Source organism: Gluconacetobacter azotocaptans (assembly GCF_014174355.1).
GTDB classification, from domain to species: Bacteria; Pseudomonadota; Alphaproteobacteria; order Acetobacterales; family Acetobacteraceae; genus Gluconacetobacter; species Gluconacetobacter azotocaptans.
Window position 1 is genome coordinate 226,515 of the sequence record NZ_JABEQF010000006.1, and the last position, 56,538, is coordinate 283,052.

The following is a 56,538-nucleotide window of genomic DNA, read 5'->3' on the forward strand; positions in this document are numbered from 1 at the left end:
CTGCTGGAGCGTCATGCCCCCGGCGCCGGGGGGCCGGACGCCGGCAATCTTGAAACAGGACCGTCAGGCTGCCATGTCCTGACGAAGTCGTCGGAACCCGAGGAGTGATGTGATGAGTGAAAATACCGTGGCCGTCAGCGACGCCACCTTCAAGGACCAGGTGCTGGAGGCCGACGGGCCGGTGCTGGTGGATTTCTGGGCCGAATGGTGCGGGCCGTGCAAGATGATCGCCCCGGCGCTGGACGAGATCGGCGCCGAATTCAAGGGCAAGCTGACTGTCGCGAAGGTGAATATCGACGACAACCCGACAACGCCGAACAAATATGCCGTGCGCGGCATTCCGACGCTGATCCTGTTCAAGAACGGCCAGCCAGCGGCGACCAAGGTCGGCGCGATGCCCAAGAGCCAGCTCAAGGACTGGGTCAAGAGCAGCCTGTAATCCGGTCCCGGCATGGTGTGTCAGACACCATGCCGGCCGTCCTGGACAGGGTCGTGAACCGGCCGTCTATTTCTGCGGATAGGCGAACGTGAATTTCTCGGTGATCGTGTCCCAGAAGCCCGGCGTGCCGGTTTCCGTGTCCACATGGTGCAGGAAGCCGTTTTTCTCCGGCGAGTTGTAACGCAGTTCGACCGTGTAATTCCCCGGCCCATCCATTTTGACGTTGTTGGCGTAATGCGGGCCGTCCTTGGCGGTCATCGCCCGCATCGTGCCCGAGACCTTCCAGTCGGTGCCCACCTTGGACAGCGTGTACTCGATCGTCAGATAGGGAATCCAGGCGCCGTCGGGGTAGCCCCAGACGTTGTCGGCCGTGGCATGGACATCGGTTTCCAGGTGAATGACGTCAGGGCCCATGGGCATATCCGCCGGCATGGGTGCAAGATCGATCCCGACCAGGTAGCTGGCCGCGATTTCCATGTCGTGGGCCTGGACCGGGCCGCCGATCGGATACTCACGGGCCAGCGCATCCGGCGCAACGGCAAGCAGACCCGCGCCGGCAAGAAGGGCGGAAGCGATATGCCTGTTCTTCATCGTTGGACTTCCATGTGGGGGTAGAGGAAAAGCGGCCGGCCGGTGGGTCAGGACGCCCGCGTCGTCCCGGGTGGGGTCCGATGGCGAACCAGATGGCCGCTGACGATCAGGATCAGACATGTGCAGACCCATGCGAGGAGCTGAATGCCTGTCGGACGATCCGAATAGCCCACCAGCGCCTTCGCCGCCCGGCCGATCATGCTGCCGTCCGACAGCAGCCACGAGGAATCCCAGATGTCGTACCCCAGGGCGGGCAGCAGGTCGTCATTGGCCAGCAGTGCCGCGGCCTGACTGGCCATGCCGGCCGCCATGAACGTCACCAGCAGGCCGGTTACCGCGAACAGGTGATTCAACGGAATGATCACCAACCCGCGATACAGGGCCCATGACAGGCCCGCCCCGGCCAGAACCCCCAGAATGCCGCCCGTCAGCATCGGCGCCGGACCCGTGTCCGTGGAAATGGCGATGCCGTACAGGAACAGCACGACCTCCATCCCTTCACGCAGCACGGCCACGGCGACGACAACCGCCATGGCGAACAGCGACCGGTTGCCGCTGGCGACCGCGGCCCCGACGGCTTTCATGTCTTGGGCCATTTCGCGGCCGTGCCGCGCCATCCAGACGATGTGCCAGCTCAGCATCACTACCGCCAGGCAGAGGATGGTCGCGGAAAAGACATCCTGACCATTGCCCGACAAAGCCTGGGACAGCGCCCCGGCGAACAGGGCGACGATACCCGCCCCCACCACGCCGGCGCCGATCCCGCCTGCCACCCAGCGCCCGCGAGAGGGAATGCCCTGGGTCGCGGCCATGACGATTCCCACGATCAGTCCGGCTTCCATGACTTCGCGGAAGACGATGAGAAGGCTGCCCAACATGTCAGGGGGCCTCCGTCACGGTGACGGTGCCGGTGGCACTGTCGGGGTGGTAATCGTCGAAGAACTTGTACGTGCCGGGGTGCAACGGGCCGGCATGAACCGAGATCGTACCGCCGGGCACGACGATTTTTTCGAATTTCAGGTCGTAGCTCTCGAATTCGTCCACCGTGTCGTCATGATTCGTCAGTTCGATCACGAACCGTTGACCGGCGGGCACGGTAAAATGGTCGGGGATGAAGTGATGGCTTTTCACTTCCAGTCGAATCGGGTCCTGCGCGTGGGCGATGCCGGTGTTGGCCATCGTGGAAGACATCAGGATTGTAAGGGGGAGTGCAATTCGCATGGGTCATCCATCGGATAATCTCGTTTTCATTAGTGCGAATAATTTGCATTGTCAAATCGAGAGGCGCAGGCCTGTCACTGATTCACAGTCTCAGTTATGTCTGGCAAGAGTACCGAACCGGAGTACGAAAAAATTATGATTTCTCATCCTCTGGCGTTCATGCGCCTGCCATATGACGTGCTGGTGGCCATGGACAGCAGGATGTATCACTACTGGATGCAGCCCGTGCATTATCTGGTGCGGACGCTTCATATCCTCAGTATGGCCGGTTTTTTCGGAATGGATCTGCTGTTCGGCATAACCCTGTGCCAGAACAGAGAAAAGAATATATTGGCAGCCGTATCACGACTGCTTGTACGGTGGGTTCACAGCCTGTTCGCCGTGGCCATGATCACCGGCGTGGCGCTGTTTTTCTATGATCCGGTCCATATCGGCAGCCGTGCGTACCTGACGCCGAAGCTGCTCTTTATTGTCCTGGCCATGGGATTGGCCGCAATCGGCCATCGGCGGGTGTATCTGCCCGCACTTGCGGGGCGCGGCGGGGCCAGCACCCCGGCCCGCGTGGTGGCCGTCGCTTCGGTCGTGCTGTGGTCGGCGGTCATCGTCGCCTCCTGCCTGAACAGTGAAGGCGTGCCGAAAGTATTCCTTCGTTAACATTATAGCCGCGGCAATCATTTGCGCGGCACATGGCGCGCGATGCAGCCGGTTGCGGGCGCAGCAAAGGATATTGCCCCGGATCGGCCGACGGGGGTATGGCAACGTCAGCCGTTGGGTTCGGGACCGAAGGAGGCCATAACGAGACCCGATTTCGGCATGTCCGGCACTGCCATGTCCTGCCCGTCATATCTGCCTCCGCCCCCTGACGGCTGTCCGGTCCGTTGTCATAAAAACGAAACACAGACGGCAAAAAAACGTCATCTGCTGGTCCATCCAGGAAATTCGCCGCCTCGCCATGAGACTTGCCCGAAAATCGCAACTGCCGGACTGGTCCAAAAGGCGCCGGTATGGGAGGAATGCGCCCGAAGGAAAGACCTGCGGCTTGTCAGGAACGAGAGCGTGCCCGGTAACGGAAAATTTCCGTCAATGAGACAAGGTCTCAATCGCAGCGGTGTGGGATGATTGCCTCCTTCCTTTCGCGTGGGTTCCGTTCCGTATTATTTCAGATACGGAACGAATGTTCCCGTCCTTCCGCATCGCTGCAATCAGCCGTTCTTCACGGATCGTATATCCTGTGCCTGGGAATTGCGTTGCCGGCTGCCGGCTTTGCCCAGCCCCAGACCCAGATTGCGCAAGATCGTGCGCGCCTGGGCAATTCCACACCGCTGCTGAACCAGACCGATCCCGCCACGGTGCGTGATTCCGAACAGGCGCCGCAAAAGGCCCCGGGCGACGGCGACAAGCCGGATACCAGCGGCAACCTGCTGGGCAATATGTGGGGTGGGCGATCCTGGCTGTATAAATATGGCATTACGCTGGACATTCAGGAATTCGACGAACTGTGGGGCAATGCCACCGGCGGCACGCCGTCGAGGATGGATGGCAACGGCGGTACCGGGGCGGGCACCGGTCCGGCCTATGACGGCGTGACCATGCCGACGCTGACGGTCGATCTGGACAAATTGTTCGGCCTGAAAGGCGGCATCTTCAACATCAGCGCCCTGCAGACGCGCGGGCGTTCGATAACGCAGGATCACCTGGGCACTTTCAACCCGATCAGCGGGTTGGAGGCCGATCGCTCCACCCGCCTGTTCGAGCTGTGGTACCAGCAATCGTTCCTGAGCGACACGCTGGATGTGAAGATCGGTCAGCAGGATCTGGATACCGAGTTCCTGATCAGCGGTTACGGCGCGATGTACCTCAATGCCAATTTTGGCTGGCCCATGGGGCCGTCGGTGAACCTGTATGCGGGTGGCCCGTCCTGGCCGCTGTCGTCGCCGGCCGTGCGCCTGCGCTACCGGCCCAGCCACCAGTTCACCTTCATGTTCGCGGCCGCCGACGACAACCCGCCGGGTAACCGGTACAATACCTTCTGCATCCAGGATGGCGGTAACTGCGCGGATCCGACAAACCAGACCACGAATGACGGCAGCGGCACGCGGTTTAACATGGGAACCGGCGCGCTGCTGATGACCGAACTGCAATATGCGATCAATCCGCAGCCGGCGGACCTGTCGAAGGCGACGAAGGATCCCGGCCTGCCGGGTGTCTACAAGCTGGGCGGCTTCTACGACACCGCCCTGTTCCCCGATTACGGTCGGGGGGGGGCGCCGGGCGGCCCGAACGACACCACCATGCCGCGTTGGGACCGGGGCAACTGGATGGTCTATGGCGTCGTCGACCAGATGGTGTGGCGACCGTCCCTTAACGCGGCGCGTTCGCTGGGCCTGTTCGTGCGCGCTACCGGCAATGGCGGCGATCGCAACCTGATCAGTTTTGCCATTGATGCCGGCCTGAACCTGAACGCGCCGTTCAAGGGCCGCGGTAACGACACGATCGGGTTGGGTTGGGGCATTGGCCGCGCCAGTTCTGGCCTGCGTCAATATGACCGCAACACCGGATCGCTTGTGCAGGGGAACGAGAGCCATCTGGAAGTGACCTACCAGGCGCAGGTGATGCCGTGGCTGGTGTTGCAGCCGGACTTTCAGTACGTCTGGCATCCGGCTGGCGGCATCGGCGACTGGAGCGGCGTTCGCCGGATCGGGGACGAGGCCGTGTTCGGATTGCGGAGCAACATCGTGTTCTGATCATGACGGCGCGCGTTTCGTGCGCCGTCGGCCGGTGGCGATGGCATGGCACCGGTGAAATCATGATGACACGGCCTTGAGGTGGCGGCGCCGGACGGAGCTTGGGATATTGAGCGAATCCCGATATTTCGCGACGGTACGGCGCGCGATGTCCACGCCATCCCGGCGCAGGCGGGCGACGATCGCGTCGTCGGACAGAATGGCGTCAGGCGGTTCCGCATTCACCAGTTGACGAATGGTATGTCGGATGGACTCCGAACTATGGGTCTCGCCGTCATGTCCGTTCAGTGCCGTCGTGAAGAAGAATTTCAGGGCAAATGTGCCGCGCGGGGTCGCGATGTATTTGTTCGATGTAACGCGGCTGACCGTACTTTCATGCAGTTGCACGGCATCGGCGACGTTCCGCAGGGTCAGGGGGCGCAGGCAGCCGACACCGTGGGTGAGGAACGCTTCCTGCCGCCGCATGATCTCGCCGGAAACTTTCAGAATGGTCATGCTGCGCTGTTGCAGCGCGCGGATCAGCCAGTTGGCGTTGGACAATTGTTCGGTCAACCCCGTCTGGTCGTCCCTGCGTTGGGCATGCAGGGCGATGCGCGTCTGCAGCGCGCTGTTGAGCACAAGGCGCGGTGTCGTGTCCGGGTTGAGTTCCAGCATCCATTCGCCGGACGCGGCGCGATAGGTCAGGATGTCGGGGACGACCGACGCCACGGTTTCGGATGCGGCTTCGACGCCGGGCTTGGGGTTCAGGGCCCGCAATTCGGCAATCATGTCGGCCAGGTCTTCGGCGCTGACGCCGCAGGCGGCCTGCAGCCGCTTCAGGTCCTGCCGCGCCAGCATATCCAGATTGTCCAGCAGAGCCGCCATCGCGGGGTCGTAGCGGTTCTTTTCCATCAACTGGGCCGCCAGACACTCCTGCAGGGATAGGGCGAACAGACCGGGGGGGTCGAAGCGCATCATGCGCTGGCGGACCGCCTCGACCCGGGCGGGCGATATATTCAGCACGCGGGCGATCTCGGCCGGGTCGGTGCCCAGGCGGCCGGCGGGGTCCAGCGCCTCGATCAGATGCGCGCCGATCAACCGGTCCTGGGGACCGGCGGGGGAGAGGCAGAGCTGCTGGTAGATCTGGTCGCGCAAGGGGCGTTCGGCCAGCGGGATGTTGCCGGTGCCGCCCTCTTCGCGGGTAGGGGCGGCGCCTGATGCGCCCGAGGACCGCGGCGCGCTGTCCCCGTAGACGCTCCGCCCTTCGTCCATGCCGGCCTCGCCGGACCCGGTCTGGACGGCGGGAGAGAGGGTGTTGGGATCGTCTGCCGGCCGGTCGGTGGGCGGCTGCGTGTCGGGCTGGGCGCGTTCGAGCAGCGGATTGAGATCAAGCTGTTCATCGACATAGGATTGCAGGTCGAAATTCGAAAATTGCAGAAGCCGCAGCGACTGACGCATCTGCGCCGTCATGACCAGTCCCTGCGTCTGGTGGAGTTCCTGTCTGACGTCAGCCATGGCGTCTCTCCCCCCAATGGCCGGACCTGTCCTCCGGCTGCTGACAGATGCGGGTGGCATCCGGCCCGGACCGGCCGGCGCGTATAACGAAACCATCGACGAATCTTATGATTTCGCTGGAAATTTCCAAAATCTCGTCACTGTCGTGACTGACGTACAAAATCGGTATCGGCAGGCGCTTCAGAAACGAAACGACGGTGTTCTTGCGGTCGCGATCCAGCGCCGAGACCGGTTCGTCCAGCAGCAGGAACGCAGGCGCCGCCAGCAGGGCGCGCCCGATGGCGACGCGCTGCTGCTCGCCCCCGGACAGACCGGTCGGCCTGCGGTGCAGCAGGCCGGCAAGGCCCAGCACGGACGTGATTTCCTCCAGGGTCGGCATGCCTGCCCGGGCGCGCGCGCCATACAGTAGGTTCTGCCGGACCGAGAGATGGGGCAGCAGGCTCGGTTCCTGAAAGACGTAGCCGACCGAACGCCGATGCGGCGGCACGAACACGCCGGGCTTCTGCCAGACCTCGTCGCCCAGAGCGCAAAACCCGTTGTCGAAACGGTGCAGGCCCGCGATGGCCCGCAGGATCGTGGTCTTGCCGCAGCCGGACGGACCCGTCAGGGCGGTCACGCCATGGCCGGGAACCGTAAAGGCAAGGTCGCACCGGAACGCCTGCAGCCTGCCCTGAAACATGACCGTCAGATCCCGGGGCGTACGCGTCATCGATACCTCCCGATCCGTCGGCGCAGCAGGGACATCAGGAAGATGATCGCAAAGGAGAAGATCACCATGCCCTCGGCGATGATATTAGCCTCGCGCCACTGGCTGTTTTCCACATAATCATAGAGCGCGACGGACAGAACCCGCGTCCGGCCCGGAATGTCGCCGCCGATCATCAGGACGATCCCGAATTCGCCGACGGTGTGGGCAAATCCCAGGATCGCGCCGCTCAGGATACCGGGCCAGGCCAGAGGCACGGCGACGGTCCAGAACGCGCGCCACGGGGATGCGCGCAGCATTGCGGCAACTTCCAGCGGGCGGGGGCCGATGGCCTCGAACGCATTGTGGATCGGCTGCACCGCGAACGGAAGGGAATAGAGGACGGACCCCAGGACCAGGCCCCAGAACGTAAAGGCCAGTGTCTGCCCGGCCCCCGAAACGCGGGCCAGCCATCCCCCCGGACCCGATGGCCCGAGCAGCAGCAGCAGGTAATAGCCCAGGACGCTGGGGGGCAGCACGATGGGCAGCGAGACCGCGGTAAAGATGGCGTCCTTCCACAACGAGGCGCCCCGTGCCAGCCAGTGCGCCAGCGGCAGGCTGATCGCCAGCAGGAAGAGCGTGGCCGTGGCGGCCAGCCGCACCGTCAGCCACGCCGCCTGCCAGATGTCGGGGGGAAGCGACTGCATCGCGTCTAGTCTCCACCGGGAAGGCGATAGCCCCGGCTTTTGATCAGGGACCGGATGGCGGGCGATTTCATGAATGCCGCGAAGGCCAGCGCGACGGGGTTGTCTGCCGCCGTCTTCAGCAGCACGGCATCCTGAAGGATGGGTGTGTAAAGGGTCGCGGGAACGATCCAGCGGGACCCGCCTTCGTCGTGCCGTATCTGGGACAGGGCGACGAAGCCGCTGCCAGCGTTTCCGGATTTGACGAACTGATAGGCCTGGGCCACCGACTGGCCTTCGACGATTTGCGGGCGGAGCGCGTCCAGCACGCTCAGTGCGCGCATCGTTTCGATGGCGGCCTGCCCGTAGGGCGCGGTGCGCGGGTTGCAGATGGCGATAAGGCCCGGGTGGCCGGACTTCAGCACCGCGCCGTCCGCCACCACGCCGGGGCGATTGCTCCACAGCACGAGTTGTCCGATGGCGTATGTGAAGAGGGACGCCGGCACGCCCAGCCCCTGCCGGACCAGCATTTCGGGGCGTGTGTGATCGGCGCTGAGGAAAACGTCGTAGGGCGCCCCCTGGACGATCTGGTTATAGATCTGCCCGCTGGCCCCGGAACTCAGGACCGCGGTGTTTCCGGTCGCGGTATGGAATGCGTCGGCGATGTCCTTTGCGACGTCTGCGAAATTGGCGGCGACCGCCACGCGCACGTCCGCGGCGACGCAGCCTGTGGCCTTCAGGGTCATGAATACCGCGGCTATGACGGCCAGGCGGAAGATCCGGATCGGCGCCATGAGGTGACAACTCCCTGCTGTCCGGACGGGCCGGGGCGTGCGGGTTGGTCCGCATCGGGGCTTCACGCAAGAAGCGTGCCATGTCTGCGGGCAGGGTGTCTCGGGATCGTGAACGGCGTGATCCTCGGCGCTCCTTTCGGAGCGGACCGCATTTGAATTGGGCCTCGAATGCGCAGAAATATAATACAAAACAAAGGATTGTCTCTGGGCTCTTGCGGGCATCCATTCCTCTCGGCGGCGGCATCGGTCGCCGCCGCGTGGCCTTCTCTCGCCCGAGGGCAGGCTGTCACGGCATGCTTCTTGCGGGATGCCGGGATGGTCCCGTCACGCCTGGCGTCGCCGCGATCGCTTCGGCTTTGCGTTCGGCATCGTGGCGAAGGGCCGTCGTCCGGGCATGGGCCATCAAGGGAGGCATCCATGACAGTCACCGCTATGCGTCAACCCGCTCTGCCGATTGCAACGCTGCTTCAGGATGACCGGGCCGATCTGCCGGCCGTCCTGACGGACGCCGTCGCCGCCCTGAAGGCACGGGGCCAGTGTGTCGGCGGGGTGGTGCAATATTGGGGGCGGCCGCTGCCCAACGGGCGTCATGAAATGTTCGTGACGGACGTGGTATCGAACGAGCGGATGCGCCTGGACACGCCAGGCGGCGCCGACGCGACCGCGTGCTCGCTGGATATCACGGCGTTCGGCCGGGTTTCGGCGGTTCTGCGGGACCATATCGCCCAGGCCCCCGACATCCTGATGATCAACCGGTTTGGCCTGCGCGAGGCCGAAGGCCACGGGCTGCGCGCTGAAATTGCCGAGGCGATCATGGAAGGCATTCCGGTCGTGATCGTTGTTCCGGCACGTTTTTTTGCAGCGTGGGAAGTCTTCCTGGGCGGGGCGGCGCATGTCGTGGCGCCCAGTGCCCAGGCCATTCTGCGCTGGAGCGATATGGTGCGGGGGCCGTCTCGGGCAATAACGATGCCGGTTGGTCCACGTCATGGGCATGGGACATCTATATATACGTAAATATAGACATAGAGCGACTAGGACCTCGGCATCGTGACGTGTCGGATATATTTCCGCATCGTAAATGAATGTTGAAGTTTTCGGTGTGGAGTGTCACATTTCCTTCATGGTGGGTGGTCATTTGTCGGAACGGCCGGATAGAGGCAGGGTTTGAGATCATGCCTACGGAAAATTTTGCGAACAAATCGGGTCTTTCGGAGCATGGTTCAAGCTGGGCCCATACCGCCCTGTTCGGACTGCATGAAATCTCCAAGATCCTGTGCGCCCCGATCGAGACGACAGACGCCATCAGGCGCGTGCTGACGGTCCTGGAAAGCTTCGTCGACATGAACAACGGCGTCGTCGTCCTGTTCGACGACGCGCAGCGGGTGGATGCGACCATCGGGGCGCCGGCCAACCAGATGGAGGCGTCGCCCTATTTTTCGTCCATGCCGGAACAGGCGATCGGCCATATCGTCACCAGCCGCATGCCGCTGGTGGTGCCGGATGTCGCGCTGGACCGCGCGTTCGGGTTTTCCGTCACCCCGGCCTGGGGCGTGGCCGCGGGGAAGATCGGACTGATCGGCGTGCCGGTCATCGATCGGGGGCGGGTGACGGGAATATTGATCATCGACCGGCCGGCCATGCAGCCGGATTCCCAGATCACCGATCTGGACGTCAGGCTTCTGTCGATGGTGGCGGGACTGATCGGCCATACCGTGCGCCTGCATCGCATGGTGCGGCAGGACCGCGAATACCTTCTGAAGGCCGCGTTGACCAAGGAGCGCAAGTCCGAGGCCGTGTCGAACGCGGGGACCGGCATCATCGGCGAAAGCGCCGAAATCCAGTCCGTCATGGACAAGATCCAGCGTGTGGCGAAGCGAAACGTCACCGTCTTGCTGCGCGGAGAATCCGGAACGGGGAAGGAGCTGTTTTCCCGCGCGATCCATGCGTTTTCTCCACGCAACACCGCGCCTTTCGTCACCCTGAACTGCGCGGCGCTGCCGGAAAGCGTGCTGGAATCCGAATTGTTCGGCCATGAAAAAGGGGCGTTCACCGGCGCGTTGAGCATGCGCAAGGGCCGGTTCGAGATGGCGGATGGCGGCACCCTGTTCCTGGACGAGATCGGCGAGATTTCAGCCAGTTTCCAGGCAAAGCTGCTGCGCGTCCTGCAGGAGGGCGAATTCGAGCGGGTCGGCGGCACCCGGACGCTGAAGGTGGATGTGCGGATCGTCGCGGCGACAAACCGCAATCTGGAAGATGCGGTCAGCAAGGGGCTGTTTCGCGCCGATCTGTACTACCGCCTGAGCGTCATACCCATCTTCCTGCCCCCGCTGCGTGACCGGCCTTCGGACATTCCGTTGCTGGCTGAGGAATTCCTGCGTCATTTCAACGAGGAAAATCATACGGGACTGTCGATTTCGTCCGACGGGCTCGATGTGTTGTCGAAATGTTATTTTCCGGGAAACGTCAGGGAACTGGAAAACTGCATCCGGCGCACCGCGACGCTGGCGAATGGTCCTTCGATCACGGCGCAGGATTTTTCCTGCAGAAGCGACGGGTGCCTGTCTTCGATCTTCAGCGGTGCGCGGCATGACGACCCCGCGCCGATTCCGAGCCGGGCGCCGGTTGCCGCGCCCGAGGAGGAGTTGCCGCTGCGTCCGGTCGCCAGTCCTGCCGAGTGTCCCTCGTCCGCCACCTGTGCGCTGGGCGGCGGGGAGCGTCCGTCGCAGAAGCAGGAACTGATCGACGCCATGGAAACCGCCGGCTGGGTGCAGGCCAAGGCCGCGCGGATCCTGGGCATGACGCCGCGCCAGGTCGGTTACGCCCTTCGCAAGAACGGAATTTCCATCCGCAAATTCTGATGCCGGCGGGTACCGGCAGCGGCGTTATGTCGGACATCGGACATTCCTTGTCCGTATCGGACATGTCCGAGGCGCCTTCCTGCGGAAAATCCCCGTGGCACATGTCTTGCTTCTGTCTGGAGGAAGACAGCTATTCCGGGGGAAATGGTCATGGCGCAGCTTGTTGGTCTCGAAACCCTTATGCCGGCCGGGGCGCAGGATATGCGCGCCGCCCTGGACGGGCAGGGATGTTCGTCTTCCAGTTGTGGCAGTTCGTCCGGCCCGTCCGACATGCCGGCCGAGATCTGGGAAAAGGTCAAGGACCATCCCTGTTACTCGGAGGAGGCGCATCATTATTTCGCCCGCATGCATGTTGCCGTGGCGCCAGCATGCAACATCCAGTGCAATTACTGTAACCGCAAATACGACTGCGCCAACGAAAGCCGGCCCGGCGTCGTGTCGGAAAAGCTGACGCCCGTGCAGGCGCGGCGCAAGGTCATTTCGGTGGCCAACGAGGTGCCCCAGCTTTCGGTCCTGGGCATCGCGGGGCCGGGCGATGCCTGTTACGACTGGCGCAAGACGCGCGAGACGTTCGAACTGATTTCCGCTGATATTCCCGACATCAAGCTCTGCCTGTCGACCAACGGCCTGATGCTGCCCGATCGCGTCGACGAGATCGAGCGCATGAACATCGATCACGTCACGATCACCATCAACATGGTCGATCCGGAAATCGGCACGAAGATCTATCCGTGGATCTTCTATCAGAACCGCCGCTGGACAGGCCTCGATGCCTCGAAAATCCTGCACGAGCGGCAGATGCTGGGGCTGGAGATGCTGACCGCGCGCGGCATCCTGACCAAGATCAATTCGGTCATGATCCCGGGCGTCAATGACCAGCATCTGATGGAGGTGAATCGGGTCGTCAAGGGCAAGGGGGCGTTCCTGCATAATATCATGCCCCTGATTTCGGACCCCGCCCACGGCACCCATTACGGCCTGACCGGACAGCGCGGCCCGCGCGCGATGGAACTGAAGGCGCTGCAGGACAAGCTGTCGGATGGGACCAAGCTGATGCGCCATTGCCGGCAGTGCCGCGCCGATGCCGTCGGTCTGCTGGGGGAAGATCGCGGCCAGGAATTCACGATGGATCTGGTGGCCGACGAGGTCGAGTACGATCCGACAAAGCGTGAGACCTACCGCGAGGTCGTGGCCGAGGAGCGCGGGCAGCATGTCGCGGCGCGGCAGAAGGTCGATGTGGCGCTGGCCTCGGTCGATGCCGACGAAGCCATGCTGGTGGCCGTGGCGACCAAGGGCGGTGGCCGGATCAACCAGCATTTCGGACATGCGAAGGAATTCCAGATCTACGAAGTATCCCCCGCCGGCGTGACCTTCGTGGGCCACCGGAAAGCCGAACAATATTGCGAAGGCGGGTGGGGCGAGGACGCGACGCTGGATGGTGTGATCGCGGCCCTGGAGGGTGTGCGCGTCATCCTGTGCGCCAAGATCGGCGACTGCCCGCGCGAAAGCCTGTCTGCGGCCGGGATCGAAGCGACCGATGCCTTCGCGCACGATTGGATCGAGGCCGGGATTTCCGGTTGGTACGCCCGCGAGCATGCCAGCTACGCCCGCCAGATCGCCTGATCGATATTACTTTTCCAACGAGGAGAACCGTCATGGCCTACAAGATCATCACCTCGCAGTGCACCGTGTGCGGCGCGTGCGAATTCGAATGCCCGAATGCGGCGATTACGCTCAAGAACGACCTGTACGTGATCAACCCCAAGAAATGCACCGAATGCGCGGGGCATTTCGACATGGCGCAATGCGCCGCCGTCTGTCCGGTGCCCAATACCTGCGTGCCTGCCTGATCGCTGGAGCCGCCGTCATGGGCGAGCATTCCGCGGATGGGCAGGACATGCGCGGCGATGGCATGACCGAGTCCGTGGACTGGCTCGGTCGTCCCGTGCTGTGTCACGAGTGCCGGCACGAGCCGATGCATCGTGAAGGACTGTGCCGCCGTGGCCTGATTTGCGTACGCGACCGTCGTGCAAGGCGCGTCGATCGCTTCTTTCGTGAAAACGGCGGCATGGCGGATGCGTATCTCGACCATCCGTATTTCGAGGTGCGCGCGATTGCCGCGCGGTTCTGCTCGCTGTTCCGGCTTCCGCCCCTGCTGCGGGACCCGGAGCCGGAGGTTCGGGCGGCCGCCGCGTCACGCCTGCCCGTCGTCCGCCTCGAAGCGCTGGTCCAGGATCCGGATCCGCGTGTCCGGGTGGTGATCGCAAGCAAAATGACCGGCCGGTCCCTGTTGCGGTTTCTCGACGATCCGGACTGGTTCGTCCGCCTGGTCATGGTGCGGCGCCTGCCGGCCGACCTGCTGCCCGCCGTCGTCCACGATGTCGAACCCGATATCCGCCGTTGGGTCGCGCGGCGGTTGCCGCCGGCGCAGCTGTGGCGGATCGAGGCCGATCCGGAACCGACCGTGCGGCGCTGTGCCGCCGAACGGGCGACCGCCGGCCGCCTGGAAGCGCTGGCGCGTGATCCCGACATCCGTGTCCGATATGCTGCAATCGAACGCCTGCCCCGTCGGGCTCTCGACGCATTCATCGACGACGATGAAACGATCATTCGTGAACTGGTACTGCGGAGGCTGTCCGACGCATCCGAAAGGGAGGACGATCATGGGACTGGGACGTGAGGAAGAGATCGAGACCCGCGGCAAGCCGATCTTCATGCCGGGCACCAAGGTCCGTGCGAACCGGTACGTCAAGAATGATGGAACCTTCGCGGGCCGCGAGATCGGCGAGATGCTCGTGCACAAGGGGGACGTCGGCTATGTGCGCGATGTCGGCGTCTTTCTGCAACGATACTACATATATGCCGTGGAATTCATCGACCGGGGCACGGTCGTTGGCATGCGCGGCCGGGAACTGAACCAGGAGCCGGAGCAGGCACGATGAAGATCATGATTCGCCGTGAGACGCGGGGGCTGTCCGTTTACGTCCCCAAGAAGGACCTGGAGGAGTTCGTGGTCGAACAGGAACACGACGAACTGTGGGGTGGATGGGTCCGGTTGAAGAATGGCTGGGTGCTGGAGCTTCCGCCGATGGCGGCCGATACGCGCCTGCCGGTCACCGTCAACGCGCGTAAACGCGGTGAGGAGATCGACGCATGAGCATGGCCGAAGATCTGATGGAGGGGATGCGCGCGGGGCGCCTCGTCCCCTATCTGGGCCCGGGCGCCACGGCGCTGGCGGCGGGCGAGGGTGTGCCGGTCACCCCCGAGGGGCTGGCGACATTCATGGGGCAGCATGTCGCCCTGCCGCGGCGCGCGCGGGGCAATCCGTGGGCCGCCGGCCAGTACATCGAAAGCAGCCGCCACCGCGCGACGCTGATCGCACTGATGGACAAGGCCTATGAAAACCCGGTCCCGCCGGGGTCGCTGCATCTGACGCTGGCCGGGCTGCGCCCCACGATGATCGTGGATACGTGGTACGACGGCGCGATGCGCGCCGCCCTGCAGGCGACGCCCGGGGAAAGCTGGGGCGAGATCCAGGGCATCACCCGCGCCGGCATCGGCGAGGCCCGGTGGTTCCGCGCCTATCGTCCCGACGGGACCGAGGCCGATATGGCCGAGGCCGAAGGATGGCACACGATCCTGTACAAGCCCCATGGCGGGGTTACGCCGGACCATAATTATCTGGTCGCGGATTCCGATTATGTCGAGGTTCTGACGGAAATCGACATCCAGACGCCCATTCCCGACATTGTCCGCCGTCGCCGGACGGACTGCGGGTTCGTGTTCCTGGGCTGCCGGTTCAACGACCAGATGCTGCGGATCTACGCGCGCCAGATCCTCAAGCGCTCGGCCGGCCCGCACTATGCGATCGTCGATCCCGGCGAACTGACGCGCAACGAGCTGCGTCTGTTCGACGACCTGGGCGTGACGCTGGTGCCCATGCCCCTGCCGCAGGTGCAGGCACTGCTTGCCGCCGGCTGATCCGCCTGCCGCCTTATTGTTTCCGGCTGAACCCGCATCGAAAGATGCGGGTTTTTTTTCCCTTACATATCCTGTCGTCTTTGTCGCGCTTCCAACAAAATCTTCCCGATCGCGACCCGCCACCGGCCGCATTCGCGAAATGTGCGGGCCCCTGCGTCTGGCACGGCCCTTGCGACAAGGGGAACGCAGGACCGTCGGTCTGCATCATGCGTTTCACTGGGACAGGGACGTTACCATGAGCAAGCTTCGCCAAATCGCTTTCTACGGCAAGGGGGGGATCGGAAAGTCCACGACCTCCCAGAACACACTCGCAGCCCTGGTCGAGATGGATCAGAAGATCCTGATCGTCGGATGCGACCCGAAGGCCGACTCCACGCGCCTGATCCTGAACTCCAAGGCGCAGGACACGGTGCTCAGCCTGGCCGCCGAGGCGGGCTCGGTCGAGGATCTGGAACTCGATGACGTGCTGAAGCTCGGCTACAAGGGCATCAAGTGCGTCGAGTCCGGCGGGCCGGAACCCGGCGTGGGGTGTGCCGGACGCGGCGTCATCACCTCGATCAACTTCCTCGAGGAAAACGGCGCCTACGACGATGTCGACTACGTGTCGTACGACGTGCTGGGCGACGTCGTCTGCGGCGGCTTCGCGATGCCGATCCGCGAGAACAAGGCGCAGGAAATCTACATCGTCATGTCCGGCGAGATGATGGCGCTGTATGCGGCCAACAACATCGCGAAGGGCATTCTGAAGTACGCGCATTCCGGCGGCGTGCGCCTGGGCGGGCTGATCTGCAACGAGCGTCAGACCGACCGTGAGTACGACCTGGCCGATGCCCTGGCCAAGCGCCTGAATTCCAAGCTGATCCACTTCGTGCCGCGCGACAACATCGTGCAGCACGCCGAACTGCGCAAGCAGACGGTGCTGGAATACGCGCCGGACTCGCAGCAGGCGCAGGAATACCGCACGCTGGCGCGGAAGATCCATGAAAATTCGGGCAAGGGCACGATCCCGACGCCGATCACCATGGAAGAACTCGAAGAAATGCTGCTGGAATTCGGCATCATGAAGACCGAAGAGCAGCAGCTTGCAGAACTGGCCGCGAAAGAAGCGGCGAAGCAGGCGGCAGCCGTCGCCTGAACGGCGTAACGCCCGCAGGACGATCCTGCGGGCACCACCCACGCTTCCGATGATGAGGACAAGGAAGATGAGCCTGGACGAAGAAGACAACAACGATCGCGAGCTTCATGCACGCCTCATCGCGGAAGTGCTGGAGGCCTATCCCGACAAGGCGAAGAAGCGTCGGCAGAAGCACCTGACCGTCGCCAAGGCCCCGGATGCCGAGGAAAAGGCCGAGGGCGGGCTGAGCGAGTGCGACGTCAAGTCGAACGTGAAGTCGGTCCCCGGCGTGATGACGATCCGCGGCTGCGCCTATGCGGGGTCGAAGGGCGTTGTCTGGGGGCCGGTCAAGGACATGGTCCATATCAGCCATGGTCCGGTCGGGTGCGGCCAGTATTCGTGGTCGCAGCGTCGCAATTACTATATCGGCAACACGGGCGTCGATAGTTTCGTCACGATGCAGTTCACCTCCGATTTCCAGGAGCGTGACATCGTGTTCGGCGGCGACAAGAAGCTCGAGAAGATCGTCGACGAGATCAACGAGCTGTTTCCGCTGGCCAAGGGGATTTCGATCCAGTCGGAATGCCCGATCGGCCTGATCGGCGACGATATCGAAGCGGTCGCGAAGAAGAAGAAGCAGGAAAGCGGCAAGACCATCGTGCCCGTGCGCTGCGAAGGCTTCCGCGGCGTGTCGCAGTCGCTGGGCCACCATATCGCCAACGACGCCATTCGCGACTGGGTGTTCGACAAGAACGACAACCACGCCGATTTCGAGACGTCGCCCTATGACGTGAATGTCATCGGCGACTACAATATCGGTGGCGACGCCTGGTCCTCGCGCATTCTGCTGGAGGAAATGGGGCTGCGGGTGGTCGGCAACTGGTCGGGTGATGCGACCCTGGCCGAGATCGAGCGCGCGCCGAAGGCGAAGCTGAACCTGATCCATTGCTACCGGTCGATGAACTATATCTGCCGGCATATGGAAGAAAAGTACAACGTCCCCTGGATCGAGTACAATTTCTTCGGTCCGTCGCAGATCGCGGCATCGCTGCGGGCGATCGCGGAACGGTTCGACGACCGGATCAAGGAAGGCGCGGAACGGGTCATCGCGAAATACCAGCCTCTGGTCGATGCCGTGATCGAGAAGTTCCGCCCCCGGCTGGAGGGCAAGAAGGTCATGCTGTACGTCGGCGGCCTGCGTCCCCGCCACGTCGTGAACGCCTATCACGACCTGGGCATGGAAATTACCGGCACCGGCTACGAATTCGGCCACAACGACGATTATCAGCGTACCGGACATTACGTGAAGGAAGGCACGCTGATCTATGACGACGTGACGGGATACGAACTGGAACGCTTCATCGAAGGGATGCGTCCGGATCTGGTCGGTTCGGGGATCAAGGAAAAATATCCGGTCCAGAAGATGGGCATTCCCTTCCGCCAGATGCATTCGTGGGACTATTCCGGCCCGTATCATGGCTACGATGGCTTTGCCATCTTCGCGCGGGACATGGACCTCGCGATCAATAACCCGGTCTGGGGCATGTTCAAGGCCCCGTGGAAAAGCGCGGCCTAGCGCCGCATGGACGTGCATGCCGTATGGCGCATGCACGTCCGCCCAGGAAAGGGGGACCAGACAATGCCACAGAATGTGGACAAGATTCTCGATCACGCACCGCTGTTCCGCGAGCCGGAATACAAGCAGATGCTGGCCGAGAAAGCCAAGCTCGAGAACATGCCGTCGGCCGAGACGGTGACGCAGATCGCCGACTGGACCAAGAGCTGGGAGTATCGCGAAAAGAATTTCGCCCGCGAATCCCTGTCGGTCAATCCGGCCAAGGCATGCCAGCCGCTGGGCGCGGTGTTCGTATCGTCCGGCTTCGAGCGGACCATGAGCTTCGTTCATGGCTCGCAGGGCTGCGTCGCCTACTATCGTTCGCACCTGTCGCGTCATTTCAAGGAACCGTCCTCGGCGGTGTCCTCGTCCATGACCGAAGACGCGGCGGTGTTCGGCGGCCTGAACAACATGGTCGACGGGCTGGCGAACACGTACAAGCTGTACGATCCCAAAATGATCGCGGTTTCGACCACCTGCATGGCCGAAGTCATCGGTGACGATCTGCATTCGTTCATCAATACGGCGAAACTCAAGGGGTCGGTGCCCGAATCCTTCGACGTGCCGTTCGCCCATACGCCGGCCTTCGTCGGAAGCCACGTGACCGGCTACGACAATATGCTCAAGGGGATCCTGGAGCATTTCTGGAAGGGGCAGACCTGCACCCCGAACATTTCGATCAACATCATTCCCGGCTTTGACGGCTTTGCGGTGGGCAACAACCGCGAACTGAAGCGCGTGCTGGGCCTGATGGGCGTGAAATACACGATCCTGTCCGATGTGTCCGACCAGTTCGACACGCCGTCGGATGGCGAGTTCCGCATGTTCGACGGCGGCACGTCGCTGGAAGCCGCCCGTGAGGCAGTCAATGCCCGGGCCACGCTGTCGCTGCAGGAATACTGCACGCCCAAGACATTGGAATATGCCCAGTCCTTCGGTCAGGACACGGCGTCGTTCCATTATCCGCTGGGGGTGCAGGCGACGGATGAGCTGCTGCAGAAGATCTCCGAGCTGACCGGCAGGCCGGTTCCCCAAGAACTGGAACTGGAACGCGGCCGCCTGATCGATGCGATGGCGGACAGCCAGTCCTGGCTGCATGGCAAGACCTACGCAATCTATGGCGACCCCGATTTCGTCTATGGCATGGCCCGTTTCATTCTGGAAACCGGCGGCGAGCCGAAGCACTGCCTGGCGACCAACGGCAGCAAGGCGTGGGAAGCGCAGATGCAGGAGCTGTTCGCCTCCTCGCCCTTCGGCGCGGGCTGCAAGGCGTGGGGCGGCCGGGATCTGTGGCATATGCGTTCGCTGCTGGCGACCGAGGCGGTCGATCTTCTGATCGGCAATTCCTATGGAAAATATCTGGAACGTGACACGGATACGCCGCTGATTCGTCTGATGTTCCCGATCTTCGACCGCCATCATCATCATCGCTTCCCGGTCTGGGGCTACCAGGGCGGACTGCGTGTGCTGGTGACGCTGCTCGACAAGATCTTCGACAAGCTCGATGCCGATACGATCGAACCGGGCGTGACCGATTATTCCTTTGATCTGACACGATAGCAACGGAACCTCCGGGCGGGTCGCTCCCGCCCGGAGGCATCGCACTGGCGTCTGTCCGGGGGCAGCATGAGCGAATCTCTGAAGGCAAAGGTCACCGAGCTGTTCAACGAACCCGGATGCGGCAAGAACGTCGCCAAGGGGGAGAAGGACCGCAAGAAGGGATGTTCCAAGCCGCTGACGCCAGGGGCGGCGGCGGGGGGGTGCGCGTTCGACGGGGCCAAGATCGCGCTGCAGCCCATCGTCGATGTCGTGCATCTGGTGCATGGCCCGCTGGCCTGCGAGGGCAATGGCTGGGACAATCGCCATGCCGCCAGTTCGGGCCCCACGCTGTATCGCCTGGGGGTCACCACCGACATCACGGAAATGGACATCGTGATGGGCAGTGGGGAGAAGCGCCTCTACAAGGCCATTCGCGAGGTGGTCGCGCGCTATGCGCCGCCGGCGGTGTTCGTCTATTCCACCTGTGTGCCCGCGCTGATCGGCGATGATGTCGCGGCCGTCTGCCGCCATGCGACGGACAAGCTGGGGACGCCCTGCATTCCGGTGAATGCCCCGGGGTTCGTCGGATCCAAGAATCTGGGCAACAAGCTGGCCGGCGAGGCGCTGCTCGATCACGTGATCGGCACGATGGAGCCCGAGGTCAGTACGCCGACCGACATCAATATTCTGGGCGAATACAACCTGTCGGGGGAGTTGTGGCAGATCCGCCCGTTGCTGGACCGGCTGGGCATTCGCCTGCACGCCTGCATCACCGGCGATGCCCGTTATCGCGAGGTGGCGTCGGCGCATCGGGCACGCGTGAACATGATGGTCTGTTCCACGGCGCTGATCAACGTGGCGCGCAAGATGGAAGAACGCTGGGGGATCCCGTACTTCGAAGGGTCTTTCTATGGCATTGACGATACGTCGACGGCGTTGCGCGCCATTGCGCAGTTGCTGGTGAAGCGGGGCGCGCCGGCGGACCTGCCGGACCGCACCGAGGACCTGATCGCGTCGGAGGAAGCCCGCGCATGGCAGCGGCTTGCGCCGTATCGCGACCGCCTGGCGGGCAAGCGGGTGCTGCTGTACACGGGCGGCGTCAAATCATGGTCCATCGTATCGGCCCTTCAGGAGATGGGCATGGTCGTTGTCGGCACGTCGGTCCGGAAATCGACCGACAACGACAAGAAGAAAATCTCGGATCTGATGGGGGGCGACGCGCATATGGTCGACAATATCCCCCCGCGCGAGATGTATGCCCAGTTGCGGCGCGGCGATGCGGATATCCTGCTGTCGGGCGGCCGGTCGCAGTTCGTCGCACTGAAGGCCCGGGTGCCGTGGCTGGATATCAACCAGGAACGTCACCATGCCTTCGCCGGATACGACGGGATGGTGACCCTAGTGCGGGAACTGGACAAGTCGCTGTCCAACCCGATGTGGCAGCAGGTGCGTAATCCCGCCCCGTGGGAGGTCGGCGATATCGACGCCTTCCTTGACGACGCGCCGTTTCTCGTCCCGATTTCCTGAGAGGACGTCATGGCCAAGATCATCCAGCGCCGCCGTGCGGTGTCGATCAATCCCCTGAAATCCTCGGCGCCGCTGGGGGCGGCCCTTGCGTACCTGGGCATCGACGGGTCGATCCCGCTGCTGCACGGGTCACAGGGGTGCACGTCTTTCGCGCTGGTGCTGCTGGTGCGGCATTTCAAGGAAACCATTCCGTTGCAGACGACCGCCATGGAGGAGGTCGCGACGATCCTGGGCGGATCGGGCAATATGGAGGAGGCGCTGCTGAACCTGACGCGCCGGGTCAAGCCGCGCTTCATCGGAATCGCCTCGACCGCCCTGGTCGAGACGCGGGGCGAGGATTATGCGGGCGACCTGAAGCTGATCATGGATCGCCAGCCCGAGCTTGCGCATACGCGGGTCGTGTTCGCCTCGACGCCCGATTATGCGGGCGCGCTGGAGGATGGGTGGGCCAGGGCGGTCAGCGCCGTCATCTCGTCCGTCGTTCTGCCGTGGTCGCCCGCCGTCACGTCGTTCCGCCAGGTTAATATCCTGCCTGGCGTGCATCAGACGCCCGCCGATATCGAGGCGCTGAAGGACATGGTCGAGAGTTTCGGCCTGTACCCCGTCGTCCTGCCCGACGTGTCCGGATCGCTGGACGGCCATGTCGCCGATGCCTGGATTCCCACGACGATGGGCGGGGCGCGGCTGGAAGAAATCGAACAGATGGCGCGGGCCACGCATACCATCGCCATCGGCGAACATATGCGTGCGCCGGCCGAACTGCTGGGCAGCCTGACCGGCGTGCCGCTGACCGTGTTTCCGACGTTGACCGGTCTTGCCCCGTGCGACCGGCTGGTCGCGTTGCTGTCGCGCCTGTCGGGCAACGCGGTCCCCGGCCGGTATCGTCGGGAACGCAGCCAGCTTGTCGATGCGATGCTGGACGGACATTTTCATTTCGGCGGCCGCAGGATTGCCATCGGCGCCGACCCCGACCTGCTGTTCGCGCTGTCGCATTTCTTTGCCGGAATGGGGGCGGAGATCGTGGCGGCGGTCGCTTCGACGGGCAATTCGCCCAGTCTGGACGCCATTCCGGCCGAGACGGTCATGATCGGCGACCTGACGGACCTGGAAGACGCGGCGCGCGCGCAGGGTGCGGACGTGCTGGTGACGCACAGCCATGGGCGGCAGGCGGCGCATCGGCTGGACATCCCGCTGATACGCGTGGGGTTTCCAATTTTCGACCGGCTGGGCACCGCCCATACGCTGTCGGTCGGCTATCGCGGCACGCGGGATCTGATTTTCCGTGTGGCCAATCTGTTCATGGGGCAGATGCACGATCATGTACCGGCGGATTTCGCCGACGTGCTGCCCGCCCCGATTGTGGAAGAGAGCAGCCATGTCAGTCCGCCTGCAACTCATTGAACCCGAAACCGGAGGGGACAAGGCGGATGCGCCGAAGGTGAAGCTGCGCATCGCCGTGGCCACGCAGGACATGAAGTCGATGAACGCGCATTTCGGCTCGGCCCTGCGGTTTGCGGTCTGGGATGTCACCCCGACCGATGCCCAGTTCGTCGAAGCGGTGGGCTTCGACGACGTATCGGATGAATCGGGCGCGCATCAGACGGATGTCGACGACAGGATCGGCCCGAAGGTGGATGCCCTGGCCGGGTGCAATCTGCTGTTCGTTCTTGCGATCGGCGGCCCCGCGGCGGCCAAGGTCGTGCGCGCGCAGATCCATCCGGTCAAGCTGTCCGCGCCCGAGACCATCGCCTCGGTCGTGGCGCGGGTGCAGGCGATGATGGTCGGCAATCCGCCGCCGTGGCTGCGCAAGGTCATGGGGGTGCGCACCCGTTCGATGGATTTTCTGGATGAGGAGGACTGAGAATGTTTGATACCCTGGCAACTGCCGAAACCGACCCGATGGACTCGCCCTTCGTCCGGGCGCTGATCAGCCGGATCCGGGCCGACGACATGTACGGCGCGTGGGAAAACAAGAAGGACAGCGCCCTTCTGCGGGACTATATCGTCACGAAGGAGGAACGCCGGGCCATTCCCATGATCGGCGATCCCGACCCCGATACGCTGTCGCGTGTCGAGCATTTCTATCAGGCGGTCGGCCTGGCGGTGGAACAGGTCACGGGCCTGATGGCGTCGCCGATGATGAAGATGAGTCATGAGGGGTTCGGCCGCGTGATGCTGACCAGCGGAAAGCTGGTCGTCTATTCCAGGACACTGCGCGACATGCACCGCTTCGGCTTCGAGGACCATGCGGCGCTGGCGCGCGAGGGCATGAAGGCGGTACAGGCCGCCGTCGCGGCTATCGAGGAATTTCCGGAAGTGGCGCGGGCATAGGGGGCATATTCCATGGGCGATATCGAAACGCTCAAGGCCGAGTTGAAGAAACTGTCGGCACGGGCGACCAAGGCGAAGATGGACCTGCACGACCTGTCCGAAGACCTGCCGGTGAACTGGCAGTCGATCACGGAGGTCGCGGCGCGCGCGCAGGCGGCCTACGCCGAACTGACGGAAAAGCGCGAGGCCCTCAAGGTGCTCGAAGAACGGGTGGAGCATTAGGACATGACGGCGGTAACGCGCGACGGACGAAACTGGACCCCCGATTACCTGCTGGCCATCGACGCCACGGTCTGCATCGGGTGCGGCCGGTGTTACAAGGTGTGCGGGCGGGGCGTCATGACGCTGCGTGGTGTGGACGAGGACGGCAACCTGGTCGATGCCGACGACGATGACGATGGTGATATCGATCGGCAGGTCATGGCGATGGCCGACGCGGGCGCGTGCGTCGGATGCGGCGCCTGCGCGCGGGTCTGCCCCACCAACTGCCAGACGCACGGCGCCGCCTGAACACGGGCGACAGACAGACGGGGGGAAGGGATCATGGAAGCGGCGGACGTACATGCCTGGCTGATGGCCGGGGGAAACGGCGGGATCTGCGACAGGTTCGATGCGCATGTCTTCGCCTCGATCCTGTCGATCGGCCTGTGCGAATCCAGTCGGCGCGCCTGCCCGGTTCCCGATACGGTGGGGCTGGACGGCGACACGCTGGTGGAGGTCGCCGCCCGCATCTTTCCGCATGCGTCGTCGCTGTTCGGGCGTCTGGCCGGGCTTGCGGGACCCGATTGCGGCGAGGACGAGCAATGTCTGCGCGACCTGCTGCGCAATTGCACCACCGAGGGGTCGACGACGGAATTCTGGCTGGCGGACATGATGGCGCGGCGTGCGATGGCGCCCAATCATCTGTGGCAGGATCTGGGCCTGCGGGGCCGGCGTGAATTGTCCTGGATCATGGAGCGGCATTTCGAACCCATCGCACGGCGCAACACCGCCGACATGAAATGGAAGAAATTCCTGTTCAGGACCATCTGCCGTGACGAGGGGTTCCGCCTCTGCACGGTACCTGTCTGCGACGAATGCGACGATTTCGACGCGTGCTTTGGCGACGAAAGCGGCGAAAGCCTGCTGGCGCGGGTCCGCCGCGACACCCACTGACCTTCCGGGGCGACAATACAGCGCTGACGCACCCGGCGGGTAGCCCCGCCGGGGCGTTCGTGCGCCTGTGGGGTCATATGTCGCATATGCGCCATCGCCGGCGTCCGGAAGGTGACAACGGTGCCGCCGGATTATGGAGCGGTTGCGCAATAAAATACCTTTGATGGCCACGGGCCCCTGGCACGGTGCTTGCGTCCTGTTCCGACGGGATAACGGTATCGACGGGAGGTCGCAATGATCCAGTTGACTGATACGGCCTGCGAGGCCGTCCGCTCGGCCATCGCCGGAGCGAAGACGCCGGTTGAGGGCATCCGCATCATGGTCCAGTCGGGCGGATGTTCGGGATTCAAATACATGATGGGCCTGGTGGCCGCGCCCGAACCCGATGACATCATCGTCGAGTTCGACGGGGTGAAGGTGTTCGTGGATGCGGAAAGCGGTCCGCACCTCGACGGCACAACGGTCGATTTTGTCGTCAGCCTGGAGCAGTCCGGGTTTTCCTTCGACAACCCGAACGCCGCCTCGAAATGCTCCTGTGGAAAGTCATTCAGTTGACGGCAGGGCGGGTCGCGGCGCGGGCGATGTAAAGCCCGACGATAGCGGGCGTTCAGGTTGGTTGGTTCGGTACAGGAGGCAGGGCAGATGTGGGAATATTCGGAAAAGGTAAAGGATTACTTCTTCAACCCCAAGAACGCCGGCGTTCTGGAAGATGCCAGCGGCGTGGGCGAGGTCGGTGCGATTGCATGCGGCGACGCGCTGAAGCTGATGATCAAGGTCGACCCCGAGACCGACCGCATCACGGAAGCCAGGTTCCAGACCTTCGGATGCGGTTCTGCGATCGCGTCGTCTTCGGCGCTGACGGAAATCATCATCGGCAAGACGCTGGACGAGGCGCTTGCGATCACCAATCAGGACATCGCCGACTTCCTGGGCGGGCTGCCGCCGGAAAAGATGCATTGTTCCGTCATGGGGTATGAGGCCCTGCGATCGGCGATTGCGAATTATCGAGGTGAGGTCTGGGAAAACGACCACGAGGAAGGCGCGCTGCTGTGCAAGTGCTTCGGCGTGGACGAAGGCATGGTCGAGCGCGCGATCCGCAACAATGTGCTGACCACCATGGAGCAGGTCGCCCATTTCACGAAGGCGACGGGCAGCTGCGGCACCTGCGTCGAAGGCATTGAGGAGGTGCTGGAACGCACCAATGCCGCGATGGTCGAGGCCGGGGAACTTGCCGCGTCACAGGCCTTCGTCGCCGGGGCGACACCCGTGGTGGGGCGGAAGGCGCCGCGCAGTTCGCCCGTCGTCGCGCCGGCACCCCCGCCGGCCGCGAAAATGACGATGCTGCAGCGTATCAAGCTGATCGAGGCGGAGCTGGAGGCGCTGCGTCCCGCGCTGCAAAGTGACGGGGGAGACTGCGAACTTGTGGATGTGGAAGACAACAAGGTCATGGTGCGTCTGTCGGGCGCCTGCGTGAATTGCCAGCTTGCGTCCGTGACGGTGCAGGGCATCCAGAGCCGTCTTGCCGAACGGCTGGGCACGCCCGTGCGTGTCATTCCTGTTCCCTCCACGCATTGACAAGGGAGAATGACGATGGATCCGGTCTACCTCGACAACAATGCGACCACCCGCGTCGACGCGGCCGTCGTGTCCGCAATGCTGCCCTATTTCACCGAGCAGTTTGGTAACGCATCATCCATCCATGCCTTTGGCGCCGAGGTCGGCGCCGGGCTGCGCACCGCGCGCCGCCAGTTGCAGGCGCTGCTGGGCGCCGAATTCGATCATGAGATCGTCTATACCGGCGGCGGCACGGAATCCGACAACACGGCGATCCTGTCGGCGCTGGAAACCCGGAGTGGACGGAACGAGATCGTGACCAGCACGGTCGAGCATCCCGCCATCCTCAGCCTGTGCGCGTGGCTGGAAAAGACGCGGGGGGCCAAGGTACATTATATCGGCGTGGATGCGCGCGGGCGTCTGGACATCGATGCCTATCGCAAGGCGCTGGGCCCGCGCACGGCCATCGCGTCGATCATGTGGGCGAATAACGAAACCGGCACGATCTTCCCCGTCGAAACGCTGGCCGCGCTGGCGCACGAGGCCGGGGCGCTGTTTCATACCGACGCGGTGCAGGCCGTCGGAAAAATCGCGATCGACCTGTCCGGTTCGGACATCGACATGCTGTCGCTGTCCGGACACAAGCTGCATGGGCCGAAGGGAATCGGCGCGCTGTATGTCCGTCGCGGCGTGCGCCTGCGCCCGCTGATCCGTGGCGGCCATCAGGAGCGGGGGCGGCGTGCGGGCACGGAAAACGCGCCGGGTATCGTCGGCCTTGGTGCGGCCGCCGCCCTGGCGCAGGAGCATATGGAGGAAGAAAATACGCGTGTGCGTGACCTGCGCGACCGGCTGGAGCGCGGGCTGGTCCAGCGCATCAGCCATGCCGTCGTCACGGGCGATATCGAAAACCGCCTGCCCAACACCGCCAATGTCGCGTTCGAATATATCGAGGGCGAGGCGATCCTGCTGTTGCTGAACAAGGCCGGGATCGCCGCATCGTCGGGTTCGGCCTGCACGTCGGGCTCGCTTGAGCCGTCGCATGTGCTGCGCGCGATGAAGGTGCCCTATACGGCCGCGCACGGCGCGATCCGCTTTTCGTTCTCGCGCGAAAATACGGACGCGGATGTCGACAGGGTGCTGGAGGTCATGCCCGGCATCATCGCCCAGTTGCGCCAGATGTCGCCGTTCTGGGACGGCGAAAGCAAGACGAGGACCGCCTTTACCCCGACCTATGCGTGAACTCCGGCGGAATTTGCCTGGAATGGAGGATCTGGCATGTCCGAAGCCGCACGCCTGATCGTCAACGACACGACCCTGCGCGATGGCGAGCAGGCCCCCGGCGTTGCCTTTACGGTGGTCGAGAAGCTGGCCCTGGCGCGGATGCTCGATGACGCCGGTGTCGATGAGATCGAAGCCGGTGTCCCGGCGATGGGACCGGCCGAGGTCGAGACCATCGCCGAAATCGGCCGGATCGTGACGCGCGCGCGCGTCATTCCCTGGTGCCGCATGACGCGCGCCGATGTCGATGTGGCGCTGAAGACCGGCCTGAAGACCGTGCATCTGTCCGTTTCGACCTCGCCGGCGCAGATCCAGGCAAAATATCGGACGTCGCCCGGCGCGGTCGTGAAGATGGCGGCCGGCGTGATTGCCTATGCCCGCGACCGGGGACTGGACGTTTCGGTGGGGGGCGAGGATGCCAGCCGCGCCGTTCCGTCGTTTCTGGTCGATCTGCTGGGCGCCATCGGCAATGCGGAGGCGTTCAGGTTCCGCTTCGCGGATACGCTCGGCGTGCTGGACCCCTTCGCGACCTATGAGGCGATTGCGCGTCTTGTTCAGGCCGTTGACTTGGAGATCGAATTCCACGGTCACGACGATCTGGGCCTGGCGACCGCCAATACGCTGGCGGCGATCCGCGCGGGTGCCAGCGGGGCCAGCGTGACGGTGCTGGGTCTGGGCGAGCGGGCGGGAAACGCGCCCCTTGAGGAGGTGGTGGTCGGCGCGCAACGCCTGCTGAGGCGGCAGACGGGGGTGCGTCTGCGATCTCTGCCGGGGCTTGCCCATGCGGTGGCCGAGGCCACGGGCCGTGCCATCGGGCCGGACAAGTCGATCGTGGGCGAGGCCGTCTTCCGTCATGAATCCGGAATTCATGTATCGGGCCTGCTGCGCGACGCCGCGACCTACGAGGACCTGGATCCCGCATTGTTTGGCCGCCAGCGCGAAATCGTGTTCGGCCGCCATTCGGGGCGTGCCGCCATGAACCATGCGCTGACGATGCTGGGGCTGGAGGCCGATGACGGATTCGTGGCCGATCTGCTGAATGCGGTGCGTCTGCGTGCGCTTCAGAACAAACGGACCGTCGGCCTGGATGAGGTCGGCGAACTGTATGCATCGTTGCGCCCGCGCCGGATCATGCCACGGAATGCAGGCAGTGTGTCGCCCGATATCACCACATCCTGTCGATGAGGAAACAGACATGACTGTTTTGGACGAACTGAAGCGGCTTGCCGCCGCCGAGGATTTCTTTCGCGTGCTGGGGGTGCCCTACGATCCGCAGGTGCTGAACGTCGCACGCCTGCACATCCTGCGGCGCATGGGCGCCTACCTTGCCGACACCGCGGCGCAGGACGAGGGGGACGCGACACGGCAGCGCGAAATGTGCCGCGCCCAGTTGCAGCGTGCCTATGACGATTTCACGCGTTCGACCCCGATTTCCGAGCGTGTGTTCAAGGTGCACAAGGATGCGGTGCGGCCCGCCCATTCGGGATTTGTCGGCCTGTCGGAACTGACACAGCCGGGTGACGAGACCTGACCAAGCCTGTCGGCTTGCGGACAGGCGCATGGCGGCGTGCCCGTGGGTGCCGATGGAACGCCGGGTTTCGGCCCTGGTGATGACTGGCACGATGCTTGCGTTTGAGGAGGCAGGCCGAAATTGCCCCCGCAGGGCGTGCCATCGGAAGCAAAGCGCAATCGCGGAGCAGGAAGAATGCGAATATTCGTGTGCATAAAACAGGTTCCCGACAGCGCGCAGATCCGCGTCCACCCGGTAACCAATACGATCATGCGCCAGGGCGTGCCCACGATCATCAATCCTTACGATCTGTTCGGTCTGGAAGAGGCGCTGCGCCTGCGCGATCGTTTCGGCGGCGAGGTCACGGTGATGACCATGGGGCCGCCGATGGCCTCCGACAGTCTGCGCAAGGCGCTGACCTACGGCGCGGACCGGGCGGTGCTGCTGACCGACCGTTTCTTCGCCGGGTCGGATACGCTGGCGACCAGCTATGCGCTGGCCAATCTGATTCAGAAGGCCTCCGACAACTGGGGAAAGCCGGACATCGTGTTCTGCGGCAAGCAGACCATCGACGGCGACACGGCCCAGGTCGGCCCGGGCATCGCCCGCCGACTGGGGTTGACGCAATTGACCTATGTCTCGTCGATCGACGCGATCGATCCGTCGCATGGCACCATCACGGTACGGCGGCGCGCCGACCATGGCGTGCAGGTCCTGCAGTCGCGGCTGCCCGCCATGATCACCATGATGGAAGGCAGCAACGAGATCCGGCGCGGCCGGATCGAGGACGCATTGCGCGCCGCCAGCGCCGAGGTCGTGCAGTGGAACGCGGCGGCGGCGGGCATCACCGATCTGGGTCATTGTGGGCTGCGGGGCTCGCCGACGGTGGTCAAGAAAGTCTTCGCCCCGCCCTCGCGCGAGGAAAAGGCGACGCTGGTGGGCGAGGGGGCGGCAAACCCCACCGCGGTCGCGAACGACCTGATTACGCAGATATTCGCCCGCCAGCCCGTGCTGGAAGGCGATCTGATGCACGCAGCAGCCAGGCATTGAGGAGCAAGGCGTCATGAATAGTTCTGCACCCCGGCCTGCTGCCGCGGCCGGCAGCCGGGCCGGCATGAAGAAGGAACTGCCGGAACATTTCCGGTCGTACAAGCATGTCTGGGTCTTCATCGAGTTCGAACAGGGCGAAATTCATCCGGTTTCCCTGGAACTGCTGGGCGAGGGGCGGAAGCTTGCCGACCAGTTGCAGGTCGAACTGGCCGGCGTCCTGCTGGGCGGGTGTGGCGCCGCGCTGACCGGGGCGGCGGGAATCTGCCACAGCTACGGCGCGGACGTGGTCTATGTGGTCGCCCATCCCGTATTGGCCGATTACCGGAACGAGCCGTACACGCGCGTCATGACCGACCTTGTGCGCAAGTTCGAGCCCGAGATCATGCTGCTGGGGGCGACCGTGCTGGGGCGCGACCTGGCGGGTTCGGTCGCCACGACGCTTCAGACGGGACTGACGGCCGATTGTACCGAACTGGCCATCGACGACGAACGCTCGCTGGCGGCGACACGTCCGACGTTCGGCGGGTCGTTGCTCTGCACCATCCATACGCTGAATTTCCGGCCGCAGATGGCGACGGTGCGCCCGCGCGTCATGCCGCTGCCGGTGCCCGACACCAGCCGCACCGGGCGGATTGTCGAATATCAGGCGGAACTGGAGGAGTCGGATATCGTCACCAAGGTGATCGACTTCCTGGCCGACCGGAATTCGGAAAGTGCGCAGCTTGCCTTCGCGGATGTGGCGGTGGCCGGCGGGCTTGGCCTGCGTTCGGCGGAAAACGTGTCCCTGGTGCGCGATCTGGCGCAGGTCCTGGGCGGGGACTGGGGCGGGTCGCGGCCGCTGGTGCAGAAGGGCTGGATTCCGTCCGACCGTCAGATCGGCCAGACCGGCAAGACCATCCGGCCCCGGCTGTATATCGCGGCCGGCATTTCGGGCGCGATCCAGCATCGTGTGGGCGTCGAGGGATCGGATCTGATCGTCGCGATCAATACCGACCCCAACGCACCGATTTTCGAATTCGCGCATCTGGGGGTCGTCGGCGATGCGACGGTCCTTCTGCCCGCGCTGACCGAGGCATTTCGTTCGCGCCTTGCCGTCAACCGGCTGGCTGGCTGAGGAGCATCGTCAATGACACGGAACCATTTCGATGCCATCGTCGTGGGGGCGGGGCCTTCGGGCAATGCTGCCGCCTACATGCTGGCGCAGAGGGGGCTGAACGTCCTGCAGATCGAACGCGGGGAATATGCCGGTTCGAAAAACGTGCAGGGCGCGATCCTGTATGCCGATGCGCTGGAAAAGATCATTCCCGATTTCCGCGACGAGGCGCCGCTGGAACGTCACATCGTCGAACAGCGGGTGTGGATGATGGACGATGCCGGGCATACCGGCATGCATCATCGCAGCGACGACTACAACGAGGACAAGCCGAACCGCTATACCATCCTGCGCGCGCAGTTCGACAAATGGTTCAGCCGCTGCGTGAAGGAGGCCGGGGCGACCGTCATCTACGAAACGACGGTGACGTCACTGATGCGCGATGCGTCCGGCTGGGTCGTCGGTGTCCATACCGATCGCAACGGCGAGGGGATCACGGCGGATGTCGTCATCCTGGCCGAAGGCGTGAACGGCCTGGTCGGTCGCGCGTCGGGACTGCGGGAGGAGCTGAAGCCCGAGAACGTGGCGCTGGCGGTCAAGGAAATGCACTTCCTGCCCCAGGAGGTCATCGACGCCCGCTTCAACCTGAAAGGGGATGAGGGCGTGGTCATCGAGGCCATGGGGACCATTACCGAAGGGATGGTCGGAACCGCGTTCCTGTATACCAATCGGGAATCGATTTCAGTGGGCATCGGCTGCATGGTCAGCGACTTTACCGATGTCGGACAGGCGACACCCCATGGATTGCTCGACCGCTTCAAGGCGCATCCCAGCATCCGGCCCCTGCTGGAAGGCTCGGAAATCAAGGAATATGCGGCGCATCTGATTCCGGAAGGCGGATACAAGGCTATTCCGGAACTGGTCGGCAACGGATGGCTGGTGGTGGGCGACGCGGGGCATTTCGTCAATGCCGTGCACCGCGAAGGGTCGAACCTGGCGATGACGACCGGGCGTCTGGCGGCCGAGACCGTGGCCGATATCATCCTGTCCGGCGGCAGCTGCTCCCGCCACAATCTGGCTGCCTATGTCGATGCGGTGAAGGAGTCCTTCGTGATGAAGGACATGAAAAAATACAAGGACATTCATGGGTTCCTGAAAAAGGGGCGTCATGTCGTCGACCTGTATCCCCGCCTGATGAACCGCGCGGCGCAGACGTGGTTCCGCGTGGATGGCGTGGACAAGAGAAGCAAGGAATCCACCATCATGCGCGAGGCATGGCGCGCGCGGGGAATCGGTGGGTTGATGGGTGACGCATTCAAGCTGATGAGGGCATGGAGATGAGCGATCGCGTTGAAAACCGGCTGTTCCAGAACCGGTATGTGGTGGATGTGGGACGGCCGCATATTACGGTCAAGCCGCATGTCAATCCGTCCGATGCCTTGGTCGCCATGACCCGCGTCTGCCCGGCCGGCTGTTACAGCCGTAATGACCAGGGCCAGGTGGAAATCGTGGCCGATGGCTGCATGGAATGCGGCACCTGCCGGGTCGTCTGCGCGCAGACGGGCGAAATCGAATGGAGCTATCCGCGGGGTGGCTTCGGCGTGCTGTTCAAGTTCGGCTGAGCCGATGTATGGCACACCGGCCGGACTGATCGACGCGCTGCTGGCCGAGGATGCGGCGTTCGGCGATCTGACGACGCGGACGCTGGGGATAGGGGCCTGTCCGGGCCGGATCACCTTCGTCGCCCGGGACGATCAGGTGGCCTGCGGGACCGAGGAAGCGGCGGCGCTTCTGCGGCATCTGGGCGCGGAGACGGTCTATATCCTGCCTTCGGGGAGTGCCGCGCCGGCCGGGACATTGCTGCTTGCCGCCACGGGGGCGGCGGCGGCCTTGCATATGGGATGGAAATCCGCACAGACGCTGATGGAATGGGCATCGGGTATCGCCACGGAAACACGGGCGATCGTGGCCGCCGCGCGGGTGGCCCACCCGGATGCCGTCGTGGCCTGTACGCGCAAGATGCCACCCTTGACGCGGGTTCTGGCGGTCCGTGCGGTGCTGGCCGGTGGTGGGGTCATGCATCGGATCAATCTGTCCGAGACCATCCTCATCTTTCAGGAACATATGGCGTTCATGGGGGGGAAGACCGAAATCGGCGCGGCGATCCGGCGCATGCGTTCGACGGCGCCCGAACGGAAGATCGTGGTCGAAGTAACGGACCCGGTGCAGGCGATCGAGGTCGCCGGCCATGCCCCGGATGTGCTGCAACTGGAAAAATTCTCTCCTCAGCAGCTTCGGCGCGTTCATGATGCGTTGTTGGAGCGGGGCGTTTGTCCGGTCCTGGCGGCCGCGGGTGGGGTCAATCGCCTGAATGCGGCGGCTTATGTGTCCGAAGGTGCCCGGGTTCTCGTGACGTCGGCGCCTTATTTCGCCCCGCCGCGCGACGTGCAGGTGACCCTGGATCGCGCATGAGCGATTGGCAGCGTTCTGCTGCCCGGGCCTTTGGCGGGAGCCAGGGCACCCCCTGAGACGCCGGCCGGGCGGCAGGAAATGCTGAGCGTGTTCCAGGAATTTCCGTCATGCATGACTATATGCGAACAATAACCCGGCGCTGGAAGAAGAACTGGACATATCGATATTCATCCGGAATATTCGAACAGGACAATCGGCAGGTCCGGTCTCTCGTCACCCCTGACACCGAAGGAGGGTTGCCTGGGCAACCCGATGCACGACATGACAGACACGGAACATTCTTGCGACGAGACGAATGATGTGCGGGCGATCAAGGAACGCCTGCGTTTCATGCGGATGACACCGGATTCGGGCGTGGCGCTCCGGTCTCTGAAAAGACTTGTCGATCGGGAACTGCCCGTCGCGCTCGACAGGTTCTACGACCAGGTACGCAAGACGCCTGAAACCCGGAAGTTCTTTTCTTCCGAAGAACAGATCGCCCATGCCAAAGGTGCGCAGACCCGTCATTGGGTCCACATCTCCAACGGGAATTTCACCGGGGACTATGCCGCCAAGGTGCGCACGATCGGTACGGTTCATGCCCGTATCGGCCTGGAACCGAAATGGTGCATCGGGGGCTATGCCGTCGTTCTGGACCATCTGATCAACGCCGCCGTCGAAGAAATGTTTCCCAGGACCGGCCTGTTCGCGAAACAGACCATGACGGCGGCCGATTTCGGCAAGGCGCTGGGCAGTCTGGCCAAGGCCGTGCTGCTGGACATGGACCTGGCGATTTCCGTCTATCTGGAAGAAGCCGAAAAGGCCAAGCAGAAGGCGCAGGCCGAGGCGATCGCCAGCGAGCAGAAGCTGGTGTCCCGGAGCTTCGGCAACGCGATGGCCAGCCTTGCCGACAAGGACCTGACCTGTGAGATAGAAGGCGAACTGCCTGTCGCGTACCAGCCGTTGCGTACCCATTTCAACAATTCCATAGAAACCCTGCGGCAATCACTGCTTTCGGTCGAGGCGGTGTCCTCTTCGGTCGAGATGGCAACTTCCGAGATCAGCACTGCAGCCGACGACCTGGCCTATCGCACGGAACGGCAGGCGGCGTCGGTCGAGCAAACGGCGGCCGCCCTTGACCAGATCATGACGACGATGCGCACCACGGCGGACAGGGCCGAGGAGTCCGGCACCCTTGTCGCACGCGCCAGGACCAGCGCGGAGAATTCCGAGACCATCGTTCAGCAGGCCATCGCCGTCATGGACGAAATCGCGCGTTCGTCCATCGAGATCGGCGCGATCACCGACCTGATGGACCAGATCGCCTTCCAGACGAACGTGCTGGCGCTCAATGCCAGCGTCGAGGCCGCCCGTGCCGGCGACGCGGGCAGGGGCTTTGCCGTGGTCGCGCAGGAAGTGCGCGTGCTCGCCCAGCGCGCCGCCGAGGCCGCAAAGGGGATCAAGGGCCAGATCGCCAGGTCGGGCCGGCAGGTCACGTCCGGCGTGGCCCTTGTCGGCGAAACCAGCGCGGCGCTTCAGGCCATCATTGGGGATGTGAAGGACATCAGCCAGCATGTCTCGGCCATCGTGGATGCGGCGCGCGCGCAGTCGACGGGACTTCAGGAGGTCAATACCGCCGTCGCCATGATCGACCAGGGCACGCAGCAGAATGCCGCCATGGTCGAACAGACCTCCGCCGCCAGCCGCAGCCTGGCGTCGGAGGCCGCGCGGCTGAAGGACCTGCTGGCCACCTTCCACCTTGAAAGCGAAAGCGAAAGTGAGGTGTCGATGGCGTCCTATGCCGCCGCGCGGAGAAGCCTGCCGGTTGCTGCGTCAAGGAGAATCGGCATGGGGGCCTTGCCGAGGCAATGGCGGCCGGTTGCGCCCCAGGGGGCATGATCGCTCGGCACCCGGCCGGCGCCACCCGGGGTCCCGGTTTCCCCAGGCCCGGTTCCATCCGCTCCAGCCGCCGCCCCACGGCCCCGGGTCCCCCGGTTCAATTGGGCACCCCGATAATCCATCGCCGTGCAGGTCGCGGACTCGAATGGGTAGCGATTCCTTATAAACCAATAACCTGTCGGAGCCGGGCGTTCGACGGGGGCTCACCCCGGTCACGGCAGAGGCGGCAGGGCTGTTGCTGCCTCGTTGCGTTTCAGGGGCTGGGCGCCCCCCCTGGACCGCATGACCGGAATCGCACAAACGTGTAATAATTGTCATAAACTATTTTTTGGATCCCACGTTCAGAGCGCTGCAAGGACGGGGAACTGTTGCACGTTGCATAACCGGTAAAAATCGACTGAAACAATAAGATAAAAGATTTATACAATATAGATTCGGTTTCCCGACCAATAATGGGGCCGCATCAATATCCCACATCTACCAGTTTTCGGGAAAAATGAATAAGGCCCTCTGTGCGTTATTTTTGTTTCTGAAATATAATGTGGATCGAGACTGCCGAAAAACGTCCCCAATAAAAAGAAAATAAAGAAAAATGAAAACAAAACACCATCTTTTTCATGCAATGCCACGCAGCGCATTGCTGTCGGCCTGCACCGGTCTTGCCCTGTGCGCCGCAACCGGGGCGGTTGCGCAGACCTCTCTTAACCCGAGCATCCGGGTCGGAACTCCGCTGAATCAGATCAATTTCGGTGAGACGTCGGTGCCGCCCCTTCCTCAGCCCGAGGCCTTGTGGCCCGACCCATTCGGCATGAACACCTGGCTGCGCGATAGGGGGGTGGCGTTCCTTCTGGATAATACAAACGAATTTGCGGGAAATATAGGCACCGTGACGCCCGGTTACGGCCTGCGCAAGGGAAGTTCCAATGCGGGGCAATACGGGTTTGAAAACGATACGGACTGGGAGCGCCTGGCGGGGCTGACCGGCTTCAGCACGCATGCGGTGTTCGTCGGCCGTTACGGTATTCCGGCCAGCCGCATGTTCGGCGACAATGTGGCCCCCAGCCAGGAAATCTATGGCGCCGGCGGCAACGTGGCCGTACACTTCGTCTATGCCTATGGCGAAGAGACGTTATGGCACGGCCGGTTCGATGTCGCCGCGGGCCGTATTCCGTTCCTGAATGATTTCTCGTCCAATCCGCTCTATTGTAATTTCATGAACAATGCCTTCTGCGGAAACCCCAAGGCATCGTCCGACAACACCGCTCATTCATCCTATCCGGATTCGGTCTGGGCCGTCCGGTTTCGCGTCCGCCCCAGCGTATCGACCTATTTCCAGACCGGCGTCTATTTCAGCCAGGAGGGCATTTACGGGGTGCAGCAATATCGCACCGGCTTCAAGCTCAATGGGGCTGACATCAACGGCGAAGCGATCCCCATCGAATTTGGGTGGGAGCCGATTTTCGACCACGGCACATTGCCTGGGCATTACAAGCTCGGCTACGCTCGTGATACGGTAGACCATCAGGATGTCTATTTCGACGGCAACGAAAACCCCTGGGCATTGACCGGGCTGCCGCGGCGCAGGGATCATGGGGCGAACGCGGCATGGGCCCTGGTCGACCAGATGCTTTATCATTTCAAGGGCGGGGCGAAGGACGCGGGCATCACGTTCCTCGGCGGCTTCTATTACAATGACGAGAAAATCTCGATGCGGTCGCAGCAATATGAGGGCGGATTCCTGGGGCGGGGATTCTGGGCGGCGCGGCCGAAGGATGGTATCGGCATCAATTTCTCCTATATTCGTGAATCCGCGCTGGCGGCGAAGACTCAGGAATTGCAGCTTCTTCAGGGGGTGCTGCCGGGGAACCTGCTGAATGGCGCGTATGGTCCACAATCCTATGGCATGAACCTGGAAGTGAACTATCAGATCCATGTCTATCGGGGCATGACGTTCGCGCCCGATTTTCAGTATTACTTCAATCCGGGCGGCCAGCGCACGCTGCGCGATACGGCCATGCTCGGCTTCAAGACCCATATCGAACTTTTCTGATGTCCTGTCCGGGAAATTCTTACGAGAATTTCCCGGACAAATCGTCCTGTAGCCCGGCGTTCCGGCTGATCGATTGAAGGGCCGGATAGAGGTCACGGAAACAGGCATACCGTTCGTCATAGAGTGGCATCGCATCGCGGTCCGGGACGATGGTTTTCTCGACGGCGAAGGGTGGCGTGGCGTCCGCCATCGGCCAGCCGTCCGCGACCATCGCCAACCGGGCCGCGCCGATGGCGCAGGCATGTTCGGCATGGCGCGGCACGACCAGTTCGCGCCCCAGGATCGTCGCTATGATGCCGGCCCATTCGGTGCTGCGCGCGCCGCCCCCGATCAGCGCGACCGGGCCCGCTATCGGCTGCTGCCCTGCCAGAAGATCCTGGCCCTGGCGCAGCGAAAACGCTACGCCTTCCAGTACGGCCCTGGCCAGATCCACCGCGTCGCACGACGCATCGAGGCCGATGAACGCGCCGCGCGCGTCGGTATCGTGATAGGGCGTGCGTTCCCCCCGCAGATAGGGCAGGAACAGGACGCGGCTTGGCCGCATGCCACGGCCCTGTACCCGCCGCAGCAGGGCGGGGATATCGCTTTCGTGGCACAGGGCGGCAACCCATGCCAGGCAGCTTGCCCCGTTCAGCATGGCGGCCATCTGATACCAGCGCCGGGGAATGCAATGGGCGAAGCTGTGCAAGCGGATTTCGGCGTCAGGCGCGTAGCCGTCCTGCACGGTGACGTAGACCGCCCCCGTGCCCAGCGAAATGAACGATTGCCCCGCCTCGACCTGGCCCAGGCCGACGGCCCCCACCGGGGTGTCTCCGCCGCCCGTGGCGACGGTCACGCCTGGTGCCAGCCCCAGATCGCGCGCCACATCGGCACGCAGCCGGCCGGCGCGGTCGGTGCCCTCGCGCAGGATCGGCAGACGATCGGTGCCGAGCCCCAGATAATCGCATATCGGATTGTACCAGGTGCGGTTTTCCTGATCGAAAAGTTGCGATCCGGCGGCGTCCGACATGTCTGTCGCCAGTTCTCCGGTCAGCCAGAGCCGCACGTAATCCTTCGCCCACAGCACATGCCGCATGGCCGCGAATGCGGCGGGGTCGTTCTCGCGGATCCACAGCAGTTTCGCCGCGCTGAAACTGGCCATGGGGCGCACGCCCGTCGCGCGGCCCAGGCCCGGCACATCCTGTTGCAGGCGGCCGGCCTGCGCCTGGCCGCGCGTGTCGTTCCACAGCAGGGCAGGGCGCACGGGCCGCAGCCGGTCGTCCAGCAGGGCGATGCTGTGCATCTGCCCTGAAAGGCCGATCGCGCGGATGGCGGCATAGGGTTCCGGCGCGGTGGTCCTCAGCCGCGCCAGTGCCTGGCGGATGCCGTCCACCCATGTTTCGGGATCCTGCTCGCTCAGGCCCGGTCCGGGCTGGTCGATGCGCGACGGAACGGTGGCGGTCGCCACGACCGATTGCCGTTCATCGACGAGGATCGCCTTCGTCGCGGTGGTGCCGATATCGAGTCCCAGATAGGTCATAACAATCCGTGTCATGGTTCCATGGAAAAGGAAGGTCGGGCTCTGCCCGAACCCGGCAAGGGCCTAGGCCCTTGCATCCCATTCGTTTCATGAAGTCCTGGGTTTACAAAGGGCGATGCCCTTTGGTGGGTCAAGGGTGAAACCCTTGCCTTTGCTTACCAGACGGTGAAGCCGCCATCGACATTGACGATCGCCCCCGTCATCAGGCTGGCCGCGTCCGAGGCCAGGAACTGGACCACGGATGCGACCTCGTCCGGCTGGCCGACGCGATGGATCGGCGTGCCCTCCAGCCAGGCGTCGTACAGTCGCGGCTGTTCCATGCCGAAGCGCGTCAGCGTCGTTTCGATATAGGTGGGCGCGACGGCGTTGACGCGGATGCCGCGCGTGGCCCATTCCGCCGCGAGCGAGCGCGTGTATTGATGCACGCCGGCCTTCGACGCGTTATAGGCGGCCTGTTCCTGCGGCTTGTTGACGATCAGTCCCGACATCGAACCGATGTTGACGATCGCGCCGCCGCCCTGGTCCAGCATGATGCGCCCGAAGGCCCGGCAGCAGCGGAAGATGCCGTTCAGATTGATATCGACCTGCTTCAGCCACTGCGCATCCGTCATGTCCTCGGCCTTGACCTCGGAAATGCAGATGCCGGCATTGCAGACGAGGATGTCGATATGGTCTTCCTCGGCCCGCAGGCGCGATGCGACGGCATCCACCTGTTGGGTGCTGGTCACGTCCAGCCGGGTGCCGGCCACGTTCAGGCCCTCGGCGCGCAGGGCTTCGGCGGCGCTGGTCGCCAGTTCCTCGTCCAGGTCGGCGATGATGACGCGCGCGCCGAATTCGGCCAGCGCCGTTACGCAGGCCAGGCCGATATTCTGGGCGCCGCCCGTCACAATGGCGGTGCGGCCGTCAAGGCGGAGCTTTTGCGTATACATTCCATTGGCATCCCAAGCATGTCAGCCGGTTGAAAAGGGGCTACGACCCGACCTGCAACGGGTGCGCGGCCAGGCGATCCAGCGCGGCGCCGTCGGCGTCGAACAGGTGGCAATGCGCGGGATCGGGGGTTACGCCGACCGCGCTGTCGGGGGCGTTCATGTTGTCGCCGCCGGTCTGCACCACGATCTGCCGCCCGTCGGACAGGCGCACATGCAGCAGCGTCGCGGCGCCCAGACGTTCGCTGATCTCGACCAGGCCCTGCGGCGCACCGGCCACATCCAGCCCGATATGTTCGGGGCGCACCCCCAACGTGACGGCCGCCCCGGGCTGCAACGACCCCGCATCGACGGGCACGGTCACGGTCAGCGGGCCGGTCGTGACCGTCGCCGCGTGATCGGTGACCGAGACGATATGCGCCGGCAGCACGTTCATCGTCGGCGACCCCATGAACTGTGCCACGAACAGGTTGCGCGGCCGGTGATACAGGTCCAGCGGGGTGCCGATCTGTTCGACGACACCCTTGCGCAGGACCACGATGCGGTCGGCCATGGTCATGGCCTCGACCTGGTCGTGGGTGACGTAGATGGTCGTGGCCCCCAGCCGCCGGTGCAGGGTCGCCAGTTCCACGCGCATCTGCCCGCGCAGGGCGGCGTCCAGGTTCGACAGGGGTTCGTCGAACAGGAACACCTTGGGGTTGCGCACGATGGCGCGCCCGATCGCGACGCGCTGCCGCTGGCCGCCGGACAACTGGCCCGGCTTGTGGTCCAGATAGGGTTCCAGCTGCAGGATGCGCGCGACGTCGGCGATGCGCTGCCGCCGCTCGGCCACGGGCATGCCGGCCAGCCGCAGGGAAAATTCCATGTTCCGATAGACGTTCATATGCGGATACAGCGCGTAGGACTGGAACACCATGGCCAGCCCGCGCTCGGCCGGCCCTTTTTCGTTGGCGCGCACGCCGTCGATCAGCAGTTCGCCGGCGCTGATGTCCTCCAGCCCCGCGATCATGCGCAGCAGGGTCGATTTGCCGCAGCCGGACGGCCCGACGAAGACGACGAATTCCCGGTCGTGGATCGTGAGGGAGACCCCCTTGATGATCTCCTCGTCCGAATAGGTCTTGCGAATATCCCGCAATTCTACGGTCGCCATGACGCCTCCCTTGCAATCCTGTATGGTTCAGATCGTCCGGCTATTTCACCGCGCCGAAGGTCAGGCCGCGGACAAGCTGTTTCTGGCTCAGCCATCCGAAGACCAGGATGGGTGCGACCGCCAGCGTCGACGCCGCCGACAGCTTGGCGAAGAACAGGCCCTCGGGTGAGGAAAACGAGGCAATGAAGGTCGGCAGCGGGGCGGCGGCGGAAGACGTCAGGTTCAGCGACCAGAACGCCTCGTTCCAGCACAGGATCATCGACAGCAGGCCCGTCGATGCGATCCCCGGCAGCGCCAGCGGCAGCAGCACCTGGGTGATTTCCTGCCAGCGCGTGGCGCCGTCCATTCGCCCGGCCTCCAGGATCGGGACCGGTACCTCGCGGAAGAAGGTGTACAGCATCCAGACCATGATCGGCAGGTTGGTCAGTGTATAGATCACGACCAGTCCGGTGCGCGTGTCCAGCAGGCCCGTGCTGCGCGCCAGCAGGTAGATCGGCACCAGTACGCCCACCGGCGGCAGCATGCGGGTGGACAGCATCCACAGCAGCGTGCCGCGCGTGCGCCGCCCGGGCAGGAACGCCATGGCATAGGCCGCCGGGATCGACAGCAGGATGGCCGCGATGCTGGCCAGAACGGAAATGGTGACGCTGTTCAGCGCGAAGTGCCAGTACGTCTCGCGCGCGAAGACCTCGCGATAGCTGGACAGGGTCGGATGGAAGATCAGGTGCGGAGGGGTCGAAATCGCGTCGGGTTCGGTCTTGAAGCCGGTCAGCACCATCCACAGGATGGGAAAGAACACCCACAGAGCGACGGCCCATGCCGCCCCGCCGATGGCAATGCGCTGCAGGCGCGCGCGTTTCCGGGTCATCGGCGTCAGGCCTCCAGATTGCGGGCGACGGCGCGCAGCAGGAACGCCGCCACGATGTTGGCGATGACGATGGCCACCACGCCGCCGGCCGATGCGCCCCCGACATCGAATTGCAGCAACGCGCGGGAATAGATCAGGAAGGCCAGGTTCGTGGACGCAACGCCCGGACCGCCCGCCGTGGTGACCGAAATCTCGGCAAAGACCGCCAGCAGGAAGATCGTCTCGATCATGATCACGACCGTGATGGCGCGCGACAGATGCGGCAGGATGATGTAGCGGAACTGGGCCAGGGGCCCCGCGCCGTCCATGCGCGCGGCCTCCTTCTGTTCGGCATCCAGCGACTGGATCGCCGTCAGCAGGATCAGGATCGCGAACGGCAGCCACTCCCACGACACGATCATGACCAGCGTCGCCAGAGGATAGCGCGACAGCCAGTCCACCGGCGTCAGCCCCACCGCCCGCATCATGGCGGAATAGACGCCGTAGATCGGATGCAGCATCAGGTTCTTCCACAACAGGGCGGACACCGTCGGCATGACGAAAAACGGCGAAATGACCAGCACCCGCGCGATCCCGCGCCCGAGAAACGACTGGTCGAACAGCACGGCCAGGAGCGTGCCCAGCCCCACGGTGATGACCAGAACGCCCCCCACCAGGATGGCGGTGTTCAGCAGCGCGGTGATGAAATCAGGGTCGGTCAGCAGGTACACGTAATTGCTGGCGCCCGCGAACCCGACCTGCGTGGGGTCGACCAGATTGTAGCGGCGCACCGAGTACCACAGCGTCATGGCCAGCGGCACCAGAGACCATATCAGCAGAAGGATGACCGCAGGCGACAGCAGCAGCGCCCCCCCGGTGCGCCGGGCATGCGACGGCCTGCCCACAGGCGCCGCGACCGGGATCCGCCGTGCCGCCTGGTCCATCTGTCCCTCCTACCGCATCAGCCCGGATTGGCGCACGGTGCGTGTCACCGACGCCTGCGCCGTCGTCAGGGCCTGATCGACGCTGGTCTGTCCCGACAATGCCGCGGCGACGATCTGTCCGACCTGGGTGCCGATGGCCTGGAACTGGGGAATGGCGACGAACTGCGCGCCGCCATAGGGGCGGGGCTGCTTCGTCGGCCCGTTGGGGTCGGCGCGGTCAATGGCGGTATGGACAAACGACGCGAACGGGGCTGCCTTCTGGTATTCCGCACTGTCGTATGTCGAAAGGCGTGTGCCCGCGGGTACCGCGACCCATCCGTGCGTCCTGGCCACCAGCCGCACATATTCCTTCGACGTTGCCCACGTGACGAAAGTCTGTGCGTCCGCCGTGTGGCTGGACGAGGCCGGGATGGCCAGGTTCCAGCTCCACAGCCAGGTCGGCCCTTTTCCATACGGCCCCAGAGGTGCCGCGGCGAAGCCGACGTTACCGGCGACATGCGATTGCGCCGGGTCGAACAGCAGGCCGCCGGCCACGGTGGAATCGATCCACATGCCGCAATGGCCGCTGCCGAACAGGGCCAGATTCTCGTTGAAGCCGTTCGACGTCGCGCCGGGCGGCCCGTCGGCTTTCAGGGCGCCCACGTACCAGGTCAGCGCCGCCTTCCATTCGGCGGAATCCAGCATGGGACGCCACGCCATGTCGAACCACTGGCCGCCGAACGTGTTCACCAGCGAGGTGACATAGGCCATGTTCTCGCCCCAGCCGGGCTTGCCGCGCAGGCACAGGCCGTAGACCTGGTTTCCCTTGTCGGTGATCTTATCGGCGAAGGTCCGGATCTGGTCGTACGTCGGGGCGTCGGGCATCGTCAGGCCGGCCTTGGCGAACAGATCCTTGCGGTAATAGGTCATGACGCTTTCGGCATAGAACGGCAGGGCATACAGCTTGCCGTCGACCGTCAGCCCCGCCTTGACCGACGGCAGGATATCGTCCGCGTCATAGGCGGCGTCGGGCGACAAGGCCGCCAGCCAGCCCTGTTTCGCCCAGATCGGCACTTCGTAATTGCCGATGGTCAGGATGTCGAACTGGCCGGACCGGGTCGCGATGTCGGTGGTCACGCGCTGGCGCAGGACATTTTCTTCCAGCGTGACCCAGTTCAGATGGATGTCGGGATGGCTTTTTTCGAATTCGCCGGACAATTGCTTCATGATGACCATGTCGGCGTTGTTGACCGTGGCAATCGTCAGCGTGCTGGCCGCATGCGCCGGCCCCGCCGCCAGCACCAGCATGGACAGGCCCGCGCAACGCCGCAGAGCCTGTTTGAAAATGCGCGCTGGCGGCGATCCGACGCGCATTTTCTGCACTCCGCTTCGGTGCTCGAAAACACACGCCGGGCGTTCACCAGCCCATATTTTCAAACAGGCTCTCAGAGTGGTGGAATGCACCATGTTCTAACCCTTTTTTTCATTCCGCCCTTGTTGTCGGGTGACGCCGTGTTGGGCGTCCTGGCGGGCGGTTCGGTATGTCGTGGTCGGAAAGAAGCGCTATCGGGACATGATGTCCCTGTACTGCTTCTGGTTGGCGTACATCTGGCGGAAGACCTGGAACTTGGCGTCGTGGAACCCTCGGCTCCGCGCGTCGGGCAGGATTTCGGCGCCGGTGCGGCTCATGGCCGCCATCCCGTCGCCGATCGACGGGTAGACCCCGCCGGCCACGGCGCCCAGGATTGCGCTGCCCAGCAGGACGGCATCGGGCTCCTCGGGCAGCAGGATGCGGCAGCCGGTCGCATTGGCGTGTTCGCGGACGAAAACCGGATTCTTCGTGCCGCCGCCTGTCGCAAGGATCGTGTCGATGGCATAGCCCTGCCCATTCAAGGCATCGATGATGTCGCGGGTTCCGTAGGCCAGGCCCTGGATCGTCGCCAGGTATAAACACGCCAGATCGTCATCGGTTGCCGACAGGGCCAGCCCGCTGATCATGCCGCGCAGATCGGGGTCGGCGTGGGGCGAGCGGTTGCCGTGGAAATCGGGCATCACGTGCAGATCGCGCGTACAGGTGCCGGAGGGGTGTCCCTGTTCCAGACCGGCCAGGATGTCGTTCAGCGCCTGGTAGATCGTCCGCTCGTCCTGCTCGGCCTGCCGGCGCAGCGCCGGGGTGGCCGGATGGCTTGCGATCACGAAATCGACGAGGCTGCCGGTGGCGGACTGGCCGGCCTCGTTCAGCCAGAGGCCGGGCAGCATCGCATCGAAATACGGCCCCCAGACGCCCGGCACGAAACGCGGCGCGGAGGACACCACCATGTGGCAGCTCGACGTTCCGCCGATCAGCGCAAGGCGCCGGTCGAACGACGCGCCGCCCGGCGCCGGTGCCGCGCCGATGAGGCCGATGCCGCCCGCGTGCGCGTCGATGGCCGAGACCGCGACCGGCGTCCCCTGCGGCAGCCCCAGGTCCTCGGCCGCCTGCGCGGTCAATCCTGACCCGACCTGCCCGCCCAGCGGGCGGATATCGGTGCCGATGCGGCGATGGCCCTCGTCCACCAGACGGCCCAGGCCGATGCCGCGGAAATAGGAATCGTCCCACCGGTCCTCATGCGCCAGATAGGTCCATTTGCAGACCGTCGAACAGCGCGACCGCGAATCGGACCCGGTGGCCCGCCAGGTCAGGAAATCCGGAAGATCGAAAAAATAGCCGGCATGGTCGAAGATATCGGGGAGGTGATCCTTCAGCCACAGCAGCTTCGGGGTTTCCATCTCGGGCGAGATCACGCCGCCGACATAGCGCAGGACCTCATATCCCCCGGCATTGATCCGCGCCGCCTCGGCCATGGCGCGATGGTCCATCCACAGGATGACGTCCTGGCCCGCCGCGCCATGCGCATCGACCGACAGCGGCGCGCCTTCGCCGTCCAGCACCACCAGCGAGCATGTGGCGTCAAACCCGATTCCGCGCACATGCAGCGGCGTGCCGGCGCGTTCGGCGGCGGTGGTCATCGCGTCGGACACGCTGGCGCACACGGCCCGCCAGATATCGGCCGAGGATTGCTGGGCGATATTCGCACGGGGATGCCATGTCCGGGTCGCGCGGCTGGCCGCCCCCAGCTTGCGGCCGTCGGCGGTGAAGACCCCGGCGCGGGCGCTGCCCGTTCCCACGTCAATTCCCAGAACGACATCCATGCCCTGCGTCCTTCCTCAGGGCGCTGCCCTGAAACCCGCCAAAGGGCAGCGCCCTTTGGAAACCCGGTCGTTCATTCATGGTCGGGGTCCAGGGCCTCGGGCCCTGATCCGTTCTGCCCCGCCGTGTATTACGCGCTTTCCTTATGCAACTGGAAATGCTGGTATTCCCGCCGCACGATCGTCATCAATTCGGGAACCGACGTCGATCGGGCGTCGCTTTCGTAAGTAACCTGGCCACGCTGCATCAGCATGATACGGTCCGCGATATCCAGCGTCTGGGCGTAATTGTGCATGATCATGATGATCGACATGTTGCCCTCGGCCTTCAGCCGCAGGATCAGGTCGATGATCAGGGCGGCCTCGCGCGCGCCCATCGCGGCCAGCGGTTCGTCCAGCAGCAGGATGCGGGCCCTGGCGTGCACGGCGCGGGCGATGGCGATCGCCTGTCGCTGCCCGCCCGACAGCGCCCCCACTTCGGCATCCACCGAGGGAATATAGACGCCGATTTCCTCCAGGCACCGGATGGCCTCGCGCCGCATCGCCCGGTTGTTGAGGATATGGAAGCCGGGATAGAGGATTTCGCGGTTCAGGAAAATATTGTGATAGACCGACAGCGAATTGGCCAGCGCCAGGTCCTGGTAGACGCATTCGATGCCCAGGGCCCGGGCGTGGTCGACCGACCGCAGCACGGTCTCGGCGCCGTCGATATATAATTTTCCCGACGTCTGCGGCTGGTAGCCGGTCAGGATCTTCATCAGCGTCGATTTTCCGGCGCCGTTGTCCCCCAGGATGCCCAGGATCTCGCCCCGGCGCAGCCGCAGCGACACCCCGTTCAGGGCGGTGACGGGGCCGAATGTCTTGACGATGTCCTCGGCCCGCAACAGGTCCGTGACGGCGATCTGTTCGGCGCCGTCGAGGGCGGCGTACGTCATCTGGGTCGCGCGGAGGCCGGCGATGGGGGTATGGGTCATGATACAGCCATCCTGCGCCGGTACCGGCTGATGAGGATATTGCAGAGCATGGCCACCAGGATGGCCCCGCCCAGGATAAGGTCGAAGGTAAAGGCGTTGATCCCGATGAGGGTGAAGCCGTCATTGAGGATGCCCAGCACCATGGCCCCGATCATCGCGCCGGCGATGGTCCCCGACCCGCCGGCCAGCGGCGTCCCGCCGATGACCGCCGCCGCCACGGCCAGGAACATGATATGCGTGCCCCCGGCCGTCGGGTCGATCGACGAGATGCGGAAGGCCTCGAGTATCCCGGTCAGCCCGGCCAGCGCGCCGCTGATGACGAAATTGACCATCTTCAGTTCCCGCGTGCGGATGCCCGCCTCGCTGGCCCCGGTGGGGTTGGCCCCGGCCGCGATGGTGTGCAGCCCCCAGCGGGTGTTGCGCAGCATGAAATGCATCACCAGCACGATCAGCGCCGCCCAGACGAATTCCGCATAGCCGCCCCGGCCCATGATGAAGGCCAGGGTGGGGCCGGCATCCACCCCGACCGGGGTGCCGCCGGAAAGGGTCAGCGTCAGCCCGTTCAGCAGGAACAGCATGCCCAGCGTGGTGACGAATGAGGGCACCTGCAGCAGCACGGTCACCATGCCGTTCACCGCGCCGACCGCGGCCGCGCCCGCCAGCGCGCCCACGATGGCCAGGGGCGCGGGCAGGCCGGCGCGGGTCAGGAAATACATCAGGAAGGGGGTCAGGGCGTAGACCATGCCGGCCGACAGGTCGATCTCCCCCCCGATCATCAGGACCACCTCGCCGCACGCGATCAGCGCGACTGGGGCGATGAATTGGGACAGGTTCTGCAGGCTGGCGTTGGAGAGCAGGAAGTTGGCGTTGGCGATCTGGAAATAGACCGCCAGCACCACCGCCACGACGATGACGCTCAGTTCGCGCCATTTCAGCATTGTATTGAGCGTTCTTGCCATGAGGTCGCATCCTTGTCGCACGGGGCCTAGGACTGGATGGGGCCTGACCGCGGGATGAACTGCGCCTCGCTCGAACTGCCCTCGAAGCGGCTCTTGGTTGCGAGATAGGGCGCGACATTGGCCTTGGTCACGAATTTCAGGCCGGTATTGATCTCCGCCGGCCCCACCAGCCCGCCGGACATCAGGTAATTGTGCATTTCCATGACCGTGTAGTAGCCCTGCAGGTAGGGCTGCTGGTCGATTGTGAAATCCAGGTGTCCGCCCTGGATCAGGCTGAGCGTACGCGGCAGCAGGTCGAAGCCGCCGCCATGCACGCCCTTGGCGGCCAGGCCGTACTGTTCCATCGTCTCGGCGACGCTCTGGGTGGTGCCTCCATCGACCGAAAACATGCCTTTGACGTCCTGATGGCCCAGATAATAGGCTTTGACCTTGGACAGTTCCTCGTTCACCGTGGCGCCGGTCGCGACAACGTCGATCTGGTAGGACCGGCCGCTCTTGTCCAGGACATCCCGCGCGCCGTCGATGCGGGGCTGGATGTTCAGCTGCCCGGGGGTGGCGATCATCAGCGCCACGCGCCCGCCGGGCACCAGGTCCAGAATCCGCCGGCCCATCATCTGCCCGGCCTTGAACAGATCCTGCCCGATATAGGCCAGACGTTTGTTGCCCGACCCCGCCGGGACGTCGGCGTTATAGGCGAACACCGGGATGCCGGCGGCCAGGGCGCGTTCCACCGGGTCATTGAACGCATGCGGGTCGACCAGGCTGACGGCGATGGCGCTGGCCTTGGCGGCGATCGCGGAATTGATCGCGCTGATCATCTCGGCCGCGATGCTGTTTTGCGACCCGGTCCATTGCGTATCCGCGCCGACCAGGGCCGCCGCGTCGCGGAGGCCGTACTGCGTCGCGGTGAAAAACGGGTTTGTCGTCACATGATTGACGAAGACAAACCGAAATCTGGGATGGCTGGCCTCCTGGGCGGCGGCGCGGCGTACGTTGCCCAGCACCGCCAGCGAGGCGCCAAGTGCCGCAGTCTGCATGATTCCTCGACGACCGACGCCATTTTGCATCGGCGCGAAAGACCTGTTCCACATCGTGTCCTCCAGACAGGGCCGCCTTTTCAAGGCGATCTTGCATTCTTTGTCCGTCATGTTGTCGGAATGCCTGGGAAAGATGCGCAGTGCAGCCGGGCGGGAACCCGATTGAACGGCACCTGCTGTCGTTACTGCCGACGGGCATGGAAACAAAGCATTTCCCGGTGACTGCCCGATCAATAAAGCGCGATAGAAATCGGCATTGTATACACCGTTCTTTTACTTGCGCCTGCTGGAACCCTTGGGTCTTTATTTCAACGTCGACATTCCCGACCCCTCTGCAAACCCGCCGCGCGGGCATGGCGGCCGGCAGACGGCATGCCGTGCGTGAAATACCGGAGCGTGTGTGAAACTCGTCGCCAGGATGGCAGTTTGCGTTACCGATGCGCCCTTTCCGGGCGCCTTCGTCGTACTGCCTTGCCCCTGGACATGTAACACGGCCGGACACCTCAAAAAAACAAGAGTCGATAATCAAGGCTCGAAAAATGGTGTGCTCATGAATTCCACAACGTTTCAGCCCATGGCGGCCGATGGCGCCGCCCCTGCAATGTCCGCCGAACATGCCAGACCGGTTCTGGAAATGTTCGGAATTTCCAAAAGTTTTCCTGGCGTCAAGGCCCTGCAGAATGTGCAGCTTGCCGCCTATGCCGGCGAAGTGCTGGCCCTGATGGGCGAGAACGGCGCGGGAAAATCGACGCTGATGAAGATCCTGTCGGGCGCCTATGTCGCCGATCCGGGCGGCGAAATCCGGATCGACGGACAGCCGGTCAAGCTCGGTAACCCGGCGGCGGCGCGTGCGGCCGGTATCGCCATCATCTATCAGGAACTGGCGCTGGCGCCGAACCTGACGGTGGCCGAGAACATCCATCTGGGCTCGGAGCTGGGCCGGGCCGGATTGATCGACCGCGTCGCGATGAACGAGGCCTGCCGTCCGCTGCTCGAACGGCTGGGTACGCCCTTCCGGCCCCAGACCCTGGTCGCCACCCTGTCGGTCGCCGAGCAGCAGCTGGTCGAAATCGCGCGCGCGCTGTATCGCCGCGCCCACATCCTGGTGCTGGACGAACCCACGACGGCCCTTTCGGCCCGCGAGACCGACCGGCTTTTCGCGCTGATCCGCCAGTTGCGCGCTGAGGGCATCGCGCTGATCTATATCAGCCACCGCATGGCCGAGATCGACGAACTGGCCGACCGCGTGGCGGTGCTGCGCGACGGCACCTATGTCGGCATGCTGGAGAAGCAGGAGATCAGTTCGGCCTCCATCGTGCGGATGATGGTCGGCCGCGACCTGTCGGGCTTCTACGTCAAGCAGCGCGGGGTCAGGCCGGTGTTCGGGCCGCCGGTGCTTGAAGTCGACGGGCTGACCGACGGCGCGCGGGTGCAGCCCAGCAGCTTTACGCTGCATCGCGGCGAGGTGCTGGGGATCGCGGGGCTGGTGGGCGCCGGACGGACCGAACTGGCGCGGCTGATCTTCGGCGCCGACCCCCACCCCAGCGGACGGATCAGGCTGGACGGCAAGACGATCGAGATTCGGTCCCCGCGCGAGGCGCTGGATGCCGGCATCGCCTACCTGACCGAGGACCGAAAGGCGCTGGGCCTGTTCCTGGACATGTCCTGCGCCGGGAACATCAACATGGGCGTCATCGGACGCGATGCCCATGGCGGCGTGCTGGACAACCGTCGGGGCCGGTCGCGCGCCAGCGGCGCGTTCTCGATGCTCAAGGTCCGCGCGGCCAGCACGCTGGTGTCGGTCGGCGGCCTGTCGGGCGGCAACCAGCAGAAGGTGCTGCTGGGCCGCCTGCTGGAGACGGGCCCGAAGGTGCTGATCCTGGACGAGCCGACACGCGGCGTCGATATCGGCGCCAAATCCGAAATCTACCGCCTGATCGGCGATCTGGCGGCGAAGGGCCTGGGGATTATCGTGATCTCCAGCGAAATGGCCGAAATCGTCGGCATCTGCGACCGCGTGCTGGTGATGCGCGAGGGCGTGATCACCGGCGAGGTCGGCGGGCCGGACCGGCCCGACATCACCCAGGAAGCCATCATGGCCTATGCCGCCGGCGTTGCGGCCTGAGGAACACCACACCATGTCCAGCGCACTCGTCCCCCCCCTCGGCCCGGCGGAAATCCCGTCGTCCGTCCGCACGTCCGAACGGCTTCGCAGCGTCATGCAGGCGGCCGGCATGCTGCCGGTGCTGGTCCTGCTGGCCGTCGGGTTTCATTTTTTCGGCGGCCACCGCTTTCTCAGTGGCCAGAACCTGTCGATCGTCGCCCAGCAGGCGGCGATCAACGTGGTGCTGTCGGCCGGGATGACGTTCGTCATCCTGACGGGCGGCATCGACCTGTCCGTGGGTTCCACCCTGGCATTCTCGGCCATGGGGGGGCTGATGGTCTCGCTGGTGCCCGGGCTGGGCTGGCTGGCCATCCCGGCCTGCCTCGGCGCAGGGCTGCTGATCGGCCTGCTGAACGGGTCGCTGGTGGCGGGGCTGAAGATCCCGCCCTTCATCGTCACCCTGGGCACCCTGACCGCCGTACGGGGCCTGGCCCGGCTGATGGGCGAGGACCGCACCATCTTCAACCCGTCGCTGTCCTATGCCTGGATCGGCAACGACGGCATTCCCGTGACCTCGACGCTGGTCATCCCGTGGCTGGCGGTCATCGCGCTGGTCGTCATCGTCGCCTGCTGGTTCGTGCTGCGGCGCACGGTGCTGGGCGTGCATATCTACGCGGTGGGCGGCAACCCCGCCGCCGCGCGTCTGGCGGGCATCAACGTGCCCGCCGTGCTGATGTTCGTCTATGCGCTGTCGGGCCTGCTGGCGGGGCTGGGCGGCGTCATGTCCTCGGCCCGCCTCTATGCCGCCAACGGGCTGCAGCTCGGCCAGTCCTACGAGCTGGACGCCATCGCCGCGGTCATCCTGGGCGGCACGTCCTTCGTCGGCGGCATCGGTTCGGTCTGGGGCACGCTGGTGGGCGGGCTGATGATTGCCGTGCTTTCGAACGGGCTGATCCTGATCGGGGTGTCCGACATCTGGCAGTTCATCATCAAGGGCCTGGTCATCATCATCGCCGTGGCGCTCGACCGCTTCCGCCAGCCTGCCGCGCGGACCTGAATTCCGCCGGTCTCCTCCTTCTTCCTTCCCTCTCATCGGACCTGTCATCATGACGTTCAAATCCGCGCTTTTCGCCGGCCTGGCTTTCTTTGCCCTGGGTGGGGCCCTGGGTGGGAGCCTGGGCGCCGCCCCGGCACAGGCCAAGACGATCACGGGCATCGGCATCTCGCTGGGCACGCTGGGCAATCCCTATTTCGTGGCGCTGGTCAAAGGCGCCACCGCCCAGGCGGCGAAGCTGGCGCCGGGGGCGCGCATCACCTCGGTTTCGGCCGATTACGACCTGAACAAGCAGTTCTCGCAGATCGATAATTTCATCGCCTCGGGCGACAATCTCATCCTGGTCAACGCGGTCGATCCGCAGGCCATCCTGCCGGCCATCAGACGCGCGCGGAACGCGGGCGCCGTGGTGGTGGTGGTCGACGTCGGCGCGGTCGGCGCCAGCGCCACCGTCCAGACCGACAATGTCGCGGCCGGCCGCCTGTCCTGCACGTTCCTGGCGCAGCAGCTGGGCGGCAAGGGCAACGTGGCCATTCAAAACGGCCCGCAGGTGTCCTCGGTCATCGATCGGGTCAATGGCTGCAAGGAGGTGCTGGCCAAGAACCCCGGCATCAAGATCGTGTCCGACGACCAGAACGGCCAGGGCTCGCGCGACGCCGGCTTCGCCGTCATGCAGGGGTATCTGGTGCGGTTCCCCGACCTGAACGGCGTGTTCACCATCAACGACCCGCAGGCCGTGGGCAGCGACCTTGCCGCCCGGCAGGCGCATCGTTCGGGCCTGGTCATCACCTCGGTCGACGGTGCGCCGGAAATCGTCGTCGCCCTGAAGGACAAGACCTCGTCGATCCTGGCATCCTCCAGCCAGGACCCGTATCAGATGGGCATCGACGCGGTGACGGCGGGGCAGAACCTGCTGGACGGCAAGATGAAGGACGGCACGGTCCAGCTGATCACGCCCAAGCTGATCACCCGCGACAACGTCGCAAGCTACCAGGGCTGGACCAGCCACTGAACCACCCTCAGGAGGCCCAGTTTTCCTGGAAATCCCCATAGAGCGTCAGGCCGCCATCGACGAACAGCGTCTGGCCCGTCACGTAGGCGGCCTGATCGGACGACAGGAACAGGATGGCATCCGCCACCTCGCCGGCGCTGCCGGGGCGGCGCATCGGGATATGGCGCGAGACCGCCGCGCGCTGGCGCGGGTCGGCGGTCCATGCCTTGTTCATCGGCGTCTCGATGGCGCCCGGCGCGACCGCGTTCACGCGGATAGCCCGGTCGGCATATTCCAGCGCCCAGGTCCGCACCATGTTCCCGATCGCCCCCTTGCTGGCGGAATAGCCGAGGTAACCCGGCTTGGGGATGATCTGGTGCACCGAACTGGTCACCACGACAATCCCCGGCGCGCCGGCCGTCAGCCAATGGTGCAGGGCCGCGCGGACGCACAGCATGACCCCCGTTACGTTGACCGCCAGGACCTTGGCAAAATCGTCGGTCGTGACCGCCTCGGACGGACTGGGGATCTGGATTCCGGCGTTGCACACCAGGATGTCCAGCCCGCCCATCTCCGCGATCGCGGTGCCGAGCAGATCGGCCACCGTCTCCTCGCGGGCGACATCGCCCGGCCGGGCCAGGTGGGGGCCGGCGCCGGCGGGGGGCAGGCCGGCCATTGTCCGCCGCAGCGTTTCGGGGTCGAGATCGTTCAGGGCGACGCGCGCGCCTTCGCGTGCGAAGGCCATCGCGGTTGCGGCGCCGATGCCCTGGCCGCCCCCGGTGACGAACACGCGGCGACCGTCGAAACGGGTCTGATCGTGGGATGCCATGGCGCTGCCCTTTGAATGCCCCCCGAAGGGAGGGGGAAGTGAAAACCGGAGATTCTTATGGCAGGCTGTCGCCTGCGTCTGCGGCGCGCGCCCGCAACCAGGCTTCCACGGTCGCCAGTTCGTCATATGGGCGTACTTCGTCGACGGTGATGCGTCCCTCGTAGATGCAGCCGCTTTCTCCATCGAGCGTGATGTCCGCCCCGCTGTCGAAACGCCTGCCTGCGATCAGGCAGCTTTTCCTGTCGGGCGCCACCGCAAGATCGGCGCATCCGACAATGGCGACCTTGCCGAGTTCGCGCGCCACGACCGCGGCGTGGCTGGTACGGCCGCCATGCGCCGCAAGCAGTCCCTCGGCACTGGCGATCCCTTCGATGTCCTCGGTCAGGACGTCATTGCTGACCAGGATGGCCGGCCGCCCCTGCTGGGCAAACTGTCGTGCGACGTCCGCGCTCATGGCAATGGCGCCCGTTGCGGCGCCTATCCCGGCCGGCGTGCCTTTGGCGATCGCCTGGCCATGCGCGCCCACCACGCGCCGGCGCGTGATCGCGGTGTAATTCAAACCTTCCAACTGCCGCAGTGCCTCATCGACGCCGATCAGGCCTTCGCGCACCATGTCGACGGCGATCTTCAGGCGCGCCCACGCGGATCGTTTGCCCGCGCGGGTCTGCAGCATGAAAAGCCGCCCGTCTTCCACGGTGAATTCGAAATCCTGCATATCGTGGAATCTGTCTTCGATCTGCCTGGCGAAGTGTTCCAGGCTCTGTGCGACCTGCGGCATGATGCGGGCGAGCGTAGTGGCGGGGGTGACACGCCTGCGGCCCGAAACCACGTCGTCGCCCTGCGCATTGAAGGAAAAATCCAGATAAAGCCGTTTCTCGCCCGTCGCCGGGTCGCGTGTAAATCCGACGCCCGATCCCGATTTCGGTCCCGAATTGCCGTAGACCATGCGCTGTACGGTCACCGCGGTGCCGGGAAGGTCGGTCAGATTCCTGATCCGCCGATAGGTCTTCGCGCGATCGGACTCCCATGACCGGAACACCGCGTCCACCGATTGCACAAGCTGCTCCATGGGCGTGTCGGGGAAGGCACGTTCCGACATTTCTTCGAAAATATCGAGATATCGCAACGCCAGGCCGCGCAGGGACAGGGTATCGAGGTCGGACAGGGTCCCGGCCTGCCCGGCCAGCAGCGCGCTTGCCGATGCGTCCTCGAATGGCGCGGGGTCCAGGCCGTGCACGACCTGCCCGTACGAACTGACCAGTCGCGCATAGCAGTCCCAGACAAGACGGGGATCGCCCGTCTGCGCCATCATCCCCGGCAGGGTCGCGCGCGTCAGCCCGACATTCAGGACCGTGTCGAGCATGCCGGGCATCGAGATCGGGGGGCCCGAGCGGACCGCAACCAGCAATGGCCGCCGCGCGTCGCCGAACGCCAGGCCGGTCGCCTGCTCCAGACGGCTCAGCGGGCCGGCGACGCGCGCCCGGAACTCTTCCATCGGCGGCGGGCCGTTGGCGATCCATTGGGCGCAGAGCGAAGTCGGCAGGACGAAGCCGGGTGGCACGGGCAGGCCCATCGCGGCCAGAACCACGAGGTTGAAGGCTTTCCCGCCAAGCAGGGACACCGCGCCTGCGGGGGGCGGCAGTACGCCTGCTTCGATGATCTGGATGGGGTCAGGTTGCAAACCACTCTCCCACGGCATGATCCGACACGAGGCGGCCCGCATTCAGCAACGCGTCCGCCACCTCCTCCAACCCGTCGGCAACGGCGGTCGTGACATGGAACACCCGGGCGTCGACATCCGCGTGCATCAGATGCGTGAACAGGTCGCGCTGGATGTCGTCCGTTGCGTGTTCATGCTCGTGCAGCCGGTCGAGAAACGCCATGAACGCGCGCATGTCCTGCCGCGCGATGGTCTGGTGTTCGTTGCGCAGCGCGCACAGCAGGCGGACATAGTCCCTGACCGCCATGATGGCGCCTTCGACCAGAAGCAGAAATCGCTCGCGCAGTTCGACCGGCAGGTCGCGGGGCAGAAATTGCAGAAGAAACGCGACCTCTTCGAATTTGTCGGCGGCATCGTCGGCCTCCGAGGCGATCATGCGCCAGGCGCGCACCTTGCCGTCGCGGGACAGGTCGCAGATGCGTCCCACCTGCCGGTCGGCAAGTGCTTCCCAGAGCTTGGCCCGCGTAGCGGCCCCACCGAGATCGGCGACATTGTCCAGCAGCGTGGCATGCACCAGGTTGCCCAGGTCAAGGATCAGCGCGGCATGGTCCACGGCATCATCGAGAATGCGATCGGCCACGGATCCGACGCGCATCATCAATTCCGCCTGCAACAGGTCACGGATGACGAAGGGCGATCGGCCGCCGCGCAGATTTTCGC

Annotated in this window: 57 protein-coding genes (2 of these 57 running past the window's edge); 37 read left to right on the plus strand and 20 right to left on the minus strand. The window is 64.3% G+C overall.

Annotated elements, in window-relative coordinates; translation table 11 throughout:
* On the plus strand, nt 1-108 hold the 3' end of the coding sequence (gene addA / locus HLH34_RS10430) for a double-strand break repair helicase AddA (protein ID WP_408871323.1). It extends 3,507 nt beyond the left edge of the window; 108 of the gene's 3,615 nt are visible here — the last part of the coding sequence; its start codon lies beyond the left edge, outside the window; the stop codon is at nt 106-108.
* A gap of 4 nt (nt 109-112) precedes the next feature.
* On the plus strand, nt 113-439 hold the full coding sequence (gene trxA, locus HLH34_RS10435; RefSeq protein ID WP_183119509.1) for a thioredoxin TrxA: 327 nt from the start codon (nt 113-115) through the stop codon (nt 437-439).
* Between the two features lie 66 nt (nt 440-505).
* Here trxA and HLH34_RS10440 read toward each other — a convergent pair whose 3' ends face one another.
* The 3 genes from HLH34_RS10440 to HLH34_RS10450 are packed head-to-tail and all read right to left on the minus strand — an operon-like array spanning nt 506 to nt 2,221.
* Nucleotides 506-1,030, minus strand: a complete 525-nt coding sequence (locus tag HLH34_RS10440; protein WP_183119510.1) for an iron transporter — start codon at nt 1,028-1,030, stop codon at nt 506-508.
* A gap of 47 nt (nt 1,031-1,077) precedes the next feature.
* Nucleotides 1,078-1,908 (minus strand): FTR1 family iron permease, encoded by an 831-nt coding sequence (locus tag HLH34_RS10445; RefSeq protein WP_183119511.1) that lies wholly within the window; start codon nt 1,906-1,908, stop codon nt 1,078-1,080.
* A 1-nt stretch (nt 1,909) separates the two neighbouring features.
* Entirely contained in the window at nt 1,910-2,221 is a 312-nt protein-coding gene (locus tag HLH34_RS10450) for a cupredoxin domain-containing protein (RefSeq protein ID WP_373318596.1), read from the minus strand.
* A gap of 165 nt (nt 2,222-2,386) precedes the next feature.
* On the opposite strand from HLH34_RS10450, the gene HLH34_RS10455 reads away from it, so the two are divergent.
* Entirely contained in the window at nt 2,387-2,905 is a 519-nt protein-coding gene (locus HLH34_RS10455; RefSeq protein ID WP_183119621.1) for a hypothetical protein, read from the plus strand.
* 461 nt (nt 2,906-3,366) lie between these two features.
* Entirely contained in the window at nt 3,367-4,995 is a 1,629-nt protein-coding gene (locus HLH34_RS10460; protein ID WP_183119513.1) for a carbohydrate porin, read from the plus strand.
* Nucleotides 4,996-5,055: 60 nt separating this feature from the next.
* Here HLH34_RS10460 and rpoN read toward each other — a convergent pair whose 3' ends face one another.
* From rpoN to modA, 4 genes are read right to left on the minus strand one after another with little or no spacing between them, the layout of a single operon-like run.
* Nucleotides 5,056-6,489, minus strand: a complete 1,434-nt coding sequence (gene rpoN, locus HLH34_RS10465; RefSeq protein ID WP_183119514.1) for an RNA polymerase factor sigma-54 — start codon at nt 6,487-6,489, stop codon at nt 5,056-5,058.
* Complete coding sequence (locus tag HLH34_RS10470; RefSeq protein ID WP_183119515.1) at nt 6,482-7,198, minus strand: ATP-binding cassette domain-containing protein; 717 nt, start codon at nt 7,196-7,198, stop codon at nt 6,482-6,484. The genes rpoN and HLH34_RS10470 overlap by 8 nt, the downstream gene beginning before the upstream one ends.
* Nucleotides 7,195-7,881, minus strand: a complete 687-nt coding sequence (gene modB, locus HLH34_RS10475) for a molybdate ABC transporter permease subunit (RefSeq protein WP_183119516.1) — start codon at nt 7,879-7,881, stop codon at nt 7,195-7,197. The genes HLH34_RS10470 and modB overlap by 4 nt, the downstream gene beginning before the upstream one ends.
* A gap of 5 nt (nt 7,882-7,886) precedes the next feature.
* Nucleotides 7,887-8,651 (minus strand): molybdate ABC transporter substrate-binding protein, encoded by a 765-nt coding sequence (gene modA / locus HLH34_RS10480; protein WP_183119517.1) that lies wholly within the window; start codon nt 8,649-8,651, stop codon nt 7,887-7,889.
* 417 nt (nt 8,652-9,068) lie between these two features.
* Here modA and HLH34_RS10485 point away from each other — a divergent pair, with 417 nt between their 5' ends.
* The 30 genes from HLH34_RS10485 to HLH34_RS10630 all read left to right on the plus strand — a co-directional run bounded on the left by HLH34_RS10485 (nt 9,069) and on the right by HLH34_RS10630 (nt 37,656).
* On the plus strand, nt 9,069-9,665 hold the full coding sequence (locus HLH34_RS10485; protein ID WP_183119518.1) for a DUF2478 domain-containing protein: 597 nt from the start codon (nt 9,069-9,071) through the stop codon (nt 9,663-9,665).
* Nucleotides 9,666-9,823: 158 nt separating this feature from the next.
* Nucleotides 9,824-11,509: a nif-specific transcriptional activator NifA gene (gene nifA, locus HLH34_RS10490; protein ID WP_183119519.1), complete on the plus strand. Its 1,686-nt coding sequence runs from the start codon at nt 9,824-9,826 to the stop codon at nt 11,507-11,509.
* A gap of 150 nt (nt 11,510-11,659) precedes the next feature.
* On the plus strand, nt 11,660-13,132 hold the full coding sequence (gene nifB / locus HLH34_RS10495) for a nitrogenase cofactor biosynthesis protein NifB (protein ID WP_183119520.1): 1,473 nt from the start codon (nt 11,660-11,662) through the stop codon (nt 13,130-13,132).
* Between the two features lie 32 nt (nt 13,133-13,164).
* Complete coding sequence (locus HLH34_RS10500) at nt 13,165-13,359, plus strand: 4Fe-4S binding protein (RefSeq protein WP_183119521.1); 195 nt, start codon at nt 13,165-13,167, stop codon at nt 13,357-13,359.
* Between the two features lie 17 nt (nt 13,360-13,376).
* Nucleotides 13,377-14,189, plus strand: a complete 813-nt coding sequence (locus HLH34_RS10505) for a 4Fe4S-binding leucine-rich repeat protein (RefSeq protein ID WP_244959837.1) — start codon at nt 13,377-13,379, stop codon at nt 14,187-14,189.
* Complete coding sequence (locus HLH34_RS10510) at nt 14,173-14,451, plus strand: nitrogen fixation protein NifZ (protein ID WP_182942632.1); 279 nt, start codon at nt 14,173-14,175, stop codon at nt 14,449-14,451. The genes HLH34_RS10505 and HLH34_RS10510 overlap by 17 nt, the downstream gene beginning before the upstream one ends.
* Nucleotides 14,448-14,666, plus strand: coding sequence for a putative nitrogen fixation protein NifT (gene nifT, locus HLH34_RS10515; RefSeq protein ID WP_183119522.1), 219 nt, complete (start codon nt 14,448-14,450; stop codon nt 14,664-14,666). Before HLH34_RS10510 ends, nifT begins: the two co-directional genes overlap by 4 nt.
* Complete coding sequence (locus HLH34_RS10520) at nt 14,663-15,490, plus strand: SIR2 family NAD-dependent protein deacylase (RefSeq protein WP_183119523.1); 828 nt, start codon at nt 14,663-14,665, stop codon at nt 15,488-15,490. Before nifT ends, HLH34_RS10520 begins: the two co-directional genes overlap by 4 nt.
* 235 nt (nt 15,491-15,725) lie before the next feature.
* Nucleotides 15,726-16,625, plus strand: a complete 900-nt coding sequence (gene nifH, locus HLH34_RS10525; RefSeq protein ID WP_183119623.1) for a nitrogenase iron protein — start codon at nt 15,726-15,728, stop codon at nt 16,623-16,625.
* A gap of 67 nt (nt 16,626-16,692) precedes the next feature.
* A complete protein-coding gene (gene nifD / locus HLH34_RS10530; protein WP_183119524.1) occupies nt 16,693-18,180 on the plus strand; it encodes a nitrogenase molybdenum-iron protein alpha chain in 1,488 nt (495 codons plus the stop codon).
* A 63-nt stretch (nt 18,181-18,243) separates the two neighbouring features.
* Nucleotides 18,244-19,779 carry a nitrogenase molybdenum-iron protein subunit beta gene (gene nifK / locus HLH34_RS10535; protein WP_183119525.1) on the plus strand — a complete coding sequence of 512 codons (1,536 nt, stop codon included), beginning with the start codon at nt 18,244-18,246 and terminating at the stop codon, nt 19,777-19,779.
* 66 nt (nt 19,780-19,845) lie between these two features.
* A complete protein-coding gene (nifE, locus tag HLH34_RS10540; protein WP_183119526.1) occupies nt 19,846-21,285 on the plus strand; it encodes a nitrogenase iron-molybdenum cofactor biosynthesis protein NifE in 1,440 nt (479 codons plus the stop codon).
* A gap of 9 nt (nt 21,286-21,294) precedes the next feature.
* Nucleotides 21,295-22,686: a nitrogenase iron-molybdenum cofactor biosynthesis protein NifN gene (gene nifN / locus HLH34_RS10545; protein WP_183119527.1), complete on the plus strand. Its 1,392-nt coding sequence runs from the start codon at nt 21,295-21,297 to the stop codon at nt 22,684-22,686.
* On the plus strand, nt 22,661-23,146 hold the full coding sequence (nifX, locus tag HLH34_RS10550) for a nitrogen fixation protein NifX (RefSeq protein WP_183119528.1): 486 nt from the start codon (nt 22,661-22,663) through the stop codon (nt 23,144-23,146). Before nifN ends, nifX begins: the two co-directional genes overlap by 26 nt.
* Nucleotides 23,147-23,148: 2 nt before the next feature.
* Nucleotides 23,149-23,616, plus strand: a complete 468-nt coding sequence (locus HLH34_RS10555; protein WP_183119529.1) for a NifX-associated nitrogen fixation protein — start codon at nt 23,149-23,151, stop codon at nt 23,614-23,616.
* Between the two features lie 12 nt (nt 23,617-23,628).
* Nucleotides 23,629-23,838, plus strand: a complete 210-nt coding sequence (locus HLH34_RS10560; RefSeq protein ID WP_183119530.1) for a CCE_0567 family metalloprotein — start codon at nt 23,629-23,631, stop codon at nt 23,836-23,838.
* Nucleotides 23,839-23,841: 3 nt separating this feature from the next.
* Entirely contained in the window at nt 23,842-24,126 is a 285-nt protein-coding gene (gene fdxB, locus HLH34_RS10565) for a ferredoxin III, nif-specific (protein ID WP_183119531.1), read from the plus strand.
* A gap of 33 nt (nt 24,127-24,159) precedes the next feature.
* Nucleotides 24,160-24,771 (plus strand): nitrogen fixation protein NifQ, encoded by a 612-nt coding sequence (locus HLH34_RS10570; RefSeq protein ID WP_183119532.1) that lies wholly within the window; start codon nt 24,160-24,162, stop codon nt 24,769-24,771.
* A 234-nt stretch (nt 24,772-25,005) separates the two neighbouring features.
* Nucleotides 25,006-25,326, plus strand: a complete 321-nt coding sequence (locus HLH34_RS10575; protein ID WP_183119533.1) for a HesB/IscA family protein — start codon at nt 25,006-25,008, stop codon at nt 25,324-25,326.
* An 87-nt stretch (nt 25,327-25,413) separates the two neighbouring features.
* Nucleotides 25,414-26,346 carry a Fe-S cluster assembly protein NifU gene (nifU, locus tag HLH34_RS10580; protein WP_183119534.1) on the plus strand — a complete coding sequence of 311 codons (933 nt, stop codon included), beginning with the start codon at nt 25,414-25,416 and terminating at the stop codon, nt 26,344-26,346.
* A 15-nt stretch (nt 26,347-26,361) separates the two neighbouring features.
* Nucleotides 26,362-27,564 (plus strand): cysteine desulfurase NifS, encoded by a 1,203-nt coding sequence (gene nifS, locus HLH34_RS10585; protein WP_183119624.1) that lies wholly within the window; start codon nt 26,362-26,364, stop codon nt 27,562-27,564.
* A gap of 36 nt (nt 27,565-27,600) precedes the next feature.
* The gene (gene nifV / locus HLH34_RS10590) at nt 27,601-28,788 is read left to right on the plus strand and encodes a homocitrate synthase (protein ID WP_183119535.1); all 1,188 of its coding nucleotides are present in this window, start codon (nt 27,601-27,603) and stop codon (nt 28,786-28,788) included.
* Between the two features lie 10 nt (nt 28,789-28,798).
* On the plus strand, nt 28,799-29,134 hold the full coding sequence (gene nifW / locus HLH34_RS10595; protein ID WP_183119536.1) for a nitrogenase stabilizing/protective protein NifW: 336 nt from the start codon (nt 28,799-28,801) through the stop codon (nt 29,132-29,134).
* 174 nt (nt 29,135-29,308) lie between these two features.
* On the plus strand, nt 29,309-30,163 hold the full coding sequence (locus tag HLH34_RS10600) for an electron transfer flavoprotein subunit beta/FixA family protein (protein ID WP_183119537.1): 855 nt from the start codon (nt 29,309-29,311) through the stop codon (nt 30,161-30,163).
* A 13-nt stretch (nt 30,164-30,176) separates the two neighbouring features.
* Nucleotides 30,177-31,277: an electron transfer flavoprotein subunit alpha/FixB family protein gene (locus tag HLH34_RS10605; protein ID WP_183119538.1), complete on the plus strand. Its 1,101-nt coding sequence runs from the start codon at nt 30,177-30,179 to the stop codon at nt 31,275-31,277.
* 12 nt (nt 31,278-31,289) lie between these two features.
* Nucleotides 31,290-32,597 (plus strand): FAD-dependent oxidoreductase, encoded by a 1,308-nt coding sequence (locus HLH34_RS10610; RefSeq protein ID WP_183119539.1) that lies wholly within the window; start codon nt 31,290-31,292, stop codon nt 32,595-32,597.
* A complete protein-coding gene (locus HLH34_RS10615) occupies nt 32,594-32,878 on the plus strand; it encodes a ferredoxin family protein (RefSeq protein WP_183119540.1) in 285 nt (94 codons plus the stop codon). The genes HLH34_RS10610 and HLH34_RS10615 overlap by 4 nt, the downstream gene beginning before the upstream one ends.
* 4 nt (nt 32,879-32,882) lie before the next feature.
* The gene (modD, locus tag HLH34_RS10620; protein ID WP_183119541.1) at nt 32,883-33,728 is read left to right on the plus strand and encodes a ModD protein; all 846 of its coding nucleotides are present in this window, start codon (nt 32,883-32,885) and stop codon (nt 33,726-33,728) included.
* Nucleotides 33,729-33,989: 261 nt separating this feature from the next.
* Nucleotides 33,990-35,606, plus strand: a complete 1,617-nt coding sequence (locus HLH34_RS19645) for a globin-coupled sensor protein (protein ID WP_204736793.1) — start codon at nt 33,990-33,992, stop codon at nt 35,604-35,606.
* Between the two features lie 592 nt (nt 35,607-36,198).
* Nucleotides 36,199-37,656 (plus strand): carbohydrate porin, encoded by a 1,458-nt coding sequence (locus HLH34_RS10630; RefSeq protein ID WP_183119543.1) that lies wholly within the window; start codon nt 36,199-36,201, stop codon nt 37,654-37,656.
* Nucleotides 37,657-37,675: 19 nt separating this feature from the next.
* On the opposite strand, the gene xylB is transcribed toward HLH34_RS10630, so the two are convergent.
* From xylB to HLH34_RS10680, 10 genes are all read right to left on the minus strand, one after another.
* Entirely contained in the window at nt 37,676-39,190 is a 1,515-nt protein-coding gene (gene xylB / locus HLH34_RS10635; RefSeq protein ID WP_244959839.1) for a xylulokinase, read from the minus strand.
* A gap of 140 nt (nt 39,191-39,330) precedes the next feature.
* A complete protein-coding gene (locus HLH34_RS10640; protein ID WP_183119544.1) occupies nt 39,331-40,104 on the minus strand; it encodes an SDR family NAD(P)-dependent oxidoreductase in 774 nt (257 codons plus the stop codon).
* A 40-nt stretch (nt 40,105-40,144) separates the two neighbouring features.
* Nucleotides 40,145-41,251 carry an ABC transporter ATP-binding protein gene (locus tag HLH34_RS10645; RefSeq protein WP_183119545.1) on the minus strand — a complete coding sequence of 369 codons (1,107 nt, stop codon included), beginning with the start codon at nt 41,249-41,251 and terminating at the stop codon, nt 40,145-40,147.
* A gap of 40 nt (nt 41,252-41,291) precedes the next feature.
* A complete protein-coding gene (locus HLH34_RS10650) occupies nt 41,292-42,119 on the minus strand; it encodes a carbohydrate ABC transporter permease (RefSeq protein ID WP_183119546.1) in 828 nt (275 codons plus the stop codon).
* Between the two features lie 5 nt (nt 42,120-42,124).
* Nucleotides 42,125-43,042 (minus strand): carbohydrate ABC transporter permease, encoded by a 918-nt coding sequence (locus tag HLH34_RS10655; RefSeq protein WP_183119547.1) that lies wholly within the window; start codon nt 43,040-43,042, stop codon nt 42,125-42,127.
* A 9-nt stretch (nt 43,043-43,051) separates the two neighbouring features.
* Nucleotides 43,052-44,329, minus strand: a complete 1,278-nt coding sequence (locus HLH34_RS10660) for an ABC transporter substrate-binding protein (protein ID WP_183119626.1) — start codon at nt 44,327-44,329, stop codon at nt 43,052-43,054.
* 255 nt (nt 44,330-44,584) lie between these two features.
* On the minus strand, nt 44,585-46,213 hold the full coding sequence (locus HLH34_RS10665; protein ID WP_183119548.1) for an FGGY-family carbohydrate kinase: 1,629 nt from the start codon (nt 46,211-46,213) through the stop codon (nt 44,585-44,587).
* Nucleotides 46,214-46,341: 128 nt separating this feature from the next.
* Entirely contained in the window at nt 46,342-47,184 is an 843-nt protein-coding gene (locus tag HLH34_RS10670) for an ATP-binding cassette domain-containing protein (protein WP_240161372.1), read from the minus strand.
* Nucleotides 47,181-48,143: an ABC transporter permease gene (locus tag HLH34_RS10675; RefSeq protein ID WP_183119549.1), complete on the minus strand. Its 963-nt coding sequence runs from the start codon at nt 48,141-48,143 to the stop codon at nt 47,181-47,183. Before HLH34_RS10675 ends, HLH34_RS10670 begins: the two co-directional genes overlap by 4 nt.
* 26 nt (nt 48,144-48,169) lie before the next feature.
* Nucleotides 48,170-49,180, minus strand: a complete 1,011-nt coding sequence (locus tag HLH34_RS10680) for a sugar ABC transporter substrate-binding protein (protein ID WP_240161371.1) — start codon at nt 49,178-49,180, stop codon at nt 48,170-48,172.
* A gap of 550 nt (nt 49,181-49,730) precedes the next feature.
* On the opposite strand from HLH34_RS10680, the gene HLH34_RS10685 reads away from it, so the two are divergent.
* Genes HLH34_RS10685 through HLH34_RS10695 form a run of 3 tightly spaced genes read left to right on the plus strand, consistent with a single transcriptional unit; the run spans nt 49,731 to nt 53,350 of the window.
* Nucleotides 49,731-51,305 (plus strand): sugar ABC transporter ATP-binding protein, encoded by a 1,575-nt coding sequence (locus HLH34_RS10685; RefSeq protein ID WP_240161370.1) that lies wholly within the window; start codon nt 49,731-49,733, stop codon nt 51,303-51,305.
* Nucleotides 51,306-51,318: 13 nt separating this feature from the next.
* A complete protein-coding gene (locus HLH34_RS10690) occupies nt 51,319-52,341 on the plus strand; it encodes an ABC transporter permease subunit (RefSeq protein ID WP_183119551.1) in 1,023 nt (340 codons plus the stop codon).
* 49 nt (nt 52,342-52,390) lie between these two features.
* Nucleotides 52,391-53,350, plus strand: a complete 960-nt coding sequence (locus HLH34_RS10695) for an ABC transporter substrate-binding protein (RefSeq protein ID WP_183119552.1) — start codon at nt 52,391-52,393, stop codon at nt 53,348-53,350.
* A gap of 7 nt (nt 53,351-53,357) precedes the next feature.
* Here HLH34_RS10695 and HLH34_RS10700 read toward each other — a convergent pair whose 3' ends face one another.
* The 3 genes in view from HLH34_RS10700 to HLH34_RS10710 are tightly spaced (at most 55 nt apart) and all read right to left on the minus strand, a layout consistent with a single transcriptional unit that may run on beyond the window.
* Entirely contained in the window at nt 53,358-54,158 is an 801-nt protein-coding gene (locus HLH34_RS10700; RefSeq protein ID WP_183119553.1) for an SDR family NAD(P)-dependent oxidoreductase, read from the minus strand.
* 55 nt (nt 54,159-54,213) lie between these two features.
* On the minus strand, nt 54,214-55,839 hold the full coding sequence (locus HLH34_RS10705) for a PEP/pyruvate-binding domain-containing protein (RefSeq protein ID WP_183119554.1): 1,626 nt from the start codon (nt 55,837-55,839) through the stop codon (nt 54,214-54,216).
* A protein-coding gene (locus HLH34_RS10710) for a DUF47 family protein (RefSeq protein ID WP_183119555.1) crosses the window boundary here: on the minus strand, nt 55,829-56,538 show its 3' portion. It continues 1,222 nt past the right edge of the window; the window shows 710 of its 1,932 coding nt (coding positions 1,223-1,932); its start codon lies beyond the right edge, outside the window; the stop codon is at nt 55,829-55,831. The genes HLH34_RS10705 and HLH34_RS10710 overlap by 11 nt, the downstream gene beginning before the upstream one ends.

Bases quoted from the DNA above. Each gene is read 5' to 3' on its own strand.
- HLH34_RS10660 (WP_183119626.1), bottom strand. From the start codon at position 44,329: ATGCTGGTGCTGGCGGCGGGGCCGGCGCATGCGGCCAGCACGCTGACG.
- HLH34_RS10505 (WP_244959837.1), top strand. From the start codon at position 13,377: ATGGGCGAGCATTCCGCGGATGGGCAGGACATGCGCGGCGATGGCATG.
- HLH34_RS10555 (WP_183119529.1), top strand. From the start codon at position 23,149: ATGTTTGATACCCTGGCAACTGCCGAAACCGACCCGATGGACTCGCCC.
- nifX (WP_183119528.1), top strand. From the start codon at position 22,661: ATGTCAGTCCGCCTGCAACTCATTGAACCCGAAACCGGAGGGGACAAG.
- HLH34_RS10600 (WP_183119537.1), top strand. From the start codon at position 29,309: ATGCGAATATTCGTGTGCATAAAACAGGTTCCCGACAGCGCGCAGATC.
- HLH34_RS10650 (WP_183119546.1), bottom strand. From the start codon at position 42,119: ATGACCCGGAAACGCGCGCGCCTGCAGCGCATTGCCATCGGCGGGGCG.
- HLH34_RS10690 (WP_183119551.1), top strand. From the start codon at position 51,319: ATGTCCAGCGCACTCGTCCCCCCCCTCGGCCCGGCGGAAATCCCGTCG.
- HLH34_RS19645 (WP_204736793.1), top strand. From the start codon at position 33,990: ATGACAGACACGGAACATTCTTGCGACGAGACGAATGATGTGCGGGCG.
- HLH34_RS10605 (WP_183119538.1), top strand. From the start codon at position 30,177: ATGAATAGTTCTGCACCCCGGCCTGCTGCCGCGGCCGGCAGCCGGGCC.
- nifW (WP_183119536.1), top strand. From the start codon at position 28,799: ATGACTGTTTTGGACGAACTGAAGCGGCTTGCCGCCGCCGAGGATTTC.
- fdxB (WP_183119531.1), top strand. From the start codon at position 23,842: ATGACGGCGGTAACGCGCGACGGACGAAACTGGACCCCCGATTACCTG.
- HLH34_RS10665 (WP_183119548.1), bottom strand. From the start codon at position 46,213: ATGGATGTCGTTCTGGGAATTGACGTGGGAACGGGCAGCGCCCGCGCC.
- HLH34_RS10575 (WP_183119533.1), top strand. From the start codon at position 25,006: ATGATCCAGTTGACTGATACGGCCTGCGAGGCCGTCCGCTCGGCCATC.
- nifH (WP_183119623.1), top strand. From the start codon at position 15,726: ATGAGCAAGCTTCGCCAAATCGCTTTCTACGGCAAGGGGGGGATCGGA.
- rpoN (WP_183119514.1), bottom strand. From the start codon at position 6,489: ATGGCTGACGTCAGACAGGAACTCCACCAGACGCAGGGACTGGTCATG.
- modA (WP_183119517.1), bottom strand. From the start codon at position 8,651: ATGGCGCCGATCCGGATCTTCCGCCTGGCCGTCATAGCCGCGGTATTC.
- modD (WP_183119541.1), top strand. From the start codon at position 32,883: ATGTATGGCACACCGGCCGGACTGATCGACGCGCTGCTGGCCGAGGAT.
- nifU (WP_183119534.1), top strand. From the start codon at position 25,414: ATGTGGGAATATTCGGAAAAGGTAAAGGATTACTTCTTCAACCCCAAG.
- nifE (WP_183119526.1), top strand. From the start codon at position 19,846: ATGAGCGAATCTCTGAAGGCAAAGGTCACCGAGCTGTTCAACGAACCC.
- nifN (WP_183119527.1), top strand. From the start codon at position 21,295: ATGGCCAAGATCATCCAGCGCCGCCGTGCGGTGTCGATCAATCCCCTG.
- HLH34_RS10570 (WP_183119532.1), top strand. From the start codon at position 24,160: ATGGAAGCGGCGGACGTACATGCCTGGCTGATGGCCGGGGGAAACGGC.
- HLH34_RS10615 (WP_183119540.1), top strand. From the start codon at position 32,594: ATGAGCGATCGCGTTGAAAACCGGCTGTTCCAGAACCGGTATGTGGTG.
- HLH34_RS10510 (WP_182942632.1), top strand. From the start codon at position 14,173: ATGGGACTGGGACGTGAGGAAGAGATCGAGACCCGCGGCAAGCCGATC.
- HLH34_RS10450 (WP_373318596.1), bottom strand. From the start codon at position 2,221: ATGTCTTCCACGATGGCCAACACCGGCATCGCCCACGCGCAGGACCCG.
- HLH34_RS10700 (WP_183119553.1), bottom strand. From the start codon at position 54,158: ATGGCATCCCACGATCAGACCCGTTTCGACGGTCGCCGCGTGTTCGTC.
- HLH34_RS10445 (WP_183119511.1), bottom strand. From the start codon at position 1,908: ATGTTGGGCAGCCTTCTCATCGTCTTCCGCGAAGTCATGGAAGCCGGA.
- nifS (WP_183119624.1), top strand. From the start codon at position 26,362: ATGGATCCGGTCTACCTCGACAACAATGCGACCACCCGCGTCGACGCG.
- nifA (WP_183119519.1), top strand. From the start codon at position 9,824: ATGCCTACGGAAAATTTTGCGAACAAATCGGGTCTTTCGGAGCATGGT.
- HLH34_RS10630 (WP_183119543.1), top strand. From the start codon at position 36,199: ATGAAAACAAAACACCATCTTTTTCATGCAATGCCACGCAGCGCATTG.
- HLH34_RS10610 (WP_183119539.1), top strand. From the start codon at position 31,290: ATGACACGGAACCATTTCGATGCCATCGTCGTGGGGGCGGGGCCTTCG.
- trxA (WP_183119509.1), top strand. From the start codon at position 113: ATGAGTGAAAATACCGTGGCCGTCAGCGACGCCACCTTCAAGGACCAG.
- HLH34_RS10485 (WP_183119518.1), top strand. From the start codon at position 9,069: ATGACAGTCACCGCTATGCGTCAACCCGCTCTGCCGATTGCAACGCTG.
- xylB (WP_244959839.1), bottom strand. From the start codon at position 39,190: ATGACACGGATTGTTATGACCTATCTGGGACTCGATATCGGCACCACC.
- HLH34_RS10695 (WP_183119552.1), top strand. From the start codon at position 52,391: ATGACGTTCAAATCCGCGCTTTTCGCCGGCCTGGCTTTCTTTGCCCTG.
- HLH34_RS10520 (WP_183119523.1), top strand. From the start codon at position 14,663: ATGAGCATGGCCGAAGATCTGATGGAGGGGATGCGCGCGGGGCGCCTC.
- nifV (WP_183119535.1), top strand. From the start codon at position 27,601: ATGTCCGAAGCCGCACGCCTGATCGTCAACGACACGACCCTGCGCGAT.
- nifB (WP_183119520.1), top strand. From the start codon at position 11,660: ATGGCGCAGCTTGTTGGTCTCGAAACCCTTATGCCGGCCGGGGCGCAG.
- HLH34_RS10500 (WP_183119521.1), top strand. From the start codon at position 13,165: ATGGCCTACAAGATCATCACCTCGCAGTGCACCGTGTGCGGCGCGTGC.
- HLH34_RS10440 (WP_183119510.1), bottom strand. From the start codon at position 1,030: ATGAAGAACAGGCATATCGCTTCCGCCCTTCTTGCCGGCGCGGGTCTG.
- modB (WP_183119516.1), bottom strand. From the start codon at position 7,881: ATGCAGTCGCTTCCCCCCGACATCTGGCAGGCGGCGTGGCTGACGGTG.
- HLH34_RS10670 (WP_240161372.1), bottom strand. From the start codon at position 47,184: ATGACCCATACCCCCATCGCCGGCCTCCGCGCGACCCAGATGACGTAC.
- nifT (WP_183119522.1), top strand. From the start codon at position 14,448: ATGAAGATCATGATTCGCCGTGAGACGCGGGGGCTGTCCGTTTACGTC.
- HLH34_RS10460 (WP_183119513.1), top strand. From the start codon at position 3,367: ATGATTGCCTCCTTCCTTTCGCGTGGGTTCCGTTCCGTATTATTTCAG.
- nifK (WP_183119525.1), top strand. From the start codon at position 18,244: ATGCCACAGAATGTGGACAAGATTCTCGATCACGCACCGCTGTTCCGC.
- HLH34_RS10470 (WP_183119515.1), bottom strand. From the start codon at position 7,198: ATGACGCGTACGCCCCGGGATCTGACGGTCATGTTTCAGGGCAGGCTG.
- HLH34_RS10645 (WP_183119545.1), bottom strand. From the start codon at position 41,251: ATGGCGACCGTAGAATTGCGGGATATTCGCAAGACCTATTCGGACGAG.
- HLH34_RS10655 (WP_183119547.1), bottom strand. From the start codon at position 43,042: ATGGACCAGGCGGCACGGCGGATCCCGGTCGCGGCGCCTGTGGGCAGG.
- HLH34_RS10560 (WP_183119530.1), top strand. From the start codon at position 23,629: ATGGGCGATATCGAAACGCTCAAGGCCGAGTTGAAGAAACTGTCGGCA.
- HLH34_RS10455 (WP_183119621.1), top strand. From the start codon at position 2,387: ATGATTTCTCATCCTCTGGCGTTCATGCGCCTGCCATATGACGTGCTG.
- HLH34_RS10640 (WP_183119544.1), bottom strand. From the start codon at position 40,104: ATGTATACGCAAAAGCTCCGCCTTGACGGCCGCACCGCCATTGTGACG.
- HLH34_RS10680 (WP_240161371.1), bottom strand. From the start codon at position 49,180: ATGCAGACTGCGGCACTTGGCGCCTCGCTGGCGGTGCTGGGCAACGTA.
- HLH34_RS10675 (WP_183119549.1), bottom strand. From the start codon at position 48,143: ATGGCAAGAACGCTCAATACAATGCTGAAATGGCGCGAACTGAGCGTC.
- HLH34_RS10685 (WP_240161370.1), top strand. From the start codon at position 49,731: ATGAATTCCACAACGTTTCAGCCCATGGCGGCCGATGGCGCCGCCCCT.
- nifD (WP_183119524.1), top strand. From the start codon at position 16,693: ATGAGCCTGGACGAAGAAGACAACAACGATCGCGAGCTTCATGCACGC.